50 protein-coding genes, 1 tRNA gene and 1 pseudogene (2 of these 52 only partly in view) are annotated in these 57,671 nt (G+C 58.5%); 14 read left to right on the top strand and 38 right to left on the bottom strand.

Translation table 11 applies throughout. The annotated features are described in order from the left end of the window. A protein-coding gene (locus LCH65_RS08870; RefSeq protein ID WP_058416032.1) for a multicopper oxidase family protein crosses the window boundary here: on the bottom strand, positions 1 to 1,035 show its 5' portion. 339 nt of this gene lie to the left of the window's left edge; 1,035 of the gene's 1,374 nt are visible here — the first part of the coding sequence; the start codon lies at positions 1,033 to 1,035; its stop codon lies off the left edge, out of view. Between the two features lie 564 nt (positions 1,036 to 1,599). Between LCH65_RS08870 and LCH65_RS08865 the strand changes: the two genes are divergently transcribed. Beyond that, on the top strand, positions 1,600 to 5,367 hold the full coding sequence (locus tag LCH65_RS08865; RefSeq protein WP_226439302.1) for a hypothetical protein: 3,768 nt from the start codon (positions 1,600 to 1,602) through the stop codon (positions 5,365 to 5,367). Between the two features lie 202 nt (positions 5,368 to 5,569). Here LCH65_RS08865 and LCH65_RS08860 read toward each other — a convergent pair whose 3' ends face one another. After that, a complete protein-coding gene (locus tag LCH65_RS08860) occupies positions 5,570 to 6,055 on the bottom strand; it encodes a hypothetical protein (protein ID WP_058416011.1) in 486 nt (161 codons plus the stop codon). A 235-nt stretch (positions 6,056 to 6,290) separates the two neighbouring features. Here LCH65_RS08860 and LCH65_RS08855 point away from each other — a divergent pair, with 235 nt between their 5' ends. Continuing rightward, positions 6,291 to 7,280 carry a dipeptidase gene (locus LCH65_RS08855; RefSeq protein WP_058416010.1) on the top strand — a complete coding sequence of 330 codons (990 nt, stop codon included), beginning with the start codon at positions 6,291 to 6,293 and terminating at the stop codon, positions 7,278 to 7,280. A gap of 40 nt (positions 7,281 to 7,320) precedes the next feature. Here the strand turns inward: LCH65_RS08855 and LCH65_RS08850 are convergent, their stop codons facing one another. From LCH65_RS08850 to LCH65_RS08830, 5 genes are all read right to left on the bottom strand, one after another. After that, positions 7,321 to 7,527 carry a hypothetical protein gene (locus LCH65_RS08850; protein WP_003365036.1) on the bottom strand — a complete coding sequence of 69 codons (207 nt, stop codon included), beginning with the start codon at positions 7,525 to 7,527 and terminating at the stop codon, positions 7,321 to 7,323. A gap of 221 nt (positions 7,528 to 7,748) precedes the next feature. Further along, positions 7,749 to 10,466, bottom strand: coding sequence for an AAA domain-containing protein (locus tag LCH65_RS08845; RefSeq protein WP_058416031.1), 2,718 nt, complete (start codon positions 10,464 to 10,466; stop codon positions 7,749 to 7,751). Positions 10,467 to 10,748: 282 nt separating this feature from the next. After that, entirely contained in the window at positions 10,749 to 12,326 is a 1,578-nt protein-coding gene (gene guaA / locus LCH65_RS08840) for a glutamine-hydrolyzing GMP synthase (protein WP_003433442.1), read from the bottom strand. 105 nt (positions 12,327 to 12,431) lie between these two features. Next, positions 12,432 to 13,901 (bottom strand): IMP dehydrogenase, encoded by a 1,470-nt coding sequence (gene guaB / locus LCH65_RS08835; protein ID WP_003433443.1) that lies wholly within the window; start codon positions 13,899 to 13,901, stop codon positions 12,432 to 12,434. A gap of 94 nt (positions 13,902 to 13,995) precedes the next feature. Further along, positions 13,996 to 14,544 carry a hypothetical protein gene (locus tag LCH65_RS08830; RefSeq protein WP_054080733.1) on the bottom strand — a complete coding sequence of 183 codons (549 nt, stop codon included), beginning with the start codon at positions 14,542 to 14,544 and terminating at the stop codon, positions 13,996 to 13,998. Between the two features lie 131 nt (positions 14,545 to 14,675). On the opposite strand from LCH65_RS08830, the gene xseA reads away from it, so the two are divergent. The 4 genes from xseA to LCH65_RS08810 all read left to right on the top strand — a co-directional run bounded on the left by xseA (position 14,676) and on the right by LCH65_RS08810 (position 20,157). Then, a complete protein-coding gene (gene xseA / locus LCH65_RS08825) occupies positions 14,676 to 16,055 on the top strand; it encodes an exodeoxyribonuclease VII large subunit (RefSeq protein ID WP_161937151.1) in 1,380 nt (459 codons plus the stop codon). Positions 16,056 to 16,062: 7 nt separating this feature from the next. Then, on the top strand, positions 16,063 to 16,887 hold the full coding sequence (locus LCH65_RS08820) for a M23 family metallopeptidase (RefSeq protein WP_003365059.1): 825 nt from the start codon (positions 16,063 to 16,065) through the stop codon (positions 16,885 to 16,887). Positions 16,888 to 17,260: 373 nt separating this feature from the next. Continuing rightward, complete coding sequence (gene leuA / locus LCH65_RS08815) at positions 17,261 to 18,931, top strand: 2-isopropylmalate synthase (RefSeq protein WP_058416009.1); 1,671 nt, start codon at positions 17,261 to 17,263, stop codon at positions 18,929 to 18,931. A gap of 356 nt (positions 18,932 to 19,287) precedes the next feature. Continuing rightward, the gene (locus LCH65_RS08810; protein WP_003365065.1) at positions 19,288 to 20,157 is read left to right on the top strand and encodes an oxaloacetate decarboxylase; all 870 of its coding nucleotides are present in this window, start codon (positions 19,288 to 19,290) and stop codon (positions 20,155 to 20,157) included. Between the two features lie 111 nt (positions 20,158 to 20,268). On the opposite strand, the gene LCH65_RS08805 is transcribed toward LCH65_RS08810, so the two are convergent. The 22 genes from LCH65_RS08805 to trmJ form a co-directional block, all read right to left on the bottom strand. Beyond that, entirely contained in the window at positions 20,269 to 20,715 is a 447-nt protein-coding gene (locus LCH65_RS08805; RefSeq protein ID WP_054080731.1) for a FlxA-like family protein, read from the bottom strand. Positions 20,716 to 20,774: 59 nt separating this feature from the next. Further along, on the bottom strand, positions 20,775 to 21,566 hold the full coding sequence (locus LCH65_RS08800; RefSeq protein WP_024662103.1) for an amidohydrolase: 792 nt from the start codon (positions 21,564 to 21,566) through the stop codon (positions 20,775 to 20,777). Next, positions 21,554 to 22,702 (bottom strand): pyridoxal phosphate-dependent aminotransferase, encoded by a 1,149-nt coding sequence (locus LCH65_RS08795; RefSeq protein ID WP_003365071.1) that lies wholly within the window; start codon positions 22,700 to 22,702, stop codon positions 21,554 to 21,556. Before LCH65_RS08795 ends, LCH65_RS08800 begins: the two co-directional genes overlap by 13 nt. Positions 22,703 to 22,812: 110 nt before the next feature. Beyond that, positions 22,813 to 24,285, bottom strand: a complete 1,473-nt coding sequence (der, locus tag LCH65_RS08790; protein WP_003365072.1) for a ribosome biogenesis GTPase Der — start codon at positions 24,283 to 24,285, stop codon at positions 22,813 to 22,815. 138 nt (positions 24,286 to 24,423) lie between these two features. Next, complete coding sequence (bamB, locus tag LCH65_RS08785; protein WP_042930335.1) at positions 24,424 to 25,578, bottom strand: outer membrane protein assembly factor BamB; 1,155 nt, start codon at positions 25,576 to 25,578, stop codon at positions 24,424 to 24,426. Beyond that, positions 25,571 to 26,212, bottom strand: a complete 642-nt coding sequence (locus LCH65_RS08780) for a tetratricopeptide repeat protein (protein WP_002552488.1) — start codon at positions 26,210 to 26,212, stop codon at positions 25,571 to 25,573. Before LCH65_RS08780 ends, bamB begins: the two co-directional genes overlap by 8 nt. Positions 26,213 to 26,251: 39 nt before the next feature. Then, positions 26,252 to 27,541 (bottom strand): histidine--tRNA ligase, encoded by a 1,290-nt coding sequence (hisS, locus tag LCH65_RS08775; RefSeq protein ID WP_003365074.1) that lies wholly within the window; start codon positions 27,539 to 27,541, stop codon positions 26,252 to 26,254. A 22-nt stretch (positions 27,542 to 27,563) separates the two neighbouring features. After that, on the bottom strand, positions 27,564 to 28,673 hold the full coding sequence (gene ispG, locus LCH65_RS08770) for a flavodoxin-dependent (E)-4-hydroxy-3-methylbut-2-enyl-diphosphate synthase (RefSeq protein ID WP_003365075.1): 1,110 nt from the start codon (positions 28,671 to 28,673) through the stop codon (positions 27,564 to 27,566). A 3-nt stretch (positions 28,674 to 28,676) separates the two neighbouring features. Continuing rightward, positions 28,677 to 29,687 (bottom strand): RodZ family helix-turn-helix domain-containing protein, encoded by a 1,011-nt coding sequence (locus tag LCH65_RS08765; RefSeq protein WP_058416008.1) that lies wholly within the window; start codon positions 29,685 to 29,687, stop codon positions 28,677 to 28,679. Further along, positions 29,687 to 30,445: a type IV pilus biogenesis/stability protein PilW gene (gene pilW, locus LCH65_RS08760; RefSeq protein WP_003409116.1), complete on the bottom strand. Its 759-nt coding sequence runs from the start codon at positions 30,443 to 30,445 to the stop codon at positions 29,687 to 29,689. The genes LCH65_RS08765 and pilW overlap by 1 nt, the downstream gene beginning before the upstream one ends. Before the next feature lie 26 nt (positions 30,446 to 30,471). Further along, positions 30,472 to 31,620, bottom strand: coding sequence for a 23S rRNA (adenine(2503)-C(2))-methyltransferase RlmN (gene rlmN / locus LCH65_RS08755; RefSeq protein ID WP_003433455.1), 1,149 nt, complete (start codon positions 31,618 to 31,620; stop codon positions 30,472 to 30,474). Positions 31,621 to 31,653: 33 nt separating this feature from the next. Then, on the bottom strand, positions 31,654 to 32,079 hold the full coding sequence (gene ndk / locus LCH65_RS08750; RefSeq protein WP_002552482.1) for a nucleoside-diphosphate kinase: 426 nt from the start codon (positions 32,077 to 32,079) through the stop codon (positions 31,654 to 31,656). Positions 32,080 to 32,175: 96 nt separating this feature from the next. Beyond that, positions 32,176 to 32,376, bottom strand: coding sequence for a Fe-S cluster assembly protein IscX (gene iscX, locus LCH65_RS08745; RefSeq protein ID WP_002552481.1), 201 nt, complete (start codon positions 32,374 to 32,376; stop codon positions 32,176 to 32,178). Positions 32,377 to 32,390: 14 nt separating this feature from the next. Continuing rightward, the gene (gene fdx / locus LCH65_RS08740) at positions 32,391 to 32,732 is read right to left on the bottom strand and encodes an ISC system 2Fe-2S type ferredoxin (RefSeq protein ID WP_003433456.1); all 342 of its coding nucleotides are present in this window, start codon (positions 32,730 to 32,732) and stop codon (positions 32,391 to 32,393) included. Positions 32,733 to 32,735: 3 nt separating this feature from the next. Beyond that, on the bottom strand, positions 32,736 to 34,598 hold the full coding sequence (gene hscA, locus LCH65_RS08735; RefSeq protein ID WP_058416007.1) for a Fe-S protein assembly chaperone HscA: 1,863 nt from the start codon (positions 34,596 to 34,598) through the stop codon (positions 32,736 to 32,738). Between the two features lie 44 nt (positions 34,599 to 34,642). Beyond that, positions 34,643 to 35,164 carry a co-chaperone HscB gene (gene hscB, locus LCH65_RS08730; protein WP_002552478.1) on the bottom strand — a complete coding sequence of 174 codons (522 nt, stop codon included), beginning with the start codon at positions 35,162 to 35,164 and terminating at the stop codon, positions 34,643 to 34,645. Between the two features lie 11 nt (positions 35,165 to 35,175). After that, positions 35,176 to 35,499, bottom strand: a complete 324-nt coding sequence (gene iscA, locus LCH65_RS08725; protein WP_003365093.1) for an iron-sulfur cluster assembly protein IscA — start codon at positions 35,497 to 35,499, stop codon at positions 35,176 to 35,178. Positions 35,500 to 35,570: 71 nt separating this feature from the next. Beyond that, on the bottom strand, positions 35,571 to 35,957 hold the full coding sequence (gene iscU / locus LCH65_RS08720) for a Fe-S cluster assembly scaffold IscU (protein ID WP_002552476.1): 387 nt from the start codon (positions 35,955 to 35,957) through the stop codon (positions 35,571 to 35,573). An 82-nt stretch (positions 35,958 to 36,039) separates the two neighbouring features. Further along, positions 36,040 to 37,254 carry an IscS subfamily cysteine desulfurase gene (locus LCH65_RS08715; RefSeq protein WP_003365095.1) on the bottom strand — a complete coding sequence of 405 codons (1,215 nt, stop codon included), beginning with the start codon at positions 37,252 to 37,254 and terminating at the stop codon, positions 36,040 to 36,042. Positions 37,255 to 37,298: 44 nt separating this feature from the next. Next, entirely contained in the window at positions 37,299 to 37,790 is a 492-nt protein-coding gene (gene iscR / locus LCH65_RS08710; RefSeq protein WP_002552474.1) for a Fe-S cluster assembly transcriptional regulator IscR, read from the bottom strand. A 159-nt stretch (positions 37,791 to 37,949) separates the two neighbouring features. Further along, positions 37,950 to 38,726 (bottom strand): serine O-acetyltransferase, encoded by a 777-nt coding sequence (gene cysE / locus LCH65_RS08705; protein ID WP_003365098.1) that lies wholly within the window; start codon positions 38,724 to 38,726, stop codon positions 37,950 to 37,952. Further along, a complete protein-coding gene (gene trmJ / locus LCH65_RS08700; RefSeq protein ID WP_003433458.1) occupies positions 38,726 to 39,490 on the bottom strand; it encodes a tRNA (cytosine(32)/uridine(32)-2'-O)-methyltransferase TrmJ in 765 nt (254 codons plus the stop codon). The genes cysE and trmJ overlap by 1 nt, the downstream gene beginning before the upstream one ends. Before the next feature lie 215 nt (positions 39,491 to 39,705). On the opposite strand from trmJ, the gene suhB reads away from it, so the two are divergent. Then, entirely contained in the window at positions 39,706 to 40,521 is an 816-nt protein-coding gene (gene suhB, locus LCH65_RS08695; RefSeq protein WP_003314166.1) for an inositol-phosphate phosphatase, read from the top strand. A 66-nt stretch (positions 40,522 to 40,587) separates the two neighbouring features. Here the strand turns inward: suhB and LCH65_RS08690 are convergent, their stop codons facing one another. From LCH65_RS08690 to queA, 6 genes are all read right to left on the bottom strand, one after another. Continuing rightward, positions 40,588 to 41,127, bottom strand: coding sequence for a glycine zipper 2TM domain-containing protein (locus LCH65_RS08690; protein WP_002552471.1), 540 nt, complete (start codon positions 41,125 to 41,127; stop codon positions 40,588 to 40,590). A 108-nt stretch (positions 41,128 to 41,235) separates the two neighbouring features. Then, positions 41,236 to 42,147, bottom strand: a complete 912-nt coding sequence (secF, locus tag LCH65_RS08685; protein ID WP_003433459.1) for a protein translocase subunit SecF — start codon at positions 42,145 to 42,147, stop codon at positions 41,236 to 41,238. Positions 42,148 to 42,156: 9 nt separating this feature from the next. Beyond that, positions 42,157 to 44,025: a protein translocase subunit SecD gene (gene secD, locus LCH65_RS08680; RefSeq protein ID WP_003433461.1), complete on the bottom strand. Its 1,869-nt coding sequence runs from the start codon at positions 44,023 to 44,025 to the stop codon at positions 42,157 to 42,159. Between the two features lie 63 nt (positions 44,026 to 44,088). Continuing rightward, on the bottom strand, positions 44,089 to 44,424 hold the full coding sequence (gene yajC, locus LCH65_RS08675) for a preprotein translocase subunit YajC (protein WP_002552468.1): 336 nt from the start codon (positions 44,422 to 44,424) through the stop codon (positions 44,089 to 44,091). A gap of 53 nt (positions 44,425 to 44,477) precedes the next feature. Then, on the bottom strand, positions 44,478 to 45,593 hold the full coding sequence (gene tgt, locus LCH65_RS08670; protein WP_003365111.1) for a tRNA guanosine(34) transglycosylase Tgt: 1,116 nt from the start codon (positions 45,591 to 45,593) through the stop codon (positions 44,478 to 44,480). A gap of 14 nt (positions 45,594 to 45,607) precedes the next feature. Beyond that, positions 45,608 to 46,672 (bottom strand): tRNA preQ1(34) S-adenosylmethionine ribosyltransferase-isomerase QueA, encoded by a 1,065-nt coding sequence (queA, locus tag LCH65_RS08665; RefSeq protein WP_096108126.1) that lies wholly within the window; start codon positions 46,670 to 46,672, stop codon positions 45,608 to 45,610. 117 nt (positions 46,673 to 46,789) lie between these two features. Here queA and LCH65_RS08660 point away from each other — a divergent pair. The 3 genes from LCH65_RS08660 (at position 46,790) to LCH65_RS26325 (ending at position 48,765) form a co-directional block, all read left to right on the top strand. Next, positions 46,790 to 46,874: transfer RNA gene (locus LCH65_RS08660), tRNA-Leu, on the top strand. 320 nt (positions 46,875 to 47,194) lie between these two features. After that, the gene (locus LCH65_RS08655; RefSeq protein WP_032609490.1) at positions 47,195 to 47,578 is read left to right on the top strand and encodes a type III secretion system chaperone; all 384 of its coding nucleotides are present in this window, start codon (positions 47,195 to 47,197) and stop codon (positions 47,576 to 47,578) included. Between the two features lie 59 nt (positions 47,579 to 47,637). Then, entirely contained in the window at positions 47,638 to 48,765 is a 1,128-nt protein-coding gene (locus LCH65_RS26325; RefSeq protein ID WP_003365117.1) for a T3SS effector HopA1 family protein, read from the top strand. Between the two features lie 147 nt (positions 48,766 to 48,912). Here the strand turns inward: LCH65_RS26325 and LCH65_RS08645 are convergent. From LCH65_RS08645 to hrpL, 3 genes and pseudogenes are all read right to left on the bottom strand, one after another. After that, a pseudogene (locus LCH65_RS08645) lies at positions 48,913 to 49,136 on the bottom strand (hypothetical protein); the annotation flags it as partial. 244 nt (positions 49,137 to 49,380) lie between these two features. Next, positions 49,381 to 51,687, bottom strand: coding sequence for a type III effector HrpK domain-containing protein (locus LCH65_RS08640; protein ID WP_181013243.1), 2,307 nt, complete (start codon positions 51,685 to 51,687; stop codon positions 49,381 to 49,383). Between the two features lie 73 nt (positions 51,688 to 51,760). Next, entirely contained in the window at positions 51,761 to 52,315 is a 555-nt protein-coding gene (gene hrpL / locus LCH65_RS08635) for an RNA polymerase sigma factor HrpL (RefSeq protein WP_003365122.1), read from the bottom strand. A 242-nt stretch (positions 52,316 to 52,557) separates the two neighbouring features. On the opposite strand from hrpL, the gene sctW reads away from it, so the two are divergent. The 4 genes in view from sctW to hrcN are tightly spaced (at most 33 nt apart) and all read left to right on the top strand, a layout consistent with a single transcriptional unit that may run on beyond the window. Then, complete coding sequence (gene sctW, locus LCH65_RS08630; RefSeq protein ID WP_003433466.1) at positions 52,558 to 53,664, top strand: type III secretion system gatekeeper subunit SctW; 1,107 nt, start codon at positions 52,558 to 52,560, stop codon at positions 53,662 to 53,664. Further along, positions 53,664 to 55,751: a type III secretion system export apparatus subunit SctV gene (gene sctV, locus LCH65_RS08625; RefSeq protein ID WP_003365126.1), complete on the top strand. Its 2,088-nt coding sequence runs from the start codon at positions 53,664 to 53,666 to the stop codon at positions 55,749 to 55,751. The genes sctW and sctV overlap by 1 nt, the downstream gene beginning before the upstream one ends. A gap of 33 nt (positions 55,752 to 55,784) precedes the next feature. Then, positions 55,785 to 56,759, top strand: a complete 975-nt coding sequence (gene sctD / locus LCH65_RS08620) for a type III secretion system inner membrane ring subunit SctD (RefSeq protein ID WP_003365128.1) — start codon at positions 55,785 to 55,787, stop codon at positions 56,757 to 56,759. Then, positions 56,756 to 57,671, top strand: partial view of a type III secretion system ATPase HrcN gene (hrcN, locus tag LCH65_RS08615; RefSeq protein ID WP_003365129.1) — the 5' portion only. The gene runs 434 nt beyond the window's last position; only the first 916 of its 1,350 coding nucleotides appear in the window; the start codon lies at positions 56,756 to 56,758; the stop codon falls past the right edge of the window. The genes sctD and hrcN overlap by 4 nt, the downstream gene beginning before the upstream one ends.

Raw genomic sequence — 57,671 nt, 5'->3', positions numbered from 1 at the left:
CGGCTTGCCATTGTCGGTGTTGACCGACATGGAGCCCACCCACTCGAAGTTGAAATTGATCTTCTCGGCGTTATCCATATCAGGCTCGGCCACCGGATTGGCCGGCAGCTCGGGCGGCCACTGGCCGGGCGCGTCATTATTGGCGACCGAGCGGAACGTACCCAGGCGCACCGGGCCGTTACGCAGCGAGATCTCCTCGCCCGCCGGCGGAGCCTTGATCGCCAGACAGATGCGCATGCCCGGCCCCAGCCAGTATTCGTCACCGAAGGGACGAGGCTTTACCGGATTGCCATCCAGCGCATAGATCTGCGCCTCGGCGTCCGGCAGGTTGAGGCGGTAGGTCACGGTATTGTCGAGATTGAGCAAGCGCACGCGTGTGATCTGCCCGGCAGGCAACTCAATCACCGCCTGCGAAATACCGTTCAGCGTTGAAAGCCGCCCCGCCGTGCCCTCACGCGCCGCTTCACGTAGCACACTGAACTCGGTAAAGGCACCCTGCTCGTCCACGTGCCAGCTTTTCAGACTGACCGTACGCTCATGGGCAAAACCGGTCGGCTCGCGCTCTTCGACAATCAGCGGCCCGACCAGCCCGCGGCCCAGCTCTTCGCTGCTGCTGACGTGCGGGTGATACCAGTAGCTACCCGCGTCCGGCACACGGAATTTGTAATCGAAGTATTCACCCGGCTTGACCGGCAACTGCGACACATACGGCACGCCGTCCATCTCCAGCGGCAAGCGAATGCCATGCCAGTGAATGGTCGTCTCGACCGGCAACTGATTGATGAAGCGCAGCCGCAGCCACTCGCCCTGGCGCACGCGCAGCTCTGTGCCCGGAGCAGAACCGCCGAAGGCCCAGGCAGGCGTCTTGTGGCCAGGCACCAGTTCCACATCCAGCGGCGCGGCGATCAGCACAAAGTCCGTACCAGCTTCAGACTCGCGACGCCCCATCCAGTAACGCGAAGCACCACCCGCGCCAAGGCCTATGACGGCCAGACCGGCGATGCCTGTAAGGATTTGACGACGGGTAAAGGACATGAACGGCGCAACCTCAAAAACGACAACTGAGCGCATCTGCGAGCAAATGCGAGGGGCGAATACGATACACCTGCATTTGCGTAAAGATAAGGGCAGATACCACGAACTGAAGTCGAGGCGCAAAAAAGCCGGGCAAGGCAGTGACACCCGCTCCGGCTTTTTGCATCGATCAACCGCTATGACTGACTAACCCGCTGCAGCCATTCGCTATGCGCCGGCTCTGCATCCAGCGGTGGATGGGCGCGGTAATACCCCAGTTCTTCCTGCATGCCAAACACCTTACACACCAACAGTGCCATGCGCGATGCAGGGCTATTCCTGGCAGTATTCAGCGATGGGCTGCTGATAAAAAGCATCCAGTGCCTGCTCACGCTGGCACTTCCAACGGATATTCAGACCCATCTGCAGGACTGTGACAACGCTACTATCGCACTGACCGTTATCACAACGTTTCACAACTTTTCACAACGATTTGCAGGTGATCGCAGTAAGAATCGAAGAACTCCTTTTTTCGCTTTCTTGCGGCCTTACCTTTCAAGGCTCGCCTTAACTGACGAGGCGCTCATGAACATCACGCCCAAAAACGACACGCTCCCTCGCGAAGGTCTTGCAGATTTCGAGTCGAGGCTTAAGCGCAGCATCGTCTCCGCCAAAGGCGATGAGCAGAAAAAGCCAGACCGCACCGCAACCGACAACGAGCAATGGCCGCCGATTGAAGGCACCACCGTTTCGGTTACCGACAACGGTGACATGCGTTACGAGCATGATGGGCAAGGTGTTGTCGTGGCGGCGTCGACTAATCCGAAGTTGTATCAGTTTCTCAAACAACTCGATGACCTGAGCCAGTCTCCGACACAGAAATCGCTGGTCGAAAAAGCCATCGCCGACGGGACCCCAATCGCAGATCGAAACACCGAGCTACCTGCGTGGGGCGATATCAAGAACTTTGAATGGCAAGGTCAGCTGGAAACAGCCGAGGTGGTCACTTACGTCAAACAGGATGGTGAGAAGGTCACTGTTTCAAAATCACTCACACCGGAATTGTTCACTGCGGCTCAGCAAGTGGGCCTCTCGCGCGTTACCGTGGAAAACCGCGTCAATAACAACGGGCGCGAAGTGGCAGACGAGTACGTCTATGTCGCGGATCACGACATCATCAAGACTGGCACCAAGGACGAACTGGGTAACGGCGTGATCGAGTTCGAGAGCCGCGACGGCAAGCAATACGTGGTCTCCGAATATCAGAACAAGGAGCTGTATGATCGGGTTGCCGACAAGAGCAGTTCCGGGGTGCAGGGCGACGTGCAGAAGATCCGTGACGAACACGGCCTGGGCAATCTCGACGAACTGGATATTCTCAGTAAACCCACAGGCGTGAAGTCTGACGAGAAAGACAAGGACTCCGAAGACCTGACCGTGGTCGAGCTGGCCACCAAAAACCTGATGGACAAGTATCAGAAGCTGGTCGACGACAAGAAAGTCGACAAGAACAGCGACGTTTACAAACTGGTCATGGCGATCCAGGCCAAGGCCGGTATGGAAAGTGGACGCACCATCACGCCTTATATCGAAGAGCCTCGCGGCGCCGAGTCCTGGCGCAGGTTCGACAGCGAGGGCGAAACCCTGACAAGCGCCGATATGCAGGACATCCTCGACGGCAATAACATCGATAAAGCGTTGACGGAGCTGTTTGCCAATGGCAATGGCGAGAAGGACAAGATCGGCAAGGAATATCAGGCCGAGATGGACGCGGCCATCGAAAAAGTCAGCGGTGGCGATAAGGAGGCGTTGGCCAAGGACCTGCATGACAAGTTGGTCAGCAGCGAGTTTGTCGATTACCTCGCTGATCTGGACAAGGCCGGTAAAAAGTCCGAAGGACAATCCGATGTAGCCCGCCTGCTTTCCAGCCTGGAACTTCTCGATCCGCAATTGGCGAAAGACGCCCAGAATGAGCTGCAGAAAAACAGCGTCATGGCCGAAGTCGATAAGTTGATGGCCGACCCTGGCGGTATCCCGGACGAATACAAAGAGCTGGCCCTGAAGGACATTTTCTCTGCACTTAAACAGGGGATCAAAGGTATGGCGGATATACCCCGCCGTACTCAGGAGACGATCGAGAAATTCATCAACGAGTTGCTACAGGACAAAACCAAACTCAGCGATTTTTCGGACCAGGTGGACAAGGTCAAATCAGGCGAAATGACTCAGGCGCAGCTCGAGGAAAACCTGGCAGGTAAATACGTGGGTGCCGAAGACAAGGAAGGCTTCAAGAAAGCCATCGGTAAACTTAACCAGAGCGGCGTATTCGGCACCGCTGCAGGCTTCACCTCTCTCGGTGGCGCTATCTATATGCTAACGGCCAAGAACGGCCAACTTGCTGACGATCCGCTGGAACGCCTGGCTATCGCCAAGGACTTCATCACCTTCCTGGGCTCCGGTGCGCAGTTTGAAAAGACTGGCATCTTTGATTTGATGACCCACACCAAAACTGCGGATTTGCTCGGGCTGAGCAAGAGCGTCCCGGAGATCTGGGGCAAGGAAGGTTTGTGGGGCAAAAAGATTGAAACGGCGCAGGCTGCCAATAACGTGCCAGACGTTGCGGACGGTCTGGAGAACCGACTGGCCAGCGTTTATGAGCTGGACAGCATCAGAGCAGGTAGCAGTATCGGCGACGTAATGGATCAGATTGGCCTGATCAATGAGGTCAACGACGCCGGCTCGCTTTCCGAGGACGTCAGTCGCGAATTGCTGGACGAGATCGTGACCCGATCTGGCGGCACTCCGCCCGCAGATTATTCGAAGTACGGCAATCTGAACGAACTGGCTGAAGATCTGAGACTGAACATCAGTCAGGATGCGGTGGTGCAGAGCATCAATTCTCAGCGCGCCTTAGTCGACCTCCCCGCCCTGGATGCTGAAAGCCTGAACAATATGGCCGTCGAGGTGGAGCGTGCTGCCAGCACGCCGGTTCCGGACTCTGCTTCCGGCTCCGGTTACGCCAGCTACAGCGACTCGTTGTACAAACTCTACGACGATGCCGTGCAGCGCTTCGTCGCACAAGACATCACCCCGCCAACCCGTGAAGCGTTTGCTGCCGGCATTGAGGACCAGCTGGAGCGCAACGGTCAGCCGGTCCCGGCGGAAAACGATCGGGTCAACCTGAGTGAAATGCTTGGCAGCGACGAGATCGATCGCGAGTCGATCAACGTGATGCTCGAAGCCGATAATCAACCAATCCCGGCTGATGACATCGTCGATAACATGCGCAACTCGGTCGGCCAGGCCGTGGCCGGTAATGCAGGGGGTGCGGGCCTGGTAGACCCACAATCTGTTGCACAAGGCGTTCAGAGTGCTGCACCGGACGGAGCGGACAAGGTGGTGCCCGGTGTATCGGCGCGCATTGCCGGGACAGTGGTCAAGGTACTCGGCGTAGCACCGGACATCATGAGCATCGCCGATATCGTCATGGGCGGGATCGCCATCAAGGATGGCATCAAGTCCGACAGCGATCTGGCAATTGCCAATGGCAGCCTGCAAATTGTTTCAGGTGTGGCGGGCACAGCAGCCGCCGGGATCGGGATCGCCGGTTTGCTCGGCCCTATCGGCGCCATTGCTGGAGCAACCGCGCCGCTATTTCTGGTGACGGCAGGCCTGGGGATCATTACCGGCATCATCAGCGTGTTCGTCGATCATCAGAAGAAACAAAAGGCCACCGACAAGGAAGGCCAGTGGTTCAAGGATCAGGCCGAACTGGGCTTCGCGCAGGACGACTGGGGCGACAAGCTTGAATACGGGCGTTACAGCTTCTACGAATATGAAGGCCGGGATGCACCGGACGATCAAAGCATCTTCGACTACCAGACCGAAGAGTGGAAGCACTTCCAGGAAACCCCACAGGATCAGGGCTCGTCGATGATCCGCCTGGACGAAAGCGTGCATAAAGACAAAAACGGCATCGTTGGCGAGAATACCAACGGCTTGCCAATGGACGTTTACAACAAGGCGTACTACGACGCGCACAAGGAAGAGATCGAAACCATCCGCGAGAAGTGGGACGAATGGAACGGCAAGGACGATATCGTCAGCAAAAAGGACTTCGAGAAGATTCTGAGTGGTGGCGACGAGAAGGAAAAAGCTGCGGCCGAGTTTATTCTTAGTGACCAAGGCTTTTTCGACTTGCTGGATAACCTCTGGAAGAAAGACAAGCGCGACACGAAGATCAGCACGGATGACCTGGATACCTGGCTCAAGCTGATTGATGTGATGGATCGGACGCCGGGTGAGACGGTGTTTTATGAGAAGCCGGAGTCGAATATTTATCGAGGCAGGTGAGTTCTTTGCTTGATTGGATGGGTGCGGTGTCGCTTCTGCTGGATAACTGACTGGCCGGTGGAGGCAGTGACTGAGACTTTCTGAAAAGACAGTCTCAGCCATATCACGGTGCAGGCCACTATCAACTCCTCCGTATGCTCGCGGGCGCGAAAATCACGCCCTGCCAAGGCGTGTCATGGACGGCAGCGCGATCCTCCCGTGGTCAGTCTCGCACCAGCTTCAGCAGTCCGCCGTCATACCAGGAAAGAGCTAACGACCCATCCTGTGCCAGGAAAAATGCCGGCGTTTCTTTATCAAAAGGACCCCAGCTTCCAGATTTGCATTCAACGCTATAGCGGTCGGCTTTTTCGATGCCAAGCTTATGGAGTTGTGGCTCTAGTTCAGCTCCACTGATCGGCGGAAGCTTATGAAAAACAGGCCCCTTGCACACATCTTCCGTCGAGTTTGCCGACGCCTTCCATGCAAGCTGGTCGTGATTGAAACTGAGACGTCGCCCCATAAAGCTCGGATCATCATCCCCCAGTGCCTGCACGCCCGAGTCTGATACCGCTACACCTGCAACATGCCAACTGCCGTAAAGCGCGCTTTCTCCAGGCTGATGGTGCTTTGGAGCATCCATATTCGCTGCGCATCCTGTCAGCGACAATATGATCAGAAAGGATGAACTGTAAGGAAATCGGGATTTCATGAATGGGATCCTTGGTTTTTGCGGATGCGGATATTGAATCTTTTTGCTGGGCTACGCCGGCGTTGACGTTAGGGGCTTGAGGGCCTTTGAGCGGATTTTCCGTAACGATTTTCCTCGAACTTCAGATCAGTTTCAAATGAGGTGCTTTGCGGATTGCCCAATGTACCGGCCTGCTCACCTTTGGTAGTTTTAGAGAGCCTGCTGATACCCGCCCCACGAATTCCGGAGTTGCGCGATGAATCCAAGTACCGTGCCCACGCCTGCCCGCGGCGCCATTCGCTGGGAGGCCCATGCCTGCCTGCCGTTGCTGCCCAACCAGGACATGTCTGCGCTACTTCGTTACCGCGACAGCGGCTTTCATCACGTCTCGGTCAATGTGGGCATGGACATGACCCCGTTCGGCGATGTGATACAGGTCATCGCAGGCTTTCGCCAATGGCTGGTCGAGCATCCCGAAAACATCATGCTGGCCGGTACCCTTGCCGACCTGCACGGCGCCCGCGAGCAGGGAAAGCTGGCGGTGTCTTTCGACCTGGAAGGCTCTGACATGCTGCTGCAAGACCCGGCAATGGTCCGCTTGTATGCCGACCTCGGCGTACGCCAGATGCTTCTGGCGTACAACCGCGATAACAGCTGTGCGGGCGGTTGCCACGGCAGCGGCATGGGATTGACCGCGCTGGGACGCGAGGTCGTGAGGGCGATCAATGCTGCAGGTATCGTGATGGATTGCTCCCATACCAGCAAGCGCGCAAGTATGGAAATAATCGAGCTGTCGCAGCGGCCGGTTATTTTTTCACACACTAATATCAAGGCCGTGTATGACCATCCACGCACGGTGGATGACGAGCAGATCATGGCCTGTGTTGAATCGGGTGGTGTGATCGGGCTGACCGGTCTGGGTATTTTTCTGGGCGATCCGCAGGCGTCGGTCGAAGCCTTCGTGCGCCAAATCGATTATCTGGCCGAGCGAGCGGGGACGGCGCATATCGGCCTGGGCCTCGACACCGAGCTGCATCCTGATGTTAAGGATTTGTCCGAGGACGTGAAGGAAGAGGATTGGTGGCCCAAAGCATTCTATGGCGGTATCACTGGACATCGTCAACTGCAACCGGAAGCGCTGGGGCTGGTGGCAGAGGCATTGCTACAGCGTGGCTATGATGCCGCGCAGATCGACGGCATTTTTGGCGGCAACTTTATGCGGGTCGCTCAGGCCACCTGGCCGTAAGCGTCCGGTGATCACGCCTGCGAACGGTGCTATCGGCGCGCTATGGAAAAATGAATTGTTTCATGGCTGCCATCATCGCGATCATCAGAACGGCGAACCCCACCGCAGAAGTCCACTCGGACTCCGGTGTATAGGCAAACCAAGAGCCCTTCGATGGATATTTACCTCGCGTGAGAAGCTTCACGATGGGCCAGCCAACAGGAAAGCAGATGGCGCGAAAAATCGCTTCAATCAGTACATCCAGCACGTTCGTACGTCCCTTTGCTCGGCGATAATCGACAGACAAGTATTACGTGCCGAGGATTATTCGACAATGGCGATGCAGAACGATGTTTGCACTAAGTAACGTCCCTCTCAGGGCATAGATAGCTTGCAGAGTACGGGGTATGAGCCGACATTGCCGCTCTGCCGCCAACCATAACATCTTCAGAAGGATAATTAGCAGTCTCGATCAAGGTCGGCATCTTTTCAACCCGGCGAAACTCTAAGACTTTTATCTGGAGCAGGCGGCGTCCATTGATCCACAAACGCCGCGACTTTTTCTTCAATATGGCTCTCGATAGTGCGTAGACGGAGCAAAGGAATGCCGCACTTTTCCAGAATGCTGTTTTTCACGGTGTCTCTTTCGATCTGTACCGGATCGTTATGGTGACCGCCGTCGACTTCAACCACACCCAGTGGGCTCTTGCCTACCTTGAAATAAAGCACGAAATCACATCGGCCGCCATTTCTCATAAACTCCAGCTCCCTCTCTGTGAAACTCGCACGGGTAACCGACGCCAGTTGTATCAGCAGGACCTCGTGATGGAACATGATCCCGCGGCGGGTATCCTGCGCCAATGCTTCACGGAGTAAATGCGCCACAATCTGCTCGGACTTGAAGAAGGAATCATTCGGATTGAGCCTTTTTTTGAGACGCTCCAGCGAGCGGTCATACTCTTTATAAAGCAGGTCAAAAGCCGAAATCACCGGAGCTCGATGGACGTGCTCGTCTTCTGCGTAATATTCCATATAGCGGATCAGCGCAGCGATATGCCCATTGCTGGTTTTGAAAACATTGTCGCCTGTAACCAGCGTAAACCTGTTCTTGGCTCTGGATACCGCCACATTAACCATCCGCGCATCGTCTACAAAACTCAGGCGCTCCGGGCTTTTGTACTTGTCCAGCACAGTAGAAAAAACGATTTCGTCGCACTCCCTGCCCTGAAATTTATGCACGGTGGCGCTGACGAAATCAGCTGGCAGGCAGGAACCTGAAAGCATCGCCTGATTCTTGAAGGGGGCAATGAACCCTCTACCATCTTCTCCCTCCCAGAGGCTTTCCCCGTCGGCCTCAAGCACTGCCAATAAAGAGTCGAGCTCTCTGAGATTGGAATTGTTGCGCGTGTGGTTTCCCTTGGCAGTCACCAGCAGCGTCAACGGTTTTTCGCCATTGTCCATTGTCATCGGCACGAGCTGATTATCGTAAAACTGCTGATTGCAGAACTGAATAATTCGGGGATGACACCGATAGTGCTCTTTGAGCAACGTCATCGGTATCGAATTGCCGAACACACTGACGCATGAGTCCAAAAGGCTGTACTTCTCACAGTCATACCAGGGCGCGGGCGCTTCCAGCCCGAGTTTTTCCGGGATGTGTGCAAGTTGCTTCCTGTCCCCCACGATGATCAGATTTTTCGCACAACTGAGTGCCAGTACACCTGGGACGATGTCCTGTTGCGAGGCCTCGTCGATAATCACGTAATCGAGAACAGTCTTGCCGCCAAGGGAGTTGACGATTGAATGCGTACCGCTGCCAATGACCGGGTAGCGCTTCAGGAACGCATCAAGCCGCTTTCTGTAAGTGGTGTCGAAGGTATCGTCATCAGAGATATTACGATACAGGTGGTGTTTCAGGTGAAGCATGGAAGAAGTGGTCAACTCCTCCAGCAGCGCCTTGAAGTTACCGACGCGCAACGCCTCTTCATGGGCTGCCAACTCTGCCTTCTTACCTTGCAAGACCTTGTCGTAATAATGGAGCTGCAGGCTGTAGAAGGCAGACATGCGCTTGTCCCAGTTATCGAAGGGGCGAGTGCGCAGAATTCTGAAATTGAACAAGAGCTCGATACGGTCCTTGATTCTGATGCGCTCGCTCGAAAGCTGCTCAAGGTAAGCCATCAAGTCCGTCGTCTTTTGGGGCGACAGTTTATATCTGTCCAGAGAAGGACCGACCACACCGTTATCCCGCTGCCACTCTTTAAGGTAGCGCCGTTCTATCTCCAGCTCGTTAATCTCGATCTGCAACTGCGCCACTGCGTTACGAGCACCCAGGTAGCTTTTCAGCTGTTGCAGCACAGTCTGGATATGCTCAATGGCAGGCGCTGGTGAAGGTTCTGTGGAAGGTCGAGAAGGACGGTTAGCAAAAAACTCCTTCTGATTGTCGTTTTTACCCAGTCTCGCGACCAGATAATCCAAGCCACACTTCCCTAGCTTTTCATAAACATTCTCGACTGCAGAGTTATTGTTGGACACCACCGCCACTGTTTTTCCCTGCAAAAGGATGTTGGCAATGATGTTCAGGATAGTCTGCGTCTTGCCCGTGCCGGGAGGACCTTCAATCACGCTTATCTGTGAAAGGAACGCTTGCTCCACCGCCTGGAGCTGACTTTCGTTGAGGCCGAAAGGAAAGATGAAATTGCCTGACGACTCCAGCTTTCCATGCTGCCCTTTGCAGTAGGCATGCAGCGCCGTGGCCGGAGACAACGAAAGAGTCCCCATTTGGCGGTCAATATTTTCGGCCATTCCCTTTTTATCACCGGCAGCGGCAGTGCTGACCCGAGCTGCAGCCACTGAGCGAAAATAAGTGAATGCAGGCTCATCAGTGATCGAGGTCGGGGAAACGAAATCGATGTTGTCCATGTTGAACGGGTAGATGTCCGAACTGCCCGGAAACTGAACGAGCGCGTATTTCTCGCCATAGATCACCGCTTTCTCGACGGGACTCAGAACATAGCCTCCTCGTCTCAAAAGAAGCATGCCGTTGACCTCTCGGGTCGGATCGACTTTGCAGTCGTCAAGCGGACGGGTGTAGGTTTTTTTTGAGGGGTAATGGCAAGTCAGAATGAATGCACCCCTGACATCCTTTTTTATAACCCAGTCGCTAATTTGCCGGGTCTTGTCCTCGCCACACACAAAGATGGAAACCATAAATCCCTTAAACAGGTGTGATGACCACCTGTACGCGTCCGTGCCGTAAAAATCCGAATTCATTGATTCGGGTAGTCGGTGCCATTCTGGCATTGCTAAACAGATTGATGCCAGCGCGAAGTGTGGCGAGAGGCTGTTTGATAGGGCACGCCACATAACAACAGTGCTTGGCGATGCACAAAGCTTCCAGAATTTGCCAGACCCAAAAAGCCAAAAGCCCGCAATTACGCGGGCTCCAGAGCATTTCTTGCTAGTGGGTGCCGGACAATGCCGGACGCCAGATCACTCCCACTCAATCGTAGCCGGCGGCTTGCTCGACACATCGTAAGTCACCCGCGAAATCCCTTCGATCTCGTTGATGATCCGGCCGCTCACCGTCTCCAGCAGCTCATAAGGCAGGTGTGCCCAGCGAGCGGTCATGAAGTCGATGGTTTCGACCGCGCGCAGCGCGACGACCCAGGCGTAGCGGCGGCCGTCGCCGACGACGCCCACTGATTTGACCGGCTGGAACACTACGAACGCTTGGCTGACCTTGTGGTACCAGTCGGCCTTGCGCAGTTCTTCGATGAAGATGTGGTCGGCACGACGCAGGAGGTCGGCGTATTCCTTCTTCACTTCGCCGAGGATGCGCACGCCCAGGCCTGGGCCGGGGAATGGGTGGCGGTAGACCATGTCGTAGGGCAGGCCAAGTTCGAGGCCCAGGCGGCGGACTTCGTCCTTGAACAGTTCGCGCAGTGGCTCGACCAGCTTGAGGTTCATTTCTTCCGGCAGGCCGCCCACGTTGTGGTGCGACTTGATGACGTGGGCCTTGCCGCTTTTCGCGCCAGCCGACTCGATCACGTCCGGGTAGATGGTGCCTTGCGCCAGGTACTTGATGTTGTCCAGCTTGCAGGACTCGGCATCGAACACGTCGATGAAGGTGCGGCCGATGATCTTGCGCTTCTTCTCTGGATCGCTCTCGCCTGCCAGGTTATTCAGGAACTGTTCTTCGGCGTTGGCGCGGATCACCTTGACGCCCATATTCTCGGCGAACATGGCCATCACTTGCTCGCCTTCATGCAGACGCAGCAGGCCGTTGTCGACGAATACGCAGGTCAGTTGATCGCCGATGGCCTTGTGCAACAGCGCCGCGACCACGGAGGAGTCAACGCCGCCGGAAAGGCCCAGCAACACGTTGTCAGTACCGACCTGAGCGCGAACCTGAGCGATAGCGTCTTCAGCAATCTTCGAAGGGGTCCACAGTGCTTCACAGCCACAGATGTCGAGGATGAAGCGCGACAGGATGCGACCGCCCTGCTTGGTGTGGGTCACTTCCGGGTGGAACTGCACGCCGTAGTAACCGCGCGCGTCGTCAGCCATACCGGCAATCGGGCAGCTCGGGGTGCTGGCCAGAATGTGGAAATCTTCCGGCAGTTTGGTGACCTTGTCACCGTGACTCATCCATACGTCGAGGCCAAACAGGCCGTCGGCGTCGATATGGTCTTCGATACCATCGAGCAGACGGCTTTTGCCGACTACGTCAACGCGAGCGTAGCCGAACTCGCGCAGCTCGGAACCGGCAACCTTGCCGCCCAACTGCTCGGCCATGGTCTGCATGCCGTAGCAGATACCGAAAACCGGCACACCCAGGTCAAATACCGCTTGCGGGCAGCGCGGGCTGTCGGCTTCGTGTACGGACTCGGGGCCGCCGGCGAGGATCACGCCTTTTGGAGCGAATTCGCGGATCGCTTCGTCGTCCATGTCAAACGGATGCAGCTCGCAATACACGCCGATTTCGCGCACGCGGCGGGCGATCAGCTGGGTGTACTGGGAACCGAAGTCGAGGATCAGGATACGGTGGGCGTGAATGTCGAGGGCCATGACTCATTCTCGTCAAAAAACAGAAACGACACGGGGCTGCGTCAACAGCCCCGGCTATGAAACTTGCTGGCCTGCATCGAGGCAAACACCCCGATGCAGTCCGGATCAACCGACGCGATAGTTCGGCGCTTCCTTGGTGATCTGCACGTCATGGACGTGGGACTCAGCCATACCGGCGCCAGTAATGCGAACGAACTCGGGCTTGGTGCGCATCTGCTCGATGTCGGCACTGCCGGTGTAACCCATGGAGGAACGCAGGCCGCCCATCAACTGATGGATGATGGCCGACAACGGACCTTTATAGGCCACACGGCCTTCGATACCTTCCGGCACCAGTTTCTCGGCACCTGCGGACGAATCCTGGAAGTAGCGATCGGAAGAGCCTTGCGCCTGGGACATCGCACCCAGCGAACCCATGCCGCGATAGGCCTTGTAGGAACGACCCTGGAACAGTTCGATCTCGCCTGGCGCTTCTTCAGTACCGGCGAACATCGAGCCCATCATCACGCAGGAGGCGCCAGCCACGATAGCCTTGGACAGATCACCGGAGAAGCGGATACCTCCGTCGGCGATCATCGGCACGCCAGTGCCTTCAAGGGCAGCGGAGACGTTGGCGATGGCGCTGATCTGCGGCACGCCGACACCGGCAACGATACGCGTGGTGCAGATGGAGCCCGGGCCGATACCGACCTTGACTGCATCGGCGCCTGCGGCAACCAGTGCCCTGGCTGCTTCGCCGGTGGCGATGTTGCCGCCGATGACCTGCACCTGAGGGAAGTTTTCCTTGACCCAGCGAACGCGGTCGATCACGCCTTTGGAATGGCCGTGAGCGGTATCGACGACCACGACGTCAACGCCAGCCGCGACCAGTGCGGTGACGCGCTCGCCGGTGTCCTTGCCGGTACCGACTGCAGCGCCGACGCGCAGGCGAGCCTGATCGTCCTTGCTGGCCAGCGGGTAAGCCTTGGCTTTTTCGATGTCCTTGACGGTCATCATGCCCTTGAGCGCGAAGTTGCCGTCGACGATCAGGACTTTTTCCAGACGGTGCTTGTGCAGCAGTTCGCGCACTTCGTTCTTGTCGGCGCCTTCGCGCACAGTGACCAAGCGCTCTTTGGGCGTCATCACTTCGCGAACAGGGACATCAAGACGGTTTTCGAAGCGTACGTCGCGTGACGTCACGATGCCGACCAGGTCGCCATTGTGCAGAACCGGTACGCCGGAAATGTTGTGCATGCGGGTGAGTTCGAACAGATCGCGAACAGTGGCGTCGGCTTCGATCGTGATCGGGTCTTTAACGACGCCGGCCTCGAACTTCTTGACCTTGCGCACTTCGGCAGCTTGCTGCTCGATGGTCATGTTCTTGTGGATGATACCGATACCGCCTTCCTGGGCCATGGCAATTGCCAGACGGGCCTCGGTGACTGTATCCATTGCAGCAGAGACCAAAGGTATATTCAGCTCGATGCCACGGGTCAAACGGGTTTTCAGACTGACTTCGTTGGGAAGTACCTCGGAATAACCGGGCACAAGGAGAATGTCGTCGAATGTAAGGGCTTCTTGACTGATACGCAGCATCGCGGGGGCTCCCGGGCGGGAAATTGGAAGCGCGCCATTATACCCACAGACCCCGCCCGGCTCAATGTAAACCTCAGCCTATTATCAAAGCTGTTTATAGACGCACATTAACGCAGGAGACCGGGCGATCCAGACGTTCGGCGAAGTCATCCAGAAAGGTCTGCGTGAACGACGCATCCAGCCAGTTATTGAAGATGAAACCGAGGTTGGAAAACCCGCAGGCGTCGAGAAAAAGAAAGCCGTTGATGTCATCTTCGTGGCGGCATTCGGGGCAGGTGAAATTATCGGTATGACCGGGCATCCAGTCTTCCAGGCTGTCGAACAGCGCCTCCCCCACTTCGCGGCGACACTCCGGGCAACCGGCCTCTTCGGCAAAGTCGTTCAGCGGGGTATAGATGCAGCGCTTGGTGACGACTTCCAGGCCATTGACGACCTGCCCGAACGGCAACGCATCGGGGTTCTTCACCACCCGCTTCGCTCCGGGTGCCACTGCGTAGGCCATCTTGTTATAGGTGCGTCCACACGTGGTCAGCTCCGGCTCGACCACATCGAGCTTGACCAGCCAGCGCAGGATCAGCCGCGCCCTGGCCTCGTGCCCGGGAAAGGTGGAAATTTGCGGGACGATGATGCTTTGGGTGTTCATAACGGAGCGTCGCTTAAAGCTGTTCGAGGCCGCAGCTTAATAGGCTGGCCATTCAGGTCAAGAAGCAATCCTGCCTTTACCGACGAGACAGACCTGTGCGCCAGACCGGCATTGCCATTATGATGCCGGACATGATCAAAGACCCTTTCGCAAGACTCGGCCTCGACCGGGAAGTCCTTACTGTCAGCCAGCTCAACGGCCGTGCCCGTGTGCTGCTGGAAGACGTGTTCAGCAGTATCTGGGTCGAGGGGGAGATCTCCAACCTCTCGCGCCCGGCGTCGGGCCATGTGTACTTCACGCTGAAGGACTCTGGCGCGCAGGTCCGCTGCGCCTTGTTCCGGCAGAGCGCGGCGCGTGTGCGTCAGGCGCTCAAGGACGGCTTGCAGGTCAAGGTGCGCGGCAAGGTCTCGCTGTTTGAAGGCCGCGGCGACTATCAGTTGATTCTCGACACGGTGGAACCTGCCGGTGATGGTGCGTTGCGCCTGGCATTCGATGCGTTGAAAGCCAAGCTCAGCGACGAAGGCCTGTTCAGCGCCGAGCGCAAGGTCGCACTGCCGCTGCACCCGCAACGTATCGGGATTATCAGCTCTCCGACCGGTGCGGTGATCCGCGACATCATCAGCGTGTTCCGCCGTCGCGCGCCGCGGGTCGAGCTGACCTTGATTCCCACAGCCGTTCAGGGTCGCGAGGCGATCAACCAGATTGTCCGCGCGCTGAAGCTGGCCGACAGCAGGGGCTTCGATGCGTTGATCCTGGCCCGTGGTGGCGGCTCGCTGGAGGACCTGTGGTGCTTCAACGAAGAAGCTGTCGCCCGCGCCATCGACGCGTGCGTGACGCCGATTGTCAGCGCTGTCGGGCATGAAACCGATGTATCCATCAGCGACTTTGTCGCCGACGTGCGCGCACCGACGCCCTCCGCTGCCGCCGAACTGCTCGCCCCGGATTCCAGCGACCTGCATCGACGCGTCGACAACCTGCACCGGCGACTGGTCAGCCGCATGCAGGACCGCCTGATGCGCGAGCGGCTGCGTCTGGAGGGTATTTCCCGGCGTCTGCGCCACCCTGGCGAGCGCTTGCGTCAACAGTCGCAACGGCTGGATGATCTGGACATGCGCCTGCGCCGCGCCTTCGAACAGAACATGCATCAACGCCAAGTGCGTCTGGCGCACCTGCAGAGCCGCCTTGCTGCCCAGCACCCGGGCCGGACCCTGGCCTTTTTGCGCCAACGTCTGGATGCCCTGGCCGAGCGTCTGCCGCGAGCCATTCGTGAACAGATCAAGGCGCGCAAGCTGCAACTGCAAAGTCAGGTGCAGACCCTCAACGTGGTCAGCCCGCTCGCCACACTGGGACGCGGTTACAGCATCCTGCTCGACGAGCGCGGCCATGCGATCCGCAGCGCGGCACAGACGCAAACGGGCCAACGGCTTACCGCCAGGCTCGGCGAAGGCGAACTGCAAGTGCGCGTTGAAGACAATCACCTCACACCCGTGACCCTCTCCCTTCTGGACTGACTGCCTGATGCTACGTTTTATCGCCCCGCTGTTCGCCCTGCTGCTCTGTCTTCCCGCTCACGCTGACAGCTTTATTACCCGCGCACTCGACAAACCGGTGCCAGGCGGCGTGGCGGTTGTCGATCTGGGCACTGGCGCTCAGGCTCCGACCGCCACCTATCAAGGCAAACCGGTGCTGGTGGTCAAGGAACAGGGCACGCGCTGGCTGGCCATCGTGGGCATTCCGTTGACCGTCAAACCCGGCACTCAGCAAGTCACGTCCGGCGGGCGCACGCTCAACTTCACCGTTGGCAGCAAGAAATACCCGGAGCAGCACATCACGCTCAAGAACAAACGTCAGGTCAATCCCAACCCTGAAGACAACAAACGCATCGAGGGCGAATTGGCCGAACAACTGCGCGCTTACCGCAGTTTCAGCCCAGGCACGCCAAGCAACCTGATTCTGGACAAGCCGGTCAACGGCCCGCTGTCGAGCAAATTCGGCGTGCGTCGCTTCTTCAACGGCGAAGAGCGCAACCCGCATTCGGGACTCGACTTCGCGGTTCCGGCCGGCACACCGATCAAGTCCCCGGCAGCGGGCAAGGTCATCCTGACCGGCAATTACTTCTTCAATGGCAACACCGTATTCGTCGATCACGGGCAAGGCTTCATCAGCATGTTTTGCCATATGTCGAAGATCGACGTGAAGGTCGGCGACCTCGTCCCGCGTGGCGGAGTGGTCGGCAAGGTCGGCGCCACCGGTCGCGCAACCGGGCCGCACATGCACTGGAACGTCAGCCTCAACGATGCGCGCGTGGACCCGGCGATCTTCATCGGCGCTTTTCAGCCGTAAGCCTGTTAGTGAGCGAGCGTTACGGCGTTCGCTCACGCAAGCCCTCACTTGCGCACATCGCTTTCGACCAACAATAACCTGGATATAACGCTTTAAATACCGCTATAAAAAATCGTCAAAGGCGTATTTTCGAGAATTTATTCCAATCTTTTTCAAGTGCTTGCCATCATCCATGCCAATGGTTACGGTTGGCCTCATGAAAACCTCTCAAACCCTTATTCTGTTGCGCCAACACCGGTGCCTCAGCCTGGTCAGCGCCCGACTGCCTGGCTAGCATGCTGTGCCTCGTCCCTGTGTTCGCAATTCCCTGTGCTATCTATCCAGAACGGCAGGCCGCCCAACCCCGGCCCCGTGAATACAAAAGGATTTCCTGATGACCATGCTCAAAGACCCTTCGAAGAAGTACCGTGCGTTCCCGACCATTGATCTGCCTGACCGCACCTGGCCTTCGAGGACCATCGATGCAGCGCCGATCTGGTGCAGCTCCGACCTGCGCGACGGCAACCAGTCGCTGATCGAACCCATGGACGCGGCCAAGAAACTGCGCTTCTGGAAAACCCTGGTCAGCGTTGGCGTCAAGGAAATCGAGGCATCCTTTCCATCGGCTTCGCAGACTGACTTCGACTTCGTGCGTACCCTGATCGAAGACGGACATATCCCGGATGACACCACCATCCAGGTACTGACCCAGGCTCGCGAAGACCTGATCGCCCGCACCTTCGAATCGCTGCGCGGCGCGAAAAAGGCCATTGTTCACCTGTATAACGCGACCAGCCCGTCATTCCGCCGCATCGTCTTCAATCAGGACAAGGCCGGGGTGAAAGAGATCGCGGTCAACGCGGCCAAGCTGTTCGTCAAATATGCAGCACAACAGCCTGAAACCCAGTGGACCTTCGAGTACTCGCCGGAAACCTTCAGTGCGACCGAGCTGGAATTCGCCAAGGAAGTCTGCGATGCGGTGATCGAAGTGTGGAACCCGACGCCTGAGAACAAGGTGATCCTCAACCTCCCGGCCACCGTGGAAGTGGCGACACCCAATATCTACGCTGACCAGATCGAATGGTTCGGCCGCAATATTACCCGCCGCGACAGCGTGCTGATCAGCCTGCATACCCACAACGACCGTGGTACGGGCGTTGCCGCTACCGAGCTGGGCCTGATGGCCGGCGCAGATCGCGTCGAGGGCTGCCTGTTCGGTAACGGCGAGCGGACCGGCAACGTCGATCTGGTCACCGTGGCCCTGAACCTTTACACCCAAGGCATCAACCCGGAGCTGGATTTCTCGGATATCGACGGTGTGCGCAAGGTCGTCGAAGAATGCAACCAGATTCCTGTGCACCCACGTCACCCGTACGTTGGCGACCTGGTGCACACCGCGTTCTCCGGTTCGCACCAGGATGCGATTCGCAAGGGTTTCACCCAGCAGAAGGAAGGCGAGTTGTGGGAAGTGCCTTACCTGCCGATTGACCCGGCCGACATCGGTCGCAGCTACGAGGCGGTGATTCGCGTCAACAGCCAGTCGGGCAAAGGTGGCATCACTTACCTGCTGGAACAGGAATATGGCATCTCCCTGCCACGCCGCATGCAGATCGAGTTCAGCCAGGTGGTTCAGGGTGAAACCGATCGTCTGGGTCTGGAGATGACGGCCGAGCAGATTCACTCGCTGTTGCGTCGTGAGTACCTGCAAGCCAACGTTCCTTATGCGCTGATCAGCCATAAGTTGCAGGAGGAGAACGGCAACAGCTCGGTGGATGCCGAGGTGCACGTCGACGGCGAAACCCAGCACTGGCGCGGCAAGGGCAAGGGCGCCTTGGAAGCACTGGTTGCCGGTCTGCCGGTGGCCGTGGAAATCATGGATTACAACGAGCATGCGATCGGCTCGGGTACCACCGCCAAGGCGGCCGCCTACATCGAGCTGCGCGTGAATGGCGAACGCGCCGTCCATGGCGTGGGCATCGATGAAAACATCACCACGGCGAGCTTCCGCGCCCTGTTCAGTGCCCTGAATCGTTCACTCAGCCAGACCCAGGCCAAAGCGGCCTGATTCGATAGCCGGATGGCGGACGCAGGTCCGTCATCCGCATCGCCCTCTTCCCTCCCCGCCTCACACTGCACCAGCCTCTTGCATTCCGCGCATGACCCTGCCTGTTTCGGCATAATCTTTTTCATTTATGCTGTGGTAGCATGCTGCCCTTACTCCAGAGCGCGCCCAATCCAACAGCAATTCATATGCTGACGATGCCTGCTCGGACTTACCTGCCAGCTGCACCTTTCCTATAAAACCAAGACGACTATTGCATTGATTTCCGGACGAAAAGAATGCTCGGGCAGACCCACCGTGCATTGAAATTACCATCGGCCTCGGTACGCTGAGCTGATCCAATCACATTTGGAGCGATTATGCCCAAGGCTTCCCATCAAGATTTGCGCCGTAGCTTCCGTGCGCTCACCTCGTCGAACGCTTGCTTTCACACAGCCTCGGTGTTCGACCCCATGTCAGCGCGAATCGCAGCGGATCTGGGCTTTGAAGTAGGCATCCTCGGCGGCTCCGTGGCGTCGCTGCAAGTCCTGGCAGCCCCTGACTTCGCCCTGATCACCCTGAGCGAATTCGTTGAACAGGCCACGCGCATCGGCCGTGTCGCACAGCTCCCGGTCATCGCGGACGCAGACCATGGTTATGGCAATGCCCTTAACGTCATGCGCACCGTTGTCGAACTGGAACGTGCCGGTATTTCTGCACTGACGATCGAAGATACCCTGCTGCCGGCACAGTTCGGACGCAAATCCACTGATCTGATTTCCACTGCCGAAGGTGTTGGCAAGATCCGCGCAGCGCTGGAGGCTCGCGTCGATCCAGAGATGTCGATTTTCGCTCGTACCAACGCAGCGATCATTCCGGTTCAGGAAGCCATCAGCCGGGTTCAGCAGTATCAGGCTGCCGGGGCTGACGGCATTACCATCGTCGGCATTCGGGACTTTGATCACCTGGCGCAGATATCCGAAGGCGTGACCGTACCGCTGATGCTGGTGACGTACGGCAACCCGGAACTGCACGACAACGCGCGCCTTGCCGAGATGGGTGTGAGGATTTGCGTGCATGGCCACGCAGCGTACTTCGCGGCGATCAAGGCCACCTATGACTGCCTGCGCGAGCAGCGTCAGATACTGGGCAACGAATCGAACATGAGTGCGACTGAACTGACCCACACCTACACGCAGCCTGAAGACTACGTAGAGTGGGCCCGTAAGTTCATGAACGTGAACGAGTGACAGGCAACGCTGGACGCTGCGCCGCCTGATCAGGGGCGCAAGCAGCTGAATGCCCACGCAACACTGTGCGCGGGCATGATGAGCGTCACTTCGGACGCAAAGCAGGCGATATCACGCGGTGGTGTTTACACCGCCACCGGTTTCCAGCTGCAGCAACGAGGCCTGCAACGTCTGCAGGTTGGCGCTGATGGTCGCGATCTGGCCCTGAATCGCCATGGATTTCTGCGCCTTCTCTTCCGCTGACCCTTTACCGCTTTGAGCAGCAGCCAGCTGCGCCTTCTGCTCGGCGAGTTGCTTCTGAGCGTCCTTGATCTGCTGCTTTATCTGCTCGATCGTCTGATTGAGAGACGATTCGCTGGAGCCACCCACGCTGCCGCCGCCACCCGCTGCACCGGCCTTGCCACCTTCAGTTGACGCCTGATCAGAGCTTTTCTCCGTTTCGGTAGTCGTGGTGGCGGCAGCAGTCGCGGTCTTGGCCGTTTCAGCATCAGTAGGCTTGACCGTTAGAGTAAACGAGCTTGAGTAACTGTTCAGCGTGGAGGTATTGATAGTAGTCATGACGGTCTCCTGGAAGTCTGGAACAGCTATCGGCCGACTGGAAACATTCTGAAGTACTTTTATTGAATATTGAAAGAGTCCGCGTCCAGCCCAGCCGGAAACCGCGTACGGTAGGCTTGCAGGTCTGCCGCGCTGAGCGTCGCCCTGAACACTCCATCCGCTTCGCCCGCGCTCAACAGGCTCTCGCCCTGAAAATCCAGGACCTGACTGTCACCGGTGTACGCAAAGCCCTTGCCGTCCGACCCGACGCGATTGACCGCCGCCACGTAGCACAGGTTTTCAATGGCTCTGGCGGGCAGCAGGCGGTTCCAGTGCAGACGCCGTGCGCCCGGCCAGTTGGCGGTGTACAGCAACAGATCGGTGTCCTGGGCGTCACGGCTCCAGACCGGAAAGCGCAGGTCATAGCAGATCAGCGGGCGTACACGCCAGCCGTTGAGCTCAAACATCACCTGGCGATCACCCGGCGTGTAGTGCTCGTGTTCACCGGCCATGCGAAACAGATGACGCTTGTCGTAATGCAGCAGTTCACCGTCTGGCCGCGCCCACAACAGGCGATTGCGATGACTGCCATCGGCAGCGCGCATCATGACGCTGCCGGTCACCACGGCGTTGATACGCCTGGCCTGCGCCAATAGCCATAGCGATGTAGGCCCGGCTTCCGGCTCTGACAGGGCCTCGGACTCCATCGAGAACCCGGTGGTGAACATCTCTGGCAGGATCACCAGGTCCGCGCCGCGCGCCTGATCCAGCAATGGCTCGAAATGCTCGAGATTGGCCTCGCGATCATGCCACGCCAGCGTGGTCTGGATCAGTGCGAGGTTGAGGTTGGGCAGCCCGCTTATATCGCGCATAGTTTCTCCGCCGCCAGACGCAGCGTCTCTTCCTGTTTGGCGAAGCACAGGCGGATCAGGCGCTGCCCTTCTGGCGGGCTCTGGTAGAACACCGAAATCGGAATGCTCGCCACGCCATGCTCACGGGTCATCCACAAGGCCATGTCGACGTCATTGAGGTCGGGCCTGATCTGCGAGTAATCGACCAACTGGAAATAAGTCCCGCCCACCGGCCGGAAGCTGAAACGCGACTCGGCCAGATGACTGCAGAAAAAGTCGCGCTTGGCCTGATAGAAGCCTGGCAGTTCATCGACATGCTCAGGGTGTTCGGCCATGAAGTCGGCCAATGCGTATTGCAACGGCGTGACACCACAGAAGCTCACATACTGATGCACCTTGCGCAGTTCGGACGTCAGCGCAGGCGGCGCGACCACGTAACCGGTTTTCCAGCCTGTGACGTGATAGGTCTTGCCGAACGAGCTGACGACGAAGGCGCGCTGATACAGCGCTTCGTGGTCGAGCACACTGACGTGGCGTGCGCCGTCAAACACCAGGTGTTCATAGACTTCATCGCTGAGCAGGTAAATGTCGCGATCGGCGATCAGCGCGGCCAGTCGATCAAGCTCTGAACGACTGATCAGAGCGCCGCTGGGGTTGTGCGGGCTGTTGATGACAATCATGCGGGTACGCGGGCTCAGCGCATCGCTGAGCTTTTGCCAGTCGATGGAGAAGTCATCCAGCCCCAGTTGCACATGAACGCAGCGCCCACCGGCCAGTTCGACGGCAGGCTCGTAGCTGTCATAACAAGGGTCGAAAATGATCACTTCATCGCCAGCACGAATAACGCTATGGATCGCACAGAAAATCGCCTGGGTGGCACCCGGTGTAATAGTGATTTCAGTGTCCGCGTTGACCGTACGCCCGTAGCTGCGGGCGATCTTTGCCGCAACTTGCTGACGAAGCGCAGGCAGCCCGGTCATCGGTGAGTATTGGTTATGGCCTTGAGTGACGTGTCGGCAGACCGCATCACGCAGCGCCTGCGGCCCGTCAAAATCAGGAAACCCCTGGGACAGGTTGATAGCTCCGGTTTCGGCGGCCAGCTGTGACATGACGGTGAAGATAGTGGTGCCCACGTTGGGCAACTTGCTGTCGATCATGGAACCCTTTCCCTGCAATCTCCCGGCACCGGGCGGCACGGGGTCAGGCAGGATAGCCCATTAAACGGACACAAAAAAAGGCGCCGAAGCGCCTTTTTCCAGATGCTGACTCAGCGCTTGTCGCGGCGCTTCTTGTCGGCCTTCTTGTGGTGCGACATCATCCGACGCTTCTTGTTGACCTGACGGTCAGTGAGCGTGTTCTTGTTGCCTTCATACGGGTTCTCGCCGCCCTTGAACTCGATACGGATCGGCGTACCGACCAGTTTGAGCACACGTCGGTAAGTGTTTTCCAGGTAACGGACGTAGGACTTGGGTACTTTCTCGACCTGATTACCGTGGATCACGATCAGCGGCGGGTTGGCACCACCCAAGTGAGCGTAGCGCAGCTTGATGCGGCGGCTGCCGACCATCGGTGGCGCATGCTCGCTGACCGCATCTTCGAGAATCTGCGTCAGGCGGCTGGTTGGCCAGCGGGTTACCGCAGACTTGAACGAGTTCTGTACCGACTGATACAGGTTGCCCACGCCCGTGCCGTGCAGTGCGGAGATGAAGTGGATGTCGGCGAAGTCGACGAAGAACAACCGGCGCTCCAGCTCGATCTTCACGAAATCGCGTTCGCCCGGCGTCATGCCGTCCCACTTGTTCAGCGCGATGACCAGCGCACGACCCGCTTCAAGGGCGAAGCCCAGCAGGTTCAGGTCGTGGTCGACCACACCTTCGCGGGCGTCCATCACAAAGATCACCACGTTGGCGTCCTTGATGGCCTGCAGCGTCTTGACCACCGAGAACTTTTCAACTTCCTCGTGGATCTTGCCGCGCTTGCGCACACCCGCGGTGTCGATCAGCGTGTACTTCTCTTCGTTACGCTCGAAGGGAATGTAGATACTGTCGCGCGTGGTGCCTGGCTCGTCATAGACGATAACCCGGTCTTCACCCAGCATACGGTTGACCAGCGTCGACTTGCCGACGTTGGGACGACCGATGATGGCGATCTTGATGCCGTCTTTCTCGCTAGGGCCGGGAATGCGCTTGGCTTCCTGACCTTCGGCGACTTCCTCGACCTCAACGCCCTCTTCAGGCTCGTCTTCGTCCCTGGGGAATTCGCGCAGAGCGATTTCGAGCATCTGCGAGATACCACGACCGTGGGCACCGGCCACCGGGATGGCATCGCCCAGGCCCATCGGGCTGAACTCGGCGCGTGCCAGGTTCTCGTCGATGTTGTCGATCTTGTTGGCAACCACGTAGGAACGCTTGTTGCGCTTGCGCAGGTGCTCACCAATCATCTGATCAGCAGCGGTGTAGCCCGCACGGGCGTCCACCAGAAACAGCACCACATCGGCTTCTTCAATGGCCAGCAGCGACTGCTCGGCCATCTTTTCGTCCATGCCATGCTCGTCACCGGAGATACCGCCGGTGTCGATCAGAATATAGGAGCGCCCTTGCCACTTCGCCTCTCCGTATTGGCGATCACGGGTAAGACCGGACAGATCGCCGACAATGGCGTCGCGAGTCCTGGTCAGGCGGTTGAACATGGTGGACTTGCCGACGTTCGGTCGACCCACCAGGGCGATTACGGGAACCATGCGGCTCTCCACTTCGTTATTTCAGAAAATACAAAAGCCGCTGCAGGGCAGCGGCCGGAGTTCGGGGCGATGCCACAAAGGCACCGCAGCCTTGCCGAAGCAAGGGCACCCGGGGCCATTGGCCCCGGGCATGGACACTTATTGCTTGATGGTCAGGGCTTCCAGTTTGCCGCTGTTGCCATACACGTAAATCATGTCCCCAACCACCAGCGGACGCGCACGCAGGCCGTCGCTGTCGATACGTTCGCGACCGACAAAACGACCGTCCACCTGGCTCAACAGGTGCAGGTAGCCTTCCATGTCACCGACCGCTACATAGCTGGAATACACTTCCGGCGCGCCGAGCTGGCGGCGAGCCAGTGATTCGTTGCTCCACAGTGCAGAGGACGAACGCTCGTCGATACCTTCGACAGTACCGGAGGCCAGAGTGGCATAGACGCTGCCAAAGCCCTGGGCGACACCCGAGTAGCTCGAAGCATCACGCTGCCAGAGGACACGACCGCTTTCCAGATCGAGACCGGCGACGCGACCCTGATAGGTAGCAACGTACAGCGTACCGCCGGACAGCAACAGGCCGCCGTCGATATCGACCACACGATCCAGTTCCGAGCGACCTTGCGGGATGGCAACACGCTGCTCCCAGATCGGCACGCCGTTGGTGATATCCAGAGCGACGACCTTGCCGGTCGACAGACCTGCCACGGCAAGACGGTTAGTCGCCAGCGGAGCACCGGTACCGCGCAGGGTCAGCACCGCCGGGGTACTTTCGTAGATCCAGAGCTGCGAACCGGTAGAGGCGTCGAAACCGACGATGCGGTCATCCTGAGTCTGGACAACGACCACGGAACCGTTGGTGGCAGGCGGAGCCAGCACTTCGCTGGTGACGCGAGCGCGCCACTTTTCTTCACCGGACGTGGCGTCCATGGCAATCACTTCACCCTTGAGGGTGCCGATCATCACCAGTCCGTAGCCCACGCCGACTGCTCCGGAAACGGGCAGGTCGAGATCCTTCTTCCAGATCACGTCGCCAGTCAGACGGTCCAGCGACACGACTTCGCCCGTGACGTCAGCCGCATAGATGCGGTCGCCATCAATGGCCGGCACGAGCATGTTGTAAGTCTTACCCTGACCGTCGCCAATGGAACGGCTCCACTGCTTGTGCAGAACCACTTCTTCTTTGAAGTCGGTCAGCTCGGCCGGAGGCAATTCCTTTTTGCTGTTGCTGCTGCAACCCGCGGCCAGAATGGCCAGAGCCAGCAATGCTGCATGTTTCCAACGAATCACGTCACGCATCCCCTTTCGCCAGATCGTCGAGCTTCATTTGCAGGCCACCCACTGCTGCGTCTTCGGACAGAGCAGATTTGGCCTTTTGGTATGCAGCATACGCCTCGTCGGTACGACCCAGCTGTACCAGCAGGTCACCCTTGAGTTCTTCACGACTGGCGAGGAAAGCCTTGTCGGCATCGCCGTCGAGCAGCTTCAGCGCGTCATCGGTCTTGTTCTGCGCAGCCAGCACGCGTGCCAGACGCTGACGGGCAATCTCGCCCAGCGTGTCATTGGCAGGTTTGTCGGCCACGGTTTTCAGCTCGGCTGCGGCATCGTCCAGCTTGCCAGCATCGACCGCCACCTTGGCGACGAACAGGCTACCGAACTGTGCGTAGGTAGTGCCACCGAATTCGCTTTTCAGTTTGCCGGAGATCTCGGCGACACGTGCGGTGTCTGCCTGACCACTGGGCGTCAGTGCGGTTTCCAGCAATTGCTGATAAAGCATCGAGGCGCCTTGCGACTGGCTGGCCTGATACCTGTGCCAGAACTGCCAACCCAGAACCACGACCAGCGCAAGCAGACCGCCGGTCAACAGAGGTTTGCCGTTGCGCTGCCACCAGTCCTTCATTACCGCCAGCTCTTCATCTTCGGTACCCGACACCCCAATACTCCTATTCGCTAAACGGCTGTTAAATCAGCTTCAACCCTGCACGACGCAGGAGGCCAGGTGCTCTGACAGAGCATCCCAGGCAATATTTTGTTGTTCACCCTGGCCACGCAGGGGCTTGACGCCAATGACCTTCGCCGCCAGTTCTTCTTCGCCGAGGATCAGTGCGAACAGCGCACCGCTCTTGTCGGCCTTCTTGAACTGGCTTTTGAAGCTGCCGGCACCGGCGTTGACCTGCAACCGCAGGGTCGGCAGCTGATCACGGACCTTTTCGGTCAGTGCCAGTGCCGCCAGCTCGGCCGCTTCGCCGAATGCACACAGGTAGACATCGACCTGACGGGCAATCTCTTCCGGCACCTGCTCAAGGGTTTCGAGCAGCAGAACCAGTCGCTCGATACCCATCGCGAAACCGACGCCTGCAGTAGGCTTGCCACCCATCTGCTCGACCAGACCGTCGTAACGACCGCCCGCACAGACCGTACCCTGGGCACCGAGTTGATCGGTGACCCACTCGAAAACGGTCTTGCTGTAGTAGTCCAGGCCACGCACCAGCTTGGGATTGATCACATAAGGGATACCGGCGGCGTCCAGACGGGCCTTCAGGCCTTCGAAGTGAACGCGGGATTCGTCATCCAGGTAGTCCGCCAGTTTAGGCGCATCGACCAGCACAGCCTGGGTTTCAGGGTGCTTGGTGTCCAGCACGCGCAGCGGGTTGGTTTTCAGGCGGCGCTGGCTGTCTTCGTCCAGTTGGTCGAGACGTGCCGAGAGGTATTCGACCAGCGCGTCGCGATAACGCGCACGCGCCTCGCTGGTGCCCAGGCTGTTCAGCTCGAGCTTCACGGCGTTACGAATGCCCAGCAGGCCCCACAGGCGCCAGGTCATGACAATCAGCTCGGCATCGATATCCGGACCGTCCAGGTTGAAAACCTCGACACCGATCTGATGAAACTGACGATAACGGCCTTTCTGTGGACGCTCGTGACGGAACATCGGACCGATGTACCACAGTTTTTGAACCTGGCCGCCGCCAGTGATGCCGTGTTCGAGGACCGCACGCACGCATGCGGCGGTGCCTTCAGGGCGCAGGGTCAGAGAGTCACCGTTACGATCGGCGAAGGTGTACATCTCTTTCTCGACGATATCGGTCACTTCACCGATGGAGCGCTTGAACAGCTCGGTGAATTCGACGATAGGCATACGAATCTGGCGGTAACCGTAGTTATCCAGCAGACGGGCAACAGTGCCTTCGAAGTGACGCCACAACGGCGTCTGCTCGGGCAGGATGTCGTTCATGCCACGAATGGCTTGTAGAGACTTACTCACAGAAAATCCTTAGCAATCCGGGTTAGCCGCGCACGATGACCGAGGCGTCGGCTTCGGCTTTTTCAGCCGCTTTCTCGCGAATCAAGCGTTCCAGCTCATTCACGAGATTGTCATTGGTCAGTTTCTGCGCGGGTTTGCCGTCGATGTAGATCAGGTTCGGCGTACCACCGGTCAGGCCGATATGCGCCTCTTTGGCTTCGCCCGGACCATTGACCACACAACCGATGACCGCGACATCGAGCGGAACCAGCAAATCCTCGAGGCGACCTTCCAGCTCGTTCATGGTCTTGACCACATCGAAGTTCTGCCGCGAGCAGCTCGGGCAGGCGATGAAGTTGATTCCACGCGAACGAAGGCGCAACGATTTAAGAATGTCGTACCCGACCTTCACTTCCTCGACCGGGTCAGCCGCCAGCGAGATGCGGATAGTATCGCCAATTCCTTCGGCGAGCAGCATACCGAGACCGACAGCCGATTTCACCGTACCTGAACGCAAGCCACCGGCTTCGGTGATGCCCAGGTGCAGCGGCTGAACAATCTCCTTGGCCAGCAGGCGATAGGCAGCGACGGCCATAAACACATCGGAAGCCTTGACGCTGACCTTGAAGTCCGGAAAGTTCAGGCGTTCCAGATGCTCGACATGGCGCAGCGCAGATTCTACCAAGGCCTCTGGCGTAGGCTCGCCGTACTTCTTCTGCAGGTCTTTTTCCAGCGAACCGGCGTTGACGCCGATACGGATCGGGATGCCTCGATCACGCGCAGCATCGACCACGGCCCGCACACGGTCTTCACGACCGATATTGCCCGGGTTGATACGCAGACAGTCGACGCCCAGCTCCGCCACACGCAGGGCGATGCGGTAATCGAAGTGGATGTCGGCGACCAGCGGCACCTTGACCAGCTGCTTGATGCGGCCGAATGCTTCGGCAGCGTCCATGTCAGGCACCGAAACACGCACGATGTCGACACCCGCCGCTTCCAGACGATTGATCTGTGCCACGGTAGCGGCCACATCGTTGGTATCACTGTTGGTCATGCTTTGCACCGCGATCGGCGCATCACCGCCGACTGGTACGGAACCGACCCATATTTTCCGGGATTCGCGACGCTTGATTGGAGATTCGCCGTGCATGACTTATTGCCCTAGCTTCAGGCGAGCAGTTTCGCCGCTGGTAAAAGGTGCTACATCCACAGGCTGACCGTTGTAGCTGACCTGCGCACCACGCGCATAGCCCAGACGCAGGGTCAACGGCGGCTTGCCGCTGACATCCAGACTGTCGCCCTTGCGCTTGAGGCCGCTGACCAGCACCTTGCCGTTTCCGTCAGTGACCTGGGTCCAGCAATCGGCAACGAACTGTACGGTCACCTGACCGGCACCCGCCACGACAGGCGCTGGCTGCTCGGCAGGTGCAGTCGGCATCGACGGCACGGTCGGCGCAGCAACGGGGGCTTGCGGCGTGCTCGCCGGTGGCGTGGCAGCAGCAGGCGTCTGTGTTTGTGGTTGTGCGGTTGCATGACCTGTAACGCTGGAAGCCGGGGCCGCTGGCGCAGCAGCTGGCGCCTCACTGGCAGGCGCACCGGTATTCAACGGCAAGGAAGTTTGTCCGGAGGCAGGCGTTTCAGCCACAGCAGGCTCTTCCGGCTCGTCGAGCGGGTGAATCTGCGTGGTGCCGTCGGCACTTTCGACTTCGACGTGCTCCATGTTCAGCCCGGACTGATCCTTGCCGCGCAAGGTCGCCTGATCCTGCCACCAGAAGAAACCACCGCCGACCAGGATCACCAGCAACAGCAGGCTGACGATACGCAGAATGTTGTGCGACAGCCTGACCGGCTCTTCGATACGGCCCAGCGCGTGGACCGAACTGCCCTTACCGTCAGTGCCGGTGAACTGGTCGAACTGTTCGACCAGCGCCGCCTGATCAAGGTCAAGCAGTTTGGCGTAGGCACGCACGTAGCCCCGGGCAAACGTATGCCCAGGCAGCTTTTCAAACTGGCCGTTCTCCAGATTGGTCAGGGAGGTCACGGTGAGATTGAGTCTCAAGGCCACATCTGGCAGCGACCAGCTCCTGCTCTCGCGGGCCTGGCGCAGGGTTTCTCCAGGATTCACGCGATTGGTTGCTACAACTTCGGGATGCGCCGCTTTCATCATTGCTCCGACAGGTATTGCTGATATTCCGGCGTACCGGGATAGAGTCTTTTCAACAGCAGGCCAAAGCTGGCTGCCTTGTTACGATCATCATATATCTTCGCCAGCCGTGTACCGAGCAATAGACTACGTGCATTTTGCTCGCTGAGTTGGCTAAAACGGTCGTAATAGTCACGCGCCGGCACATATTGCTTGTCTTCGTAGGACAGCTGAGCCATTTCCAGCAAGGATAATGGCAACTGACGGTCCAGGCGCAATGCCTTGGTAAAATGCTCGCGAGCCTGCTCGCGGTTGCCCAGTTTCAGCGAGGTCATGCCCAGGCTTTCAAAAACCCGTGACCGCTCAGGATACAGGTTGTCGGCAGCCGCCTGTTCAAAACGCTCGTAGGCTTCCTTGTAACGTTTTTGCTCGAACAGAAAACTGCCGTAATTGTTGACGATACGTGTTTCGTTATTGCTGGCGGCCAACGCCTTGCGAAAGTACTGCTCTGCCAGCTCCGGCTCCATCTCTGTCTGGAACACCAGGGCCAGCGCGGCGTTGGCCTGCGCATCCGAGCTGTCGAGTTCAAGCGCCTTTTTCAGCGGAACCTTGGCGCGCTCGGTCTGCCCCTGCTGGAAATAACCCAGGCCAAGCTGCACGTAAGCCTTGCGCGCTTCCTCGCGCCCCTGGGCCGTCGTCAGCGGATTGACGTTACCGGTGGACACGCACGCTGTCAGCAGGACGACAACACAGAGCAGCAGCGAGGCACGCACAGGCATGGAGTCTCTCTCGGTCAGGTTCGCAGTCAGGTTCGAGTCACCGCGACAGGGGCCGCATCGGCCTCGGCGCTCAACTCACGCACTGCAATGTAGCGTTCGCTACGGCGTGTGCGGTCCATCACCTGCCCGACCAACTGGCCGCATGCAGCATCGATATCTTCACCGCGTGTGGTGCGCACAGTGACGTTATAACCGGCCTGATGCAACAGGTCCTGAAAACGACGGATTGCGTTGTTGCTGGGACGCTCGTAACCGGAGTGCGGAAACGGGTTGAACGGAATCAGGTTGATCTTGCAAGGTGTGTCCTTGAGCAGTTCGATCATCTCGACCGCGTGCTCTACCTTGTCGTTGATGTCCTTGAGCATGGTGTACTCGATGGTGAGCACACGCTTTTCGCCCAGATTGGACATATAGCGACGGCAGGACTCGAGAAGCATTTTCAACGGGTATTTCTTGTTGAGCGGCACCAACTGGTTGCGCAGCGCATCATTCGGTGCGTGCAGCGACAAGGCCAAGGACACGTCGATGTGCTTGGAAAGCTCATCGATCATCGGCACCACACCGGAGGTGGACAAGGTCACCCGGCGCTTGGAAATGCCATACCCCAGGTCATCCATCATCAGATGCATGGCGGCAATGACATTGTCGAAGTTCAGCAGCGGCTCACCCATGCCCATCATCACCACGTTGGTGATGGCACGGTCGACGGTCGCCGGGACGCTGCCGAAGGATTTGTTGGCAATCCACACCTGACCGATGACTTCGGCGGCGGTGAGGTTGCTGTTGAAGCCTTGCTTGCCCGTGGAACAGAAGCTGCAATCCAGGGCACAGCCCGCCTGGGACGAAACACACAAGGTGCCACGCTTGCCCTGCGGAATGTAGACGGTCTCGACACAGCTGCCGGACTCTACGCGCACCACCCATTTACGGGTGCCGTCGCTGGAGATGTCCTCGCTGACCACTTCGGGACCGCGAACTTCGGCACAGGCCTTGAGCTTTTCGCGCAGGGCCTTGCTGACGTTCGTCATCGCGTCGAAATCGTCGACGCCGAAGTGGTGAATCCACTTCATGACCTGACCGGCACGGAAGCGCTTCTCCCCGATAGAGTCGAAGAATTTCTCCATTTCCTGTTGAGTCAGCCCCAGCAGGTTGGTTTTACCAGTCGATGCAATCATGAATTCACCCTTCACTCGTCAGTCAAAAATGACTTAGCGAGCGGTTACTTCGGTAGCTGCGAAGAAGTACGAGATTTCGCGAGCGGCGGCTGCTTCGGAATCGGAGCCGTGAACAGCGTTGGCGTCGATGGAATCAGCGAAATCAGCACGGATGGTGCCGGCAGCAGCTTCTTTAGGGTTGGTAGCGCCCATCAGCTCGCGGTTCAGAGCGATAGCGTTTTCGCCTTCCAGAACCTGAACGACAACCGGACCGGAGATCATGAAAGCAACCAGGTCGCCGAAGAAACCGCGAGCGCTGTGCTCAGCGTAGAAACCTTCAGCTTCGGCCTTGGACAGTTGCTTCAGCTTGGAAGCGACAACGCGCAGACCGGCTTTTTCGAAACGAGTGGTGATCTCGCCGATTACGTTCTTGGCAACGGCGTCAGGCTTGATGATGGAGAAAGTACGTTGAACAGCCATGGTGAAACTCCAGAAGCAGTGATTGAAGCGAAAAATTAAACCCGCGAATTATACGCGGGTTCTGGTGTATTGCCTAACTGCGTACGTTACTGAACGTCAATCGGCCTCTTCGATCCATAACCCCTGGATCGCCTCGAGAACCTTTTCCCCACTACGGTCCGGGTGGTCATCGAACTCAGGCAAGGCCATGACCAGATTACGCAGCCTGGGAAAACTCACAGTCAGCGGATCGACATCCGGGTGGCTTTCAGCCAGCTGGATGGCGATTTCCTGCACATCAACCCATTTGAGACTCATGAGCAATCCTTGAATCAGTGTGGCGCTTCAGCGGCGTGGTTGAGCGAATACTTGGGTATTTCGACCGTGAGGTCTTCGTTGCCGACAATGGCCTGACAGGACAGACGCGATTGCGCTTCCAGCCCCCACGCCTTGTCGAGCATGTCTTCTTCCAGCTCATCGGCTTCATTCAGCGAACCGAAACCTTCGCGAATGATGCAATGGCAGGTGGTGCACGCACACACGCCACCACAGGCGCTTTCAATCTCGATGTGGTGCTCGTGGGCAATGTCGAGAATAGACGTGCCGGGCTCCACTTCTACAACCAGCCCGTCCGGGCAATGCTCGGCGTGGGGCAGAAAAATCACCTGCGGCATCAGTTATTCCTCAATCTCATTCAAGTTGCGCCCGGCCAGTGCGGCTTTTACCGTCGAATCGAGGCGTCGGGCAGCAAATGCATCGGTTACCTGCGACAGACGCTTGGTCTGCTGCTCGATGGCATAACCATCGGTGCCTTGCATCAGTTCACGGAGTTCGTCCATCTGCAGATTGATGACCAGGCGCTCTTCCTCGTCGAGAAGACGCTCGCCATCGGCATCCAGGGCACCCTGAACAGCTTCGAGCAGACGCTCGGCATCAACCTGATGCTCACGCAGCACACGAGCGACCTTGTCGTCGCCGGCATACTCGAAGGAGTCCTTGAGCATGCGGGTGACTTCGTCATCGGTCAGCCCGTAGGAAGGCTTGACCTGAATGCTCGACTCGATACCCGAGCCCATTTCACGCGCCGAAACGCTGAGCAGACCGTCAGCATCGACCTGGAAGGTGACACGAATCTTTGCCGCACCCGCGACCATCGGCGGGATGCCACGCAGCTCGAAGCGCGCCAGCGAACGACAGTCGCTGATCAATTCACGCTCACCCTGCAGTACATGAATCTTCATGGCCGTCTGGCCATCCTTGTACGTGGTGAATTCCTGACCACGCGCCACAGGGATGGTGGTGTTGCGCGGAATGACCTTCTCCATCAGACCGCCCATGGTTTCCAGCCCCAGCGAGAGCGGAATCACATCGAGGAGCAGCAGCTCGCCACCGTCACGCTTGTTGCCGGCCAGAGTATCGGCCTGGATCGCAGCCCCGATGGCCACCACCTGATCCGGGTCGATCTCGGTCAACGGCTGACGACCGAACAGCTCGGCCACCGCTTCGCGTACGCGTGGAACTCGGGTTGAACCGCCGACCATGACCACCGCTTCGACTTCTTCAAGCTCGATACCGGTATCACGCACCGCACGACGACAGGCCTTGAGACTGCGCGCGACCATAGGCTCGATCAGCGCATTGAGCGCCTCGCGGGTCAGCGTGCCACGCCAGTGACCGTAGGCGACCTCGACAGACTCGGCGTCAGTCAGCGCTTCCTTGGCCGAGCACGCAGCCTGCAGCAGGCTGCGTTGCGCGGAAGGGTCGATATCGGCAGACAGACCGGCATCAGTAACAATCCAGTTAGCTATCGCATGATCGAAGTCATCGCCACCCAGAGCGGTATCGCCGCCAGTGGCCAGTACTTCAAACACACCGCCGGTCAGGCGCAGGATCGAGATATCGAAAGTCCCGCCACCCAGATCATAGATGGCAACCACACCTTCGGCTTTCTGATCCAGGCCATAGGCGACAGCCGCCGCCGTGGGCTCATTGAGCAGGCGCAGTACGTTGAGGCCCGCCAGTCTGGCAGCGTCCTTGGTCGCCTGACGCTGAGCGTCATCGAAGTAGGCAGGAACGGTGATCACCGCGCCTACCAGCTCGCCACCCAACGAGGCTTCTGCGCGCTGGCGCAGGACCTTGAGGATGTCGGCAGACACTTCGACCGGGCTTTTCGGCCCCTGCACGGTGTCGATGAACGGCATGTGCGACTCACCGCCAACAAACCGGTACGGCAGCTGCTCGCCCAGTTGCTTGACGTCAGTCAGGCCACGCCCCATGAGACGCTTGACCGACAGAACGGTATTGAACGGGTCCTGGGAGGCGGCGATCTTCGCTGACTGTCCTACTTCGACACGATCAGCGTGATAGCGCACGGCAGACGGCAGAATGACCTGCCCCTCCGCATCGGCCAGCGGTTCGGACAGGCCGCTGCGTACTGCAGCAACCAGAGAATTGGTGGTGCCCAGGTCGATACCCACAGCCAGACGACGCTGGTGCGGTTGAGGACTCAGGCCGGGTTCGGCGATCTGCAGTAAAGCCATGCTGTTCAGAATAATCACTGGCGCGCGGCCGAAGCCGCGCGGGGTTAATCGTCGAGGCGCTCTTCTAACTGGCGCACTTCGTGAGAGAGCTTGTCGAGAAACTGCATACGCCGCATCAGCTTTTCAGCGTGCTCGCGCTGTGCAGCATCATTCCAACAGGCCGCGAAGCTCTGGTTCAGTTCGTCCTGAGCGACCTTGAGCTGACGCTTGAAGGTCGCAACGCCGGCGAGATCAGCCTCTTCCTGCAAGTCCTCAAGGTCTTCGCGCAATTGCATCTGCTGCAGAAGAAACTCGGGATCATGCACCGTGACTTCGAGCGGCACTTCGTTGCCGTTCATTGCCAGCAGGTAGCGCGCCCTTTTCGGCGGGCTTTTCAGGGTCTGATAGGCCTCGTTGAGACTGGCCGAGCGCTCCAGCGCCACACGCTGCTCACGCTCGGGGGCATCCGCAAAGCGATCCGGATGCACGTTACGCGCAAGCTCACGGTAGCGCGTGGCCAGCTGGTCAAGATCAAGCTGAAACTCGGGCTTGAGGTCGAACAGGGCGAAGTGACAGGGAGTACCCACAATAAAAAGCCTCAGACGTTGAAGCTTTCGCCACAGCCGCACTCACCGCGCGAATTGGGATTGTTGAACTTGAAGCCTTCGTTCAACCCTTCACGCACGAAATCGAGCTCGGTGCCATCCAGATAGACCAGACTCTTCGGATCAATGATCACCTTGACGCCGTGCATTTCAAACACGGTGTCTTCGCTGGCCGCCTCATCGACGAACTCGAGCACATAGGCAAGACCTGAACAGCCTGTGGTGCGAACACCCAGACGAACGCCGTCACCCTTGCCGCGCCCCTCAAGGGAACGTCGTACGTGGTTAGCGGCAGCTTCTGTCATGCTGATAGCCATCGGAACTCCTTAGCCTGTTGCATTAGCCTGTTGCAGTTGACTCTGTCGCAAGCTTCTCTTGAAAAGCCTGCTTACAGCAGACCTTTCTTTTGCTTGTAATCGCGAACGGCCGCCTTGATGGCGTCTTCAGCGAGTACCGAGCAGTGAATCTTCACTGGCGGCAGTGCCAGCTCTTCAGCCAACTGAGTGTTCTTGATGGTCTCTGCTTCATCCAGAGTCTTGCCTTTCATCCACTCGGTCGCCAGGGAGCTGGACGCAATGGCCGAACCACAGCCGTAGGTCTTGAACTTGGCGTCTTCGATAACGCCCTGCTCGTTGACCTTGATCTGCAGGCGCATCACGTCGCCGCACGCAGGAGCGCCGACCATGCCGGTGCCAACATCAGGATCTTCCGCGTTCATCTTGCCGACGTTACGTGGATTTTCGTAGTGGTCGATGACCTTTTCGCTGTAAGCCATGATTCTATTCCTCTCACATCAGGGAGCCGCTCTGCAGGTCACGTCGCAATTGCCCATGACCTGTCTTGGAGGCGACTTTAAATTAGTGCGCCGCCCACTCGATCTTGGAGATGTCGACGCCGTCTTTGAACATGTCCCACAGCGGCGAAAGCGTGCGCAGCCGGGTGACAGCCTCGCAAACTTTCTGCGCGGCGTAATCGATTTCTTCTTCGGTGCTGAAACGGCCGAAGGTGAAACGAATCGAGCTGTGCGCCAGTTCGTCGTTGCGACCCAGGGCACGCAGCACGTACGAAGGCTCAAGCGAGGCCGAGGTACAGGCCGAACCGGACGATACCGCCAGATCCTTGAGCGCCATGATCAGCGACTCGCCTTCGACATAGTTGAAGCTCAGGTTCAGGTTGTGCGGTACGCGTGCGGTCAGACTGCCGTTGACGTACAGCTCTTCCAGGTTTTCGACCTGCTTGAAAAAACGATCGCTGAGTGCCTTGATGCGCACGTTTTCAGCAGCCATTTCTTCCTTGGCGATACGGAATGCTTCGCCCATGCCGACGATCTGGTGAGTCGCCAGGGTGCCGGAACGCATGCCACGCTCGTGACCGCCGCCGTGCATGGTCGCTTCAAGGCGAACACGTGGCTTGCGGCTGACGTAGAGTGCGCCGATGCCTTTGGGGCCGTAGGTTTTGTGTGCAGAGAACGACATCAGGTCAACCTTGAGGCTGGCCAGATCGATTTCAACCTTGCCGGTCGACTGCGCGCCATCGACGTGGAACAGCACACCACGTGAACGGGTCAGCTCACCGATCGCGGCGATATCGTTGATGGTGCCGATCTCGTTGTTCACATGCATGATCGAAACCAGGATGGTGTCGTCGCGCAGTGCCGCTTCAATCATGGCAGGCGTGATCAGACCGTCTTCGCCTGGCTCGATGTAGGTCACTTCGAAACCTTCGCGTTCCAGCTGGCGAGTGGTGTCGAGGACAGCCTTGTGCTCAACCTTCGACGTGATCAGGTGCTTGCCTTTGCTGGCGTAGAAATGCGCAACACCTTTAATAGCCAGGTTGTTGGATTCAGTGGCACCCGAAGTCCAGACGATTTCGCGCGGATCGGCGTTGACCAGATCAGCGACCTGACGACGAGCGTTCTCGACCGCTTCTTCGGCTTTCCAGCCAAAGACGTGGGAGCGCGAGGCCGGGTTGCCGAAGTTTCCTTCGACGGTCAGGCAATCGATCATTTTCTGCGCGACACGCGGATCGACCGGGGTCGTCGCGGAGTAGTCGAGGTAAATTGGCAATTTCATTGAAGCTCTCCTATCAGGCAGGCGCACCGCTCATTCATCTGCGTTCATTCGACGGCGGACGTTTCGATCTTACCCAGTTGCGACATGTGGTTATGACCACGGCGCATATCCTGGCGCTGAGCGACTTCTTGTACCTCACGGCGAGTGACAAGATCCGCCAAGCTGATACCGCTTAGAAATTCGTGAATCTGCTGGCTCAGGTCGCACCACAGGTGGTGAGTCAGGCAGGTATCGCCAGCATGGCAATCGCCCAGACCCTGACACCGCGTGGCATCGACAGATTCATTGACTGCATCGACAACCTGAGCAACCTGGATGCCTTTCATGTCGCGCGACAGCTGGTAACCACCGCCCGGACCACGAACACTGGAAACCAGATTGCCGCGACGCAGCTTGGCGAACAGCTGCTCGAGGTAGGACAGGGAAATACCCTGCCGCTCGGAGATGTCGGCCAGAGACACTGGCCCGTTCTGCGCGTGCAACGCCAGGTCAAGCATGGCTGTTACAGCGTATCGGCCTTTAGTAGTCAGTCGCATGGCGTATACCGCAGAGGTTCGGAATGAGAGCGAGTATGCTATTCCCGAGTAAAAGAGTCAACTATTAGACCAAGTAAAACAGTCGGGATTAGCGAAAAGCGCGGGCTGCATCATAGCAAAGGTGCGGCGTAATGGCACGCACCCTGCCCACCGTGAGCGCTAGCCGACCTTGCCTTCCTGGCAGTCCTTGACGCAGTCGAAAACTTCGTCACGCAGCTCCGGCAACTCCTTGGCGCGGTAATCGCTGCCAAGCCTGCCGAGTGCATCGCACATGCCTTCCAGGCGCCCATCGACAGCCTGCAAATGGTCAAGCAACTGGCCAATGGCGCGCGCGACCGGATCGGGCATATCTGCACTGACACCGTAGGCATCGAAGCCGAGCTTCTCGGCCATGGCCTTGCGCCTGGCCTCAACCTCATCGTCTGACTTGACGATGATGCGCCCCGGGATGCCCACGGCAGTCGCGCCCGCAGGCACAGCCTTGGTGACCACTGCATTGGAGCCGATCTTGGCGCCGGCGCCCACCGTGAACGGCCCGAGCACCTTGGCACCCGCCCCGACCACCACACCGTCTTCCAGCGTCGGATGGCGCTTGCCGGCATTCCAGCTGGTGCCACCCAGGGTCACGCCCTGGTAGAGGGTGACGTCATTGCCGATCTCGGCGGTTTCGCCGATCACGATGCCCATGCCGTGATCGATGAAAAAACGGCGGCCGATGCGCGCGCCCGGATGGATCTCGATTCCGGTCATCCAGCGGCCAAAGTTCGAGACCACCCGCGCCGGCCATTTCCAGCCGTTGCGCCACAGAATATGGGCGAAGCGGTGCAGCCAGATCGCGTGCATCCCCGGATAGCAGGTCAGGACTTCAAAGGCGTTGCGCGCTGCGGGATCGCGGTGGAACACGCTTTGAATGTCTTCTCGCAGACGCTCGAACATCACTGATCCTTTCGCTTGTAGGGTTCACCGCGCGCGGCTTTCTGGGTTTCAGTGAGCACACCGCGCAGGATACTCAGCTCGGATCGCTCGACTTCGCTACGCCCGTACAGCCTGCGCAACCGGGCCATCAGATGCCGTGGCTTTTCCGGATCAAGAAAACCGATGGCCACCAGCGTGGCCTCGAGGTGGGTGTAGAAACCTTCCATTTCGTCCATGGTCGCCAGTTCGGCACTGTGCGCCGACGCAGGCCTTGAAGCCTCGCCCTGCTCCGCGGCAGCCAGCCAGGCCACGCGCACCTCATAACTGAGCACCTGTACGGCAGCCGCCAGATTGAGAGAACTGAACGCAGGGTCAGACGGGATGTGCACATGGAAGTGGCAACGCTGCAGCTCTTCGTTGGTCAGGCCCGCATGTTCGCGACCGAACACCAGCGCCACCTCGGCACCGTCGCCGGCCTGTTCGATGACTTTTTCACCCGAGGCACGCGGATCCAGCATAGGCCAAGGCAGGCTTCGATCCCGCGCGCTGGTGCCCAGCACCAGACGGCAGCCGACCAGCGCTTCTTCAAGGGTCGCCACCACCTGCGCGCCCTCGAGAATGTCGGTAGCGCCGGACGCACGCGCATCGGCATCGGGCGAAGGAAAAATGCGCGGATCGACCAGCACCAGACGCGAAAGCCCCATGTTTTTCATGGCGCGAGCAGCCCCGCCGATATTTCCGGGATGGGTAGTGCCGACCAGGACAACACGAATGTTCTGCAACAAAGCGAACGCTCACTGATACGAATTAGGGGGGCAAATCTTACAGAAACGGCTCGACTAACGCCATGAAGCTGTGAGAGCTGCAACAGCATGAGCGACCGCGCCGGACGCAAAAAAACACACACCAACCCGACAACCGTAACAACGCAAGGCTGGAAATAATTCGAATCAGCCCATAGAATGCCCGGCTCTCTTTAACAACCTTAGGTGAATTATCCATGCAGCCCATGCTGAATATCGCGCTGCGCGCCGCCCGCAGCGCCAGCGAATTGATTTTCCGCTCCATCGAGCGCCTGGATACCATCAAGGTTGACGAAAAAGAAGCCAAAGACTACGTCACAGAGATCGACCGCGCTGCCGAGCAAAGCATCATCACCGCTCTGCGCAAGGCCTACCCGACTCACGGCATCCTCGGCGAAGAAAGCGGCCTGCACGAAGGCAGCGGCGAAGGCACCGACTACCTGTGGATCATCGACCCACTGGACGGCACCACCAACTTCGTTCGCGGCATCCCGCACTTTGCCGTCAGCATCGCCTGCAAATACCGCGGCCGCCTCGAGCACGCCGTGGTTCTCGACCCGGTCCGCCAGGAAGAATTCACCGCAAGCCGTGGTCGTGGCGCAGCCCTGAACGGTCGCCGTCTGCGCGTCAGCCAGCGCAAGAGCCTGGAAGGCGCCCTGCTCGGCACCGGCTTCCCGTTTCGTGACAACCAGATGGACAACATCGAGAACTACCTGGGCATGTTCCGCAGCCTGGTAGGCCAGACCGCCGGCATCCGCCGCGCAGGTGCTGCCAGCCTCGACCTGGCTTATGTCGCTGCCGGTCGCTTCGATGCGTTCTGGGAGTCAGGCCTGTCCGAGTGGGATATGGCTGCAGGCGCCCTGCTGATTCAGGAAGCAGGCGGTCTGGTCAGCGATTTCACCGGTGGTCACGACTTCCTCGAGAAAGGCCACATCGTTGCCGGCAACACCAAGTGCTTCAAGGCGGTACTGACCGCGATCGCACCGCACCTGCCAGCTTCGCTCAAGCGTTAAGCGGCAGGCATAAAAAAACCGGCGCAAGCCGGTTTTTTTATGTCTTGTGAAGCTCAGCGGCTGGCGTTACTGCGCCTGACCCAATATCAGCTGACCGTTCTTGTCGACCGGAATCTGGCTACCCGGATCACGCTCCATACGAACCTGACCCACCTTCTCGTTCAGCTTGTACTTGACGTTGTAGCCCACAACCTTGTCGCTCACATCATTGACCGTCGTGCAGCGGTTCTGCGTAGTGGTGTAGGTATCACGCTCCTGCATGCCTTCCTGAACCTTGTTACCCGCATAACCACCACCTACCGCGCCCGCGACTGTAGCGATCTTCTTGCCGTTACCGCCACCGATCTGGTTACCCAGCAAGCCACCGGCAACCGCGCCAATAACGCTACCGACGATCTGATGCTGGTCCTTGACCGGCGCCTGACGGGTAACGGTTACGTCCTTGCAAACTTCACGGGGGGTTTTGATCTGCTGATTGATCGGCTCTACCGCCAATACATCCGCATACTCAGGACCACCCTTGACCAAGCTATAGGTGGCAACGGCGCCGCCAGCAGTCACGACAGCAGCACCTAACACAGCACCAACAAGCATAGACTTGTTCACTTGAACCTCCTGACCAATCGAAACGCAGCATGGCTGCGCAATGCCTAGCCTTGGAGCATAAAAAAAGGCGCGAGTTCAGCACTCGCGCCTTTTTTATGATGGCCGGACCTACGGGAGGTCGTCAGCCTTCTCGACGACCACTGGAGGAATCAGATCCTCGGTGGTCAGGTTCAGCCAGATCAGCACCACGTTGGCGATGTAGATGGACGAGTAGGTACCCGCCAGTACGCCGATGAACAACGCGATGGAGAAGCCTTCCAGGCTGTCACCGCCAAACACCCACAATGCCACGATCGCCAACAGGGTCGAAACCGAGGTGGCAATGGTGCGCAGCAGTGTCTGCGTGGTGGAGATGTTGATGTTCTCGATCAACGAAGCCTTGCGCAGCAGGCGGAAGTTTTCGCGTACCCGGTCGAAGACCACAATGGTGTCGTTCAGCGAGTAGCCGATGATCGCCAGCACCGCCGCCAGCACCGTCAGGTCGAAGGTGATCTGGAAGAACGACAGGATTCCCATCGTCACCACCACGTCGTGAATCAGCGAGACGATCGCCCCGACTGCGAATTTCCACTGGAAGCGGAATGCCAGGTAGATCAGAACACCGCCCAGCGCCATCAGCATGCCGAGGCCGCCCTGATCGCGCAGCTCTTCACCGACCTGCGGGCCGACGAACTCGACACGCTTGACCACTGCCGGGTTATCGGCACCGGCCTTGCGCAGCGCCTCGGCAACCTGGGTGCCCAGTTGCGGGTCTTCACCCGGCATGCGCACCAGCAAGTCGGTGGTGGCGCCGAAGCTCTGTACAACGGCTTCGTGATAGCCCGCCGAAACCAGCTCCTGACGAACCTTGCCCAGATCGGCGGGACGTTCGTAGGTCAGCTCGATGAGCGTACCGCCGGTGAAGTCCAGACCAAAGTTGAGCCCTTTATGGAACCAGCTGAACAACGCCAGTACGGTAAGGAGCATTGTGATGGCGAACGCAACATTGCGAACGCCCATGAAGTTGATGGTACGTAACATGGCAGCCCCTTAAATCCACAACTTCTTGAAGTCACGACCGCCGTAGATCAGGTTGACCATAGCGCGGGTCACCATGATGGCCGTGAACATCGAGGTAAAGATCCCGAGCGACATGGTCACCGCAAACCCCTTGACCGGGCCGGTGCCCATCGCAAAGAGAATGCCGCCGACCAGCAGCGTCGTCAGGTTGGCGTCGAGGATCGCCGTGTAGGCACGATCGAAACCTTCGTTGATAGCACGCTGAACCGTCATGCCGTTGGCGATCTCTTCACGAATCCGCGAGAAGATCAGCACGTTGGCGTCCACCGCCATACCCATGGTCAACACGATACCGGCGATACCCGGCAGGGTCAGTGTGGCACCCAGCAAGGACATCAATGCCAGCAGCATGACCATGTTGAGGGCCAGTGCCACGGTCGCGATCAGACCGAAGAAGCGGTAGATCGCCATGATGAACAGCGAGACGAACAGCATGCCCCACAGGGAAGCGTCGATACCCTTGGTGATGTTGTCGGCACCCAGGCTAGGACCGATGGTGCGCTCTTCAGCGAAGTACATCGGTGCCGCCAGACCACCGGCACGCAACAGCAGCGCCAGCTCGGAAGACTCACCCTGACCATTCAGACCGGTAATCCGGAACTGGCTGCCCAGTGGCGACTGAATGGTCGCCAGACTGATGATTTTCTTGTCTTCCTTGAAAGTCTGCACCGGCACGTCTTTCTCGACGCCATCGACCATCTGTTTGGTGTAGGTGGTGGTCGGACGCTGCTCGATGAAGATCACCGCCATGCTGCGCCCCACATTGCTGCGGGTTGCACGGCTCATCAGTTCGCCGCCGTGACCATCGAGGTTGATGTTCACCTGTGGACGACCATGCTCGTCGAAGCTGGCCTTGGCGTCAGTCACCTGATCACCGGTAATGATCAGACCACGCTCCACCGCCGCTGCCGGACGACCGCCTTCGCGGAATTCGAACATCTCGGTGGTGCCTTTCGAATCATCCGGGCCTGCACCCAGACGGAATTCGAGGTTGGCGGTCTTGCCCAGAATACGCTTGGCTTCGGCCGTGTCCTGCACACCCGGCAGCTCGACCACGATGCGGTTGGCACCCTGGCGCTGAACCAGCGGCTCGGCAACACCCAGCTCGTTGACCCGGTTACGCACGGTGGTCAGGTTCTGCTTGATCGAGTATTCGCGAATCTCGGCCAGCTTGGCAGGCGTCAACGCCATGCGCAGTACCGGGATACCGTTCAGCTCGGCAGGCGTGATTTCGAAATCGGTAAAGGTCTTGCGTACCAGTGCACGCGCCTGCTCACGCTCTGCGTCGTCGGTGAAGCCCAGCTGAATCACATTGCCCAGCTGCGGCAGGCTGCGATAACGCACCTTTTCCTTGCGCAACAGGGATTTGACTTCGCCTTCGTAGACTTTCAGACGTGCATCGATCGCCTTGTCCATGTCGACTTCCAGCAGGAAGTGCACACCGCCGGACAGGTCGAGACCAAGCTTCATCGGGCTTGCACCCAGGTGACGCAACCAGGTCGGCGTGGTACGCGCCAGGTTCAGTGCAACGACATAGTCGTCACCCAACGCCTTGCGCACGACATCCTTGGCTGGCAACTGATCTTCCTGCTTGCTCAGACGCAACAAACCGCCCTTGCCATTCTCGGCCAGAGAAGAAGCCTTGACCGAGATGCCGGCATCGGCAAGCGCCTTGGCTGCACGATCCACGTCCGCCTGATTGACTTGCAACGCAGTGCTTGCGCCGCTGATCTGGATGGCAGAATCATCAGGGTAGAGATTGGGTGCGGAATAAATAAAACCGACCACCAGCACCGCCAGGATCAGTACGTATTTCCACAGAGGGTATTTGTTCAGCATCACGCCGCCCGCTTAAAACGCGGGGCGCCTTGCGCGCCCCGTCGATGGGTAAAAAGTTGTTGCTCAGATCGCTTTCAGGGTGCCTTTAGGCAGAGTGGCCGCGATGGCGCCCTTCTGGATTTTCAGCTCAACGGTGTCAGACACTTCGATGACCACGAAGTCATCGGTCACTTTGTTGATCTTGCCCGCGATACCGCCACTGGTGACAACTTCGTCGCCTTTCTGCAGGTTGCCCAGCAGGTTTTTCTGCTCTTTGGCGCGCTTGGCCTGTGGACGCCAGATCATCAGATAGAAGATGACCAGGAAGCCGACCAGGAAGATCCACTCGAAACCACTGCCCGCAGGACCGGCAGCCGGTGCAGCAGCATCCGCAAAAGCGGGAGAGATGAAAAAGCTCATTTGTCGCTCCAGTTACATAATTAGTATAAAAAGCAGGAAAAACTCGTTCTGTTTCAACCCAGAGGCGGCGTTGGAAGACCGCGTTTGGCATAGAAGGCATCGACGAAGGCGGCCAATGTACCCTGTTGAATAGCCTCGCGCAAACCAGCCATAAGCAGCTGGTAGTGCCGCAAATTATGGATTGTATTGAGCATGCTCCCCAGCATTTCCCCGCACTTGTCCAGGTGATGCAGATAAGCGCGCGAGAAGTTCTTGCAGGTGTAGCAATCGCAGGTCGGGTCCAGCGGCGAATTGTCGTGGCGATGGAACGCGTTACGGATTTTCAATACACCGGTATCGGTGAACAGATGGCCGTTGCGGGCGTTGCGGGTGGGCATCACGCAGTCGAACATGTCGACGCCACGGCGCACACCTTCGACCAGATCTTCCGGCTTGCCTACACCCATCAGGTAACGAGGTTTGTCTGCCGGCATGAGGCCTGGCAGGTAGTCCAGCACCTTGATCATCTCGTGCTTGGGTTCGCCCACCGACAGACCGCCGATCGCCAGACCGTCGAAACCGATCTCGTCCAGGCCTTCCAGCGAGCGCTTGCGCAGGTTCTCGTGCATCCCGCCCTGAACGATGCCGAACAACGCGGCAGTGTTTTCGCCGTGGGCGATCTTGGAACGCTTGGCCCAGCGCAGCGACAGCTCCATGGAGACCCGCGCTACATCTTCGTCGGCCGGGTACGGCGTGCATTCGTCGAAGATCATCACGACGTCCGAGCCCAGATCACGCTGAACCTGCATCGACTCTTCCGGCCCCATGAACACCTTGGCACCATCGACCGGCGAAGCGAACGTCACGCCCTCTTCCTTGATCTTGCGCATGGCGCCCAGGCTGAACACCTGAAAGCCGCCGGAGTCGGTCAGAATCGGCCCCTTCCACTGCATGAAATCGTGCAGGTCGCCGTGGCCCTTGATGACTTCGGTACCCGGACGCAGCCACAGGTGAAACGTGTTGCCCAGAATCATCTGCGCACCGGTGGCCTCGATATCACGCGGCAGCATGCCCTTGACCGTGCCATAGGTGCCCACCGGCATGAACGCCGGGGTCTCGACCACACCACGCGGAAAGGTCAGGCGACCGCGACGGGCCTTGCCGTCGGTGGCCAGCAATTCGAAAGACATACGACAGGTGCGACTCATGCGTGATCCTCTGGTGCCGATTCCTGTGGGGCCGTCGGCTCGGGATTGCGGGTGATGAACATCGCATCACCGTAACTGAAGAAGCGGTAGCCGTGCTCGATGGCCGCAGCATAAGCCGCCATCGTCTCGGGATAACCGGCGAACGCCGAAACCAGCATCAACAGCGTGGATTCAGGCAAATGAAAATTGGTCACCAAGGCATCGACCACGTGAAACGGCCGGCCTGGATAGATGAAGATGTCGGTATCGCCGCTGAACGGCTTCAGTTCGCCGTCACGCGCGGCACTCTCCAGCGAGCGCACGCTGGTCGTCCCGACGGCAACCACTCGCCCGCCCCGTGCACGGCACGCGGCCACAGCGTCGACCACGTCCTGGCCAACTTCCAGCCATTCGCTGTGCATGTGATGATCTTCGATCTGCTCGACGCGCACCGGCTGGAATGTACCCGCGCCAACGTGCAGCGTGACGAACGCAGTCTCGACGCCCTTGGCGGCGATCGCCTCGAGCAGCGGCTGATCGAAATGCAGGCCGGCAGTCGGTGCAGCCACAGCACCCGCACGCTGCGCGTATACGGTCTGATAACGCTCGCGATCCGCGCCTTCATCCGGACGGTCTATATAAGGAGGCAACGGCATATGGCCGACACGCTCCAGCAACGGCAGCACTTCTTCGGCGAAGCGCAGCTCGAACAGCGCATCGTGCCGCGCCACCATCTCGGCCTCGCCACCGCCGTCGATCAGAATCGACGAGCCAGGCTTGGGCGACTTGCTCGAACGCACATGCGCCAGCACACGATGGCTGTCCAGCACGCGCTCGACCAGAATCTCCAGCTTGCCGCCGGAGGCCTTTTGCCCGAACAGACGTGCGGGAATGACCCGGGTATTGTTGAACACCATCAAATCGCCCGGGCGCAAATGCTCGAGCAAATCGGTGAATTGACGATGTGCCAGCGCGCCCGTCGGCCCATCGAGGGTCAACAGACGACTGCTGCGACGCTCGGCCAGCGGGTGGCGAGCAATCAGGGAATCGGGGAGTTCGAAGGTAAAGTCGGCGACGCGCATGATCGGGTTCGTTTAGCAGGGCCGGGAAGTTTATCCGGTTTGACGGCATTAGTAAAAAACCTGCGTAAATCCCTGTTGACCAACAGAAAACTCATCCTTATACTTCGCCGCCATTGAGCCCTGATGGCGGAATTGGTAGACGCGGCGGATTCAAAATCCGTTTTCGAAAGAAGTGGGAGTTCGATTCTCCCTCGGGGCACCACCTTTAAAAAAGACCTTGAAATTCAAGGTCTTTTTTTTCGTCTGGTGGAAAGTGCCTTGATCCAATCCTCGCTCTTCCGCCTCTTTCTCGGAATAGAGTGCTAAACGTCCAGCAAAGCCTTCCTGCATTAAACATTCGTCGTTACACACATACCTTCGATGAGCAGTGGCCGAAGACCTCCAAATGCCGCTCCCCTACTCACTTGAACCTTTCGAAACGTAAGCACTGACAGGGCGTCTGCCTGACGTTTCTGTACGCGCATGGAACCTTATCGGGAAAATTTGCCACCCACCCGACAAATCCACAGTGGCGAACCGATTATGAGTAGCCTTTTCTACAAAACGTTGCTTGATGACTTTTCAAGATGCATGGAGATGCCCGCCTTGGCGTTTGACGATAAGGGTGCGTGCAACATGATCATCGACAAGGCATTCGCTCTGACGCTGTTGCGCGACGACACGCATCAACGTTTGTTGCTGATTGGTCTGCTTGAGCCACACGAGGATCTACCCTTGCAGCGCCTGTTGGCTGGCGCTCTCAACCCCCTTGTGAATGCCGGCCCCGGCATTGGCTGGGATGAGCAAAGCGGCCTGTACCACGCTTACCAAAGCATCCCGCGGGAAAAAGTCAGCGTGGAGATGCTGAAGCTCGAAATTGCAGGATTGGTCGAATGGATGAAGTGTTGGCGAGAAGCCCGCACGTGACCGCGCTTTCAATCTTCCGACGTATTTCAACTACTCTTGCTTAGCGTAAGGAGCTTTTAGTGAACCCTATCCATGCACGCTTCTCCAGCGTAGAAGCGCTCAGACATTCAAACGTTGATATTCAGGCAATCAAATCCGAGGGTCAGTTGGAAGTCAACGGCAAGCGTTACGAGATTCGTGCGGCCGCTGACGGCTCAATCGCGGTCCTCAGACCCGATCAACAGTCCAAAGCAGACAAGTTCTTCAAAGGCGCAGCGCATCTTATTGGCGGACAAAGCCAGCGTGCCCAAATAGCCCAGGTACTCAACGAGAAAGCGGCGGCAGTTCCACGCCTGGACAGAATGTTGGGCAGACGCTTCGATCTGGAGAAGGGCGGAAGTAGCGCTGTGGGCGCCGCAATCAAGGCTGCCGACAGCCGACTGACATCAAAACAGACATTTGCCAGCTTCCAGCAATGGGCTGAAAAAGCTGAGGCGCTCGGGCGCGATACCGAAATCGGTATCTACATGATCTACAAGAGGGACACGCCAGACACAACGCCTATGAATGCGGCAGAGCAAGAACATTACCTGGAAACGCTACAGGCTCTCGATAACAAGAAAAACCTTATCATACGCCCGCAGATCCATGATGATCGGGAAGAGGAAGAGCTTGATCTGGGCCGATACATCGCTGAAGACAGAAATGCCAGAACCGGCTTTTTTAGAATGGTTCCTAAAGACCAACGCGCACCTGAGACAAACTCGGGACGACTTACCATTGGTGTAGAACCTAAATATGGAGCGCAGTTGGCCCTCGCAATGGCAACCCTGATGGACAAGCACAAATCTGTGACACAAGGTAAAGTCGTCGGTCCGGCAAAATATGGCCAGCAAACTGACTCTGCCATTCTTTACATAAATGGTGATCTTGCAAAAGCAGTAAAACTGGGCGAAAAGCTGAAAAAGCTGAGCGGTATCCCTCCTGAAGGATTCGTCGAACATACACCGCTAAGCATGCAGTCGACGGGTCTCGGTCTTTCTTATGCCGAGTCGGTTGAAGGGCAGCCTTCCAGCCACGGACAGGCGAGAACACACGTTATCATGGATGCCTTGAAAGGCCAGGGCCCCATGGAGAACAGACTCAAAATGGCGCTGGCAGAAAGAGGCTATGACCCGGAAAATCCGGCGCTCAGGGCGCGAAACTGAAATCGGGGCTAAATAGCTGACACACTCACTGCCCTTATTACCTGTGTGGTCCTGAGATAGATTTATACCTGTTTCACACTTAAAACGCTCGATGCACCGCATCGGGCGTTTTCTATTTCAGGGGTGTTTAGCAGTTCATTAAAAGCCGGAACAGTACTGAGCGCCGCAGCCTGAATGCTGAATCAGCCTCTGATCGGTTTTTTGCTCTCCAACCGCTTTCTCCGGAGCCTTTATCACCGACTGGGTAGAGGGCGATGAGTGGTCTTGTGATAAGCCCGTTGGCGAGGAACCTGCTCGCGCGCATCACGAATGAGGATAAACAGACGGTCTCTGCCTACGCACGACAACGCAGGAGCAATCAATATGAAAAAGCCCGCTCACCGCGGGCTTTTGAATTATTTTTGAGTAGGTGCCTGATGGGTCCGAACGCGACACTGGATAAACTTGCCAACCGCTGCCTATGGGCAACGTGTTCCTCAACCTCGGCATCAACATGCCAATACTTTCCTGGCAAGTAAAAAACCCTAGGATTGAAGACGGGCGGAACAATACAAGCACCTCATACACAGCACAAGAGGAAGAGGCTTGAAAAAGAGTTCAACCTCTTCCCTGCTATCAATGCGCCCTGTCAATCCCGAACTGATCCAGCACCGGGTCAACGTTATGATCAAACGCCTTCTGTGCCTTGTGCTTTTTGACTGCGTCGATAATCGCCGAAATACCAAAACCCAAAGCCATGGCGCCGTCGATGGCCCAGCCGATCACCGGGATTGCAGCGCCCAGCGCTGCGCCTGCGGCAAGTCCTGTGGCTTCGCCGGCAACCAGGCCGACAGCGCGGCCGATCATCTGTCCGCCCAGACGACCAAGGCCGGCGGACGCCTCGCGGCCCATCATTTTCGCGCCGGTGTCTATGCCGCCCTTGATTGCCTCCGCACCCAACCTGGAGCTGTCGACGATGCTCTGAGCCGCGCCCAGCTTGTCGCCGCTGGCGAGCCTGTCAGACACTGACGCGAAGCCCATGACCGAATTGAATGCCTTGCCTCCGATACCTTGCTCGGCGAGCTGCTCGGCCAGCGAAGGGCCACCCTCTTCATCGGTCTTGCCCTCCAGCAACTTGCGGCCTTTTTTGGAGTTCTGCAGTTCGGACAAGGTGCTGGCCGTGTAGCTCTCACGCTCACCATTAACGAAATCAGCGGGCAGCACGCTTTCATACGCCGCTTTCTGGTTATCTGCGGTTTGCAGAGACTCACCGGCGTCAGACTTTTTCTGGCCAAGCAGTTGTTTCAGAGCGCCCCCCTCGCTGAAGTTGCGAACGTAGGAATCGGCAATCTTCGTTTGCACTTCATCAGGCTGGTTGTTGAATACTTGCTGGGCAGTGGGCACCTGGGCATCGGGAAACAGGTCTTTTTGCAGTTGCAGTTGAGCCGACAGGCCGGTGATGGCGCCGCTGTAATCGGGGTCGGGGTTGTGTTTGTCGACGGCCTTGTCTGCGGTTGCCAGGTCGGTTTGCAAGGCCTTCCCGCTGTTGACGTTTTGAGCCTGCTCAGTCACGGCCTTCTGCAGCGCCGAATCGCTGCGAACCAGGCTGCGCTCCTGTTCGGGAATGCTTTTGTTGAGGTACTCCTGAACGTCGGGATCGGCTTGCAACTGAGCGATTCGCTCGTTAAGGCCCGCCTCGGTCTTCTCGGTATTGCGCAAATCCCGCCCGGCTATCACGCTCTGCTGAGTCTGCTGCAACTTGATCATCACAGCGGCCTTCTGCGCGCCGGTGTAAGCCTTGGGCTTCTCGAAAACCTGGGCGTTGAGTTTGCTGATATCGATACCGGCTACCGAATTCAACGTCGCGGCGTCGCTGAGCATGCTGGCGAACTGGCCACCATTTTTGGGAGCGCTCTTTCTGATCCACTCGCTCATATTGGACGCATCGAACACCTGGTCGGGACTATGCGCAGCCTTCTTGCGCCCGGTCAGACCGGCTTCATCCACCTGGCTGAGGAAGCCCGCCTGCGACCACATGTTGGACGACTGTTTGAGCGTACCTGACAACCCGGGGTTACTTTTAATCAGCGCTTTCAGACCCTCGGCGCTGACATTGCCATCGACATCGGTCTTGTCCGCCGCCCCGACTGCATGATGAGGGTCGGCAGCCGTGGCCAACGGCATATTGGCGCGCATCACCGCTGCGCTGCGCACCATTTCAAGGGATTGAGGATCGGCGCCGGGGTTGTCTTCCATGTACTTGGCCACGTCTTTGTCGGCATTGTCGGCCGCCTTCTCCATGTTTTTGGCGAACGCCTTGAGGTCTTTGTTGGTGATTTTGCCATCTGCATTACCGCCGTCCTTGCCGACGTCGACCGCCGTCTTCAACGCAGGATTGGCATTGATGAACGCCATCGCCTTTTCGGCGTTGGGGCCATTCTCTCTGGCCATCCAGGCTGCGGCGATGGGCCGGTTGAGTTCTTTGGCGGCCTGCTCGCGCTCTTCGGGCGGCAGGTTGGCAACCATCGGTTCCCAGCGCTTGAGCGCCTCGGGCGAAGAGTATTCGGAGTTATCGAGAAACGCTGCATCGGTCGCGCTCGGTGCATTCGCCGGGTTGGAGGCCGCCGTGGGTGACGCGCTCGCGGTTGACGAGACCGACGTCATCGGGGACACCTGATCACTGTCCTGATCGACGCTTGAGGTACTTTCGCTACTGCTGCTGCGAGTCAGCAGACTCATCAGCGATGAGCCGCTTTGCTCGGTTCCCGAAAAGGACGATGGGCTGTCGTTGGCCTGGCCGAACTGTACAAAAGCCTGACCACCACCTGCGCCGCTCTGCGTGAGCGAGGCTTTGGCCAATGGCGTCTCAGCAGCCAGTTCGCCAGAGGTGGGTTGATTCACGATGCTGCCGAGGGCAGGACTGGGAGAACTGGATATACGCATGGTTGCCATCCAAGTGGTGAGGGATGGCAACTGTGTGGTTTTGCGTGCGAGTTGGTTCCAGACAGATAACCACTCAGGCAAACGGGTCTATCTGTTGCTTGAGCTGCACCCGTGCCCGGGACAACCGTGAGCGGACGGTGCCGATCGGGACACCCAGCGTGTTGGCGGTTTCCTGATAATTGCCGTCCATTTCCAGCGAAACTTCCAGGACCTTCTGCATGTTCGTCGGCAAGCAATCGATGGCCTCTATGACACGTGCCAACTGCCGGTGCCCGTCTACCTGATGAGTAATATCGCCGTGCCATTCCAGATCGGTATGGACGTCGTCTTCCCAGCTTTCCTGATAAGGCTGGCGATACATTTTGCGGAAGTGGTTGCGGATCAGATTCAGTGCAATGCCACACAACCAGGTTTGCGGTTTGCTGGCGTGCTGAAACTTGTGCTCATTGCGTAACGCTTCGAGAAACACACACTGCAGGATGTCATCCACATCATCGGCGTTCTTTACCCGCTTCTGAATGAACGCCCTGAGCATCTGGATCTGATCGGCCGTCAATTGACGAATACCAGCGGACGAGGATGGTTTGCGTGGTTCGGTTACATCAAGGATCACAAGATTCGGGAGCATGGGCTTGCCTCATTTGATGGAGTGCAAGCCCTATAGCGATAACCATGCCAGCCAAAAAATATTTATAAGCATTTGTTTTATAAGACTATTTTAAAATTTGAAATTCTTTGAAATACATTTTTTTGCGCAACACGGTTTTTGGCTCTGCAGCTTTTGGCACAAACGCATAAGCCTTCGGCACCAGGGAACCGAACCGCGTCAATGACCCACTCAGCGGTCATGACCAGGCCCAGAATCGTCCTATGAAAATCGTCGCCCCGCCTACATTACCCATTCGTCCGGTAGCGCCAATCCGCGCCATCACACCGGCTGCGCGAGCGATTCCCGGCAGCGGGTCGCCTGATGAAAAAGGCACCTCGTCACTGCAGGTCTCGCGCTTCGCCGCAGCGCTGGTGCAGCACAGCCGGATACTGCGTGAGCGAGAGCTGATCGCGAGCAGGAACGCGCTGCAGTCGCGGGCCGTCAAACTGGGCGAGCTTTATCAGTTGCTGATGAGCACCAGCGACACCGGGCTGGATAACGCCGCCAGATTGCTGCGCAAAAAACTGCTGCAGGACAACGACGCCGATCTGGAACAGGTTCTGGAATTCGCTGACGGCGACGCTGCCAAGGCTCACGTGGTGTTGCAGGCAGCGCGCAAACAGGCAGAAGACGATGGGGCTGAAGAAGAATATGCAGCGCTGACCCAGACGCTTAAACATCTGCGCCGCCGATTCGGTCCGCGCGCCCGCGCCGGTATCAATACCGCAAGAGCCTTCGGGCGCCAGAACATCGATAACAAGCGCCGCACTGCCTTGCGCAATCTGTATGGCGTAGCGGTGTCGGGACAACCCAACGTCACGGGTTTGATCGAAGCCCTGATTGGCGAGCAACAGGAACCCGGCGAGTTCGACCTGAACCTGCGCGACATGCGTAGAGCCATCGCCGACGATCTTTCGGCGATTACCCCGTCGGCTTCCCATGAACAACTGCGCACGCTGATGCATGGCCTGACCACCGCGCGCCATGTCACTACGTTGCTGCGCGGTTGCGAACACCTGCTGGGACGCATGCGCAAAAAGAATCCCAAACTGACCGTGGACCCTCCGGCCTTCCTCAAACACATGCTGACCCTGACGGCCAATGGCATGAACGTGAATCAGACCTTGCAGCTGACCCAGCACATCGGGGGCAACAAACTCGAACACCAGTTGGCGTTTCTCAATGGCCTGCGGCCGATGCTGATGCAACTGCCGATCCTGCTCTGGCGGGACCTGAAAAGCCGCCAGGCCGCGCTGAATAATCTACTCACGCTGATGGCCGAGCTTACGCATAAGGAACAGAAGCAACTATACGAGGGGCTTGCCTGATGAACCGGGTCATCAACTTTCTGAACATGGTCGCGCTGTCGGCCATGCGCCGCTCGGAACTGGTCGGTGCGTTTTTTGTGATCGCCATCGTGTTCATGATGATCACGCCGCTGCCCACCGGGTTGATCGACGTGCTGATCGCCGTGAACATCTGTATTTCCTGCCTGCTGATCATGCTGGCGATGCACCTGCCAAGGCCACTGGCGTTCTCGACCTTCCCTGCCGTGCTGCTGCTGACCACGATGTTTCGTCTGGCCCTGTCGGTTTCCACCACGCGGTTGATTCTGCTCAACCAGGACGCCGGACACATCGTCGAGGCGTTCGGGCAGTTCGTGGTGGGCGGCAATCTGGCGGTGGGTCTGGTGATCTTCCTGATCCTGACGGTGGTCAACTTTCTAGTGATTACCAAAGGCTCGGAACGGGTCGCCGAAGTCGGTGCGCGTTTTACCCTGGACGCGATGCCCGGCAAGCAGATGTCCATCGACAGTGACCTGCGTGCCAACCTGATCACCGTCCACGAGGCCCGCAAACGACGCGCTGAACTGAACAAGGAAAGCCAGTTGTTCGGTGCGATGGATGGCGCCATGAAGTTCGTCAACGGCGATGCGATCGCCAGCCTGATCATCGTTGCCATCAACATGATCGGCGGCATTTCCATCGGCGTGCTGCAACACAACATGGCGGCAGGCGACGCCTTGCAGCTGTATACCGTGCTGACCATCGGTGACGGCCTGATCGCGCAGATTCCTGCGCTGCTGATTTCCGTGACCAGCGGCATGATCATCACCCGCGTGCCCAACACCGAGGCGGGTGTGGAAGCCAACATTGGCCGCGAGATCGCCGAGCAGATCACCAGCCAGCCCAAGGCCTGGATCATCGCCTCGGTGGCCATGCTCGGCTTCGCGGCCCTGCCGGGAATGCCGACCGGTGTTTTCATTACCATCGCGATCATCTGCGGTGCCGGTGGACTGCTGCAGTTGCAACGAGCAAAACCCAAGGCCGATGAGCAACGTACAGCCGCTGTGGCGCCAGAAATGAACGGCAAGGAAGACCTGCGTACTTTTTCGCCCAGCCGCCAGTTTGTGCTGCAATTCCACCCCGGTCAGGACAGCGCACAGATCGAAGCGCTGGTCAGCGAAATACGCAAGCGCCGCAACCGTCTGGTGGTGCAGTACGGCCTGACCCTGCCTTCGTTCATCATCGAGCATGTCGATGACATTGCCCCGGACGAGTTTCGCTTCACCGTCTATGACGTACCGATGCTCAAGGCCACCTTCACGCAGAGCCATGTCGCCGTGGAAGCGCGCCAGCTGGAAGGCGAAAACCTTCCAGCGGCCATCCCGGGAAATACCGACCGCCAGGAAGATCAATGGGTCTGGCTGCCTGCCGAGCAGTCTGGCGAATTGAACCCGGTCAGTTCCACGACGCTGATCATCGAACGCATGGAGCGTGCATTGCAGTCCTGCGCGCCGCAGTTCATCGGCTTGCAGGAAACCAAAGCGATCCTCAGCTGGCTGGAGTCCGAGCAACCGGAACTCGCTCAGGAAATGCAGCGGGTCCTCACCCTGACGCGCTTCTCGGCCGTCCTGCAACGCCTGGCCTCGGAGTGTGTGCCGCTGAGGGCGATCCGGGTCATTGCCGAAACCCTGATCGAGCACTGCCAGCATGAACGCGATACCAATGTGCTGACCGACTATGTGCGCATTGCGCTCAAGTCGCAGATCTACCACCAGTACTGCGGTGCCGAAGGCCTGCAAGTGTGGCTGCTCACGCCGGAAAGCGAGGGGTTGTTGCGCGATGGCCTGCGCCAGACGCAAACCGAAACATTCTTCGCGCTGAGCAACGAGACCAGCCAGATGCTCGTGCAACAGCTGCACATTGCCTTCCCGGTACGAGCTCCCGAACAGGCGGTTCTGCTGGTGGCACAGGATCTGCGCAGCCCTCTGCGTACCTTGTTGAGGGAGGAGTTCTACCATGTACCCGTACTATCTTTTGCGGAAATCAGCAACGCGGCCAAGGTCAAGGTCATGGGTCGATTCGACCTTGAAGACGATCTCGAGCCGCTGGACAACGAGCACGCTGCCTGAGCCTGCAAGGCCTGAATGCACGGAGACTTTCAGATGTTTGAATTACGCGTACTGAATGGCCAGCACCAAGGCGCGGCATTACCGCTGATCGGTGAGCAATGGTCGATTGGCTCTGCCGGGCAACACGATCTGGCGCTGGACGATGCGGGCGTGGAAAGCCTGCATTGCCGCCTGCAACGTGTCGACGACAACTGGACACTGAACGCTGAACAAGGCGCGGTCTGCGACGAACAGGGCAACGCCCGGCCGAGCATCGACCTGACGCTCAATAACGCTTTCATGCTGGGTTCGGTGTGGCTGTGCGTTTCGCCTGCGGGCGATGAGTGGCCCTCGGTGCCCGCCGTGCTTCCCAAACAGCCCGAGGCCGAATCCGGGCCGGCACACAACGATGTGCCGCTGGAGAAGGTCAAGTCCCGCTCGCAATTTCTCAACCGCACCACGGGCATCATCGCCGGGCTGCTGGTGGGCGTCATCGGCAGCGCCTGGAGCCTGACCCGCCCGCCTGCTATTGCGATGGATCAGAGCCCGGCACACCTGGCTGCCGCCACAACAGAGGCCTTGCCCGATACGCCCAAGGCACCAGCCAGGGCTGCAAACCCTGTGACCGACAAACGCATACGCCTGAGCAACGCGGATGCCGTCCGCCATCAGTTAAGCACCATGCTCAGCGACCGCCTGCTGACTGACATCAGCGTGGAAGAGACGCCCGACGGGCTGATCCTCAACGGCGATCTGAAAGAAGAATCGCTGCTGGTCTACCAGCGCATGCTTCAGCGCTTCAAGGCGCTGTATGACTCGCCGGTAACCGTCCTGGACAACGTGGGCAGCAATCGCAACACCCTGCCCTTTGTGGTGGTTCAGATCATGACCGGGCCGCATGCGCATCTGGTGACTGCCGACGGTCGACGTGTTTACGTAGGTGACGAAGTGGATGGCCTGCGCCTCACCCGAATCGATAATCAGCGTCTGCAATTCGACGGTAATCGCCATATCGAGGTGAACTGGTGAATGCAGCACTGAACCTGTGGAAAGACGCGCATGCCAAGCGTTTGAGCCAGTATTGCGCGGTGCGCGTCATTGGCCGGGTCAGCGCCGTGCGCGGGATTCTGCTGGAGTGCAGGATTCCATCGGCCAAGGTCGGCGATCTCTGTGAAGTGAGCAAAGCCGATGGCTCGTTGCTGCTGGCCGAAATCGTCGGTTTCACCCAGGAATGCACGCTGCTCAGTGCCTTGGGCCCACCCGACGGTATTCAGGTGGGCGCGCCGATCCGTCCGCTGGGCGTGGCACACCGGATCGGCGTCGATGACAGCCTGCTCGGCTGTGTACTGGACGGTTTCGGGCGGCCACTGATGGGCGATTGCCTCGGCGCTTTCGCCGGCCCCGAAGACCGCCGCACGACTCTGCCGGTGATCGCCGACGCCCTGCCGCCGACCCAGCGACCGCGCATCACCCGGGCTTTGCCCACCGGGATACGCGCCATCGACAGTGCGATTCTGCTCGGTGAGGGCCAGCGTGTCGGGCTATTCGCCGGTGCGGGCTGCGGCAAGACCACACTGATGGCCGAACTGGCGCGCAACATGGATTGTGACGTCATCGTTTTTGGCCTGATCGGCGAACGGGGTCGCGAGTTGCGCGAGTTTCTCGATCACGAACTGGACGAAACCCTGCGCCGCCGCTCGGTGCTGGTCTGTGCAACTTCCGATCGTTCCAGTATGGAGCGCGCCCGCGCTGCGTTCACTGCCACCGCCATCGCCGAAGCCTTTCGCGCCCGTGGCCAGAAAGTGCTGTTGCTGCTCGACTCCCTGACCCGCTTCGCCCGCGCGCAACGGGAAATCGGTATTGCCTCGGGCGAACCACTGGGGCGCGGCGGTCTTCCGCCCTCGGTGTACACCCTGCTGCCACGGCTGGTGGAGCGCGCCG

Source organism: Pseudomonas sp. MWU16-30316 (assembly GCF_020515645.1).
GTDB lineage: Bacteria > Pseudomonadota > Gammaproteobacteria > Pseudomonadales > Pseudomonadaceae > Aquipseudomonas > Aquipseudomonas cerasi.
The sequence above is the reverse complement of the archived record's forward strand: the minus strand, read 5'-3'. Positions and strand labels throughout refer to the sequence as shown.

Coding starts and splice junctions, on each gene's coding strand:
- der (WP_003365072.1), bottom strand. CDS start 24,285: ATGGTTCCCGTAATCGCCCTGGTGGGTCGACCGAACGTCGGCAAGTCC.
- cysE (WP_003365098.1), bottom strand. CDS start 38,726: ATGTTCGAGCGTCTGCGAGAAGACATTCAAAGCGTGTTCCACCGCGAT.
- secF (WP_003433459.1), bottom strand. CDS start 42,147: ATGTTACGTACCATCAACTTCATGGGCGTTCGCAATGTTGCGTTCGCC.
- LCH65_RS08640 (WP_181013243.1), bottom strand. CDS start 51,687: ATGCGTATATCCAGTTCTCCCAGTCCTGCCCTCGGCAGCATCGTGAAT.
- guaA (WP_003433442.1), bottom strand. CDS start 12,326: ATGGCCCTCGACATTCACGCCCACCGTATCCTGATCCTCGACTTCGGT.
- LCH65_RS08805 (WP_054080731.1), bottom strand. CDS start 20,715: ATGACTACTATCAATACCTCCACGCTGAACAGTTACTCAAGCTCGTTT.
- LCH65_RS08715 (WP_003365095.1), bottom strand. CDS start 37,254: ATGAAATTGCCAATTTACCTCGACTACTCCGCGACGACCCCGGTCGAT.
- rlmN (WP_003433455.1), bottom strand. CDS start 31,620: ATGATTGCATCGACTGGTAAAACCAACCTGCTGGGGCTGACTCAACAG.
- LCH65_RS08865 (WP_226439302.1), top strand. CDS start 1,600: ATGAACATCACGCCCAAAAACGACACGCTCCCTCGCGAAGGTCTTGCA.
- LCH65_RS08655 (WP_032609490.1), top strand. CDS start 47,195: ATGAGTAGCCTTTTCTACAAAACGTTGCTTGATGACTTTTCAAGATGC.
- suhB (WP_003314166.1), top strand. CDS start 39,706: ATGCAGCCCATGCTGAATATCGCGCTGCGCGCCGCCCGCAGCGCCAGC.
- iscU (WP_002552476.1), bottom strand. CDS start 35,957: ATGGCTTACAGCGAAAAGGTCATCGACCACTACGAAAATCCACGTAAC.
- LCH65_RS08810 (WP_003365065.1), top strand. CDS start 19,288: ATGCCCAAGGCTTCCCATCAAGATTTGCGCCGTAGCTTCCGTGCGCTC.
- secD (WP_003433461.1), bottom strand. CDS start 44,025: ATGCTGAACAAATACCCTCTGTGGAAATACGTACTGATCCTGGCGGTG.
- hrpL (WP_003365122.1), bottom strand. CDS start 52,315: ATGCTCCCGAATCTTGTGATCCTTGATGTAACCGAACCACGCAAACCA.
- LCH65_RS08845 (WP_058416031.1), bottom strand. CDS start 10,466: ATGGTTTCCATCTTTGTGTGTGGCGAGGACAAGACCCGGCAAATTAGC.
- ispG (WP_003365075.1), bottom strand. CDS start 28,673: ATGCACGGCGAATCTCCAATCAAGCGTCGCGAATCCCGGAAAATATGG.
- LCH65_RS08800 (WP_024662103.1), bottom strand. CDS start 21,566: ATGCGCGATATAAGCGGGCTGCCCAACCTCAACCTCGCACTGATCCAG.
- yajC (WP_002552468.1), bottom strand. CDS start 44,424: ATGAGCTTTTTCATCTCTCCCGCTTTTGCGGATGCTGCTGCACCGGCT.
- sctV (WP_003365126.1), top strand. CDS start 53,664: ATGAACCGGGTCATCAACTTTCTGAACATGGTCGCGCTGTCGGCCATG.
- sctD (WP_003365128.1), top strand. CDS start 55,785: ATGTTTGAATTACGCGTACTGAATGGCCAGCACCAAGGCGCGGCATTA.
- LCH65_RS08820 (WP_003365059.1), top strand. CDS start 16,063: ATGCTACGTTTTATCGCCCCGCTGTTCGCCCTGCTGCTCTGTCTTCCC.
- queA (WP_096108126.1), bottom strand. CDS start 46,672: ATGCGCGTCGCCGACTTTACCTTCGAACTCCCCGATTCCCTGATTGCT.
- hscA (WP_058416007.1), bottom strand. CDS start 34,598: ATGGCTTTACTGCAGATCGCCGAACCCGGCCTGAGTCCTCAACCGCAC.
- iscA (WP_003365093.1), bottom strand. CDS start 35,499: ATGGCTATCAGCATGACAGAAGCTGCCGCTAACCACGTACGACGTTCC.
- LCH65_RS08765 (WP_058416008.1), bottom strand. CDS start 29,687: ATGAAAGCGGCGCATCCCGAAGTTGTAGCAACCAATCGCGTGAATCCT.
- tgt (WP_003365111.1), bottom strand. CDS start 45,593: ATGTCTTTCGAATTGCTGGCCACCGACGGCAAGGCCCGTCGCGGTCGC.
- bamB (WP_042930335.1), bottom strand. CDS start 25,578: ATGCGTGACGTGATTCGTTGGAAACATGCAGCATTGCTGGCTCTGGCC.
- iscR (WP_002552474.1), bottom strand. CDS start 37,790: ATGCGACTGACTACTAAAGGCCGATACGCTGTAACAGCCATGCTTGAC.
- ndk (WP_002552482.1), bottom strand. CDS start 32,079: ATGGCTGTTCAACGTACTTTCTCCATCATCAAGCCTGACGCCGTTGCC.
- xseA (WP_161937151.1), top strand. CDS start 14,676: ATGATCAAAGACCCTTTCGCAAGACTCGGCCTCGACCGGGAAGTCCTT.
- leuA (WP_058416009.1), top strand. CDS start 17,261: ATGACCATGCTCAAAGACCCTTCGAAGAAGTACCGTGCGTTCCCGACC.
- LCH65_RS08795 (WP_003365071.1), bottom strand. CDS start 22,702: ATGATCGACAGCAAGTTGCCCAACGTGGGCACCACTATCTTCACCGTC.
- sctW (WP_003433466.1), top strand. CDS start 52,558: ATGAAAATCGTCGCCCCGCCTACATTACCCATTCGTCCGGTAGCGCCA.
- fdx (WP_003433456.1), bottom strand. CDS start 32,732: ATGCCGCAGGTGATTTTTCTGCCCCACGCCGAGCATTGCCCGGACGGG.
- guaB (WP_003433443.1), bottom strand. CDS start 13,901: ATGCTGCGTATCAGTCAAGAAGCCCTTACATTCGACGACATTCTCCTT.
- LCH65_RS08860 (WP_058416011.1), bottom strand. CDS start 6,055: ATGAAATCCCGATTTCCTTACAGTTCATCCTTTCTGATCATATTGTCG.
- LCH65_RS08855 (WP_058416010.1), top strand. CDS start 6,291: ATGAATCCAAGTACCGTGCCCACGCCTGCCCGCGGCGCCATTCGCTGG.
- iscX (WP_002552481.1), bottom strand. CDS start 32,376: ATGAGTCTCAAATGGGTTGATGTGCAGGAAATCGCCATCCAGCTGGCT.
- pilW (WP_003409116.1), bottom strand. CDS start 30,445: ATGCCTGTGCGTGCCTCGCTGCTGCTCTGTGTTGTCGTCCTGCTGACA.
- LCH65_RS08830 (WP_054080733.1), bottom strand. CDS start 14,544: ATGAACACCCAAAGCATCATCGTCCCGCAAATTTCCACCTTTCCCGGG.